Annotated in this window: 50 protein-coding genes and 3 pseudogenes (2 of these 53 only partly in view); 18 read left to right on the top strand and 35 right to left on the bottom strand. The window is 61.5% G+C overall.

Features of this window, described 5'->3' with window-relative positions; genetic code table 11:
• Positions 1 to 205, bottom strand: the start of a protein-coding gene (locus tag HT136_RS07245; protein ID WP_214198906.1) for a spinster family MFS transporter. 1127 nt of this gene lie to the left of the window's left edge; only the first 205 of its 1332 coding nucleotides appear in the window; its start codon is at positions 203 to 205; the stop codon falls past the left edge of the window.
• Positions 202 to 1404 (bottom strand): cytochrome P450, encoded by a 1203-nt coding sequence (locus HT136_RS07240; RefSeq protein WP_214198905.1) that lies wholly within the window; start codon positions 1402 to 1404, stop codon positions 202 to 204. The genes HT136_RS07245 and HT136_RS07240 overlap by 4 nt, the downstream gene beginning before the upstream one ends.
• A gap of 163 nt (positions 1405 to 1567) precedes the next feature.
• On the opposite strand from HT136_RS07240, the gene HT136_RS07235 reads away from it, so the two are divergent.
• Positions 1568 to 2095 carry a MarR family winged helix-turn-helix transcriptional regulator gene (locus tag HT136_RS07235; protein ID WP_246543458.1) on the top strand — a complete coding sequence of 176 codons (528 nt, stop codon included), beginning with the start codon at positions 1568 to 1570 and terminating at the stop codon, positions 2093 to 2095.
• Between the two features lie 204 nt (positions 2096 to 2299).
• Here HT136_RS07235 and HT136_RS07230 read toward each other — a convergent pair whose 3' ends face one another.
• The 9 genes from HT136_RS07230 to HT136_RS07190 form a co-directional block, all read right to left on the bottom strand.
• The gene (locus HT136_RS07230) at positions 2300 to 3529 is read right to left on the bottom strand and encodes an NAD(P)/FAD-dependent oxidoreductase (protein ID WP_214199222.1); all 1230 of its coding nucleotides are present in this window, start codon (positions 3527 to 3529) and stop codon (positions 2300 to 2302) included.
• Positions 3530 to 3590: 61 nt separating this feature from the next.
• A complete protein-coding gene (locus HT136_RS07225; protein WP_246543457.1) occupies positions 3591 to 4580 on the bottom strand; it encodes an ABC transporter substrate-binding protein in 990 nt (329 codons plus the stop codon).
• Positions 4580 to 5362: an SDR family oxidoreductase gene (locus tag HT136_RS07220; RefSeq protein ID WP_214198902.1), complete on the bottom strand. Its 783-nt coding sequence runs from the start codon at positions 5360 to 5362 to the stop codon at positions 4580 to 4582. The genes HT136_RS07225 and HT136_RS07220 overlap by 1 nt, the downstream gene beginning before the upstream one ends.
• A 2-nt stretch (positions 5363 to 5364) precedes the next feature.
• A complete protein-coding gene (locus tag HT136_RS07215) occupies positions 5365 to 6204 on the bottom strand; it encodes an alpha/beta fold hydrolase (RefSeq protein WP_214198901.1) in 840 nt (279 codons plus the stop codon).
• Positions 6204 to 6758: a cupin domain-containing protein gene (locus HT136_RS07210; RefSeq protein WP_214198900.1), complete on the bottom strand. Its 555-nt coding sequence runs from the start codon at positions 6756 to 6758 to the stop codon at positions 6204 to 6206. The genes HT136_RS07215 and HT136_RS07210 overlap by 1 nt, the downstream gene beginning before the upstream one ends.
• Positions 6759 to 6812: 54 nt before the next feature.
• Complete coding sequence (locus HT136_RS07205; protein ID WP_214198899.1) at positions 6813 to 7748, bottom strand: VOC family protein; 936 nt, start codon at positions 7746 to 7748, stop codon at positions 6813 to 6815.
• On the bottom strand, positions 7724 to 8524 hold the full coding sequence (locus HT136_RS26600; protein WP_214198898.1) for an IclR family transcriptional regulator: 801 nt from the start codon (positions 8522 to 8524) through the stop codon (positions 7724 to 7726). Before HT136_RS26600 ends, HT136_RS07205 begins: the two co-directional genes overlap by 25 nt.
• Positions 8525 to 8527: 3 nt before the next feature.
• Positions 8528 to 9562, bottom strand: a complete 1035-nt coding sequence (locus tag HT136_RS07195; protein ID WP_214198897.1) for an aromatic ring-hydroxylating oxygenase subunit alpha — start codon at positions 9560 to 9562, stop codon at positions 8528 to 8530.
• Positions 9559 to 9879, bottom strand: coding sequence for a recombinase-like helix-turn-helix domain-containing protein (locus HT136_RS07190; RefSeq protein ID WP_214198896.1), 321 nt, complete (start codon positions 9877 to 9879; stop codon positions 9559 to 9561). Before HT136_RS07190 ends, HT136_RS07195 begins: the two co-directional genes overlap by 4 nt.
• A gap of 184 nt (positions 9880 to 10063) precedes the next feature.
• Here HT136_RS07190 and HT136_RS07185 point away from each other — a divergent pair, with 184 nt between their 5' ends.
• Both HT136_RS07185 and HT136_RS07180 read left to right on the top strand, forming a co-directional pair.
• Positions 10064 to 11308, top strand: coding sequence for an MFS transporter (locus tag HT136_RS07185; RefSeq protein WP_214198895.1), 1245 nt, complete (start codon positions 10064 to 10066; stop codon positions 11306 to 11308).
• Positions 11305 to 12144 (top strand): SIR2 family protein, encoded by an 840-nt coding sequence (locus tag HT136_RS07180; protein ID WP_214198894.1) that lies wholly within the window; start codon positions 11305 to 11307, stop codon positions 12142 to 12144. The genes HT136_RS07185 and HT136_RS07180 overlap by 4 nt, the downstream gene beginning before the upstream one ends.
• A 9-nt stretch (positions 12145 to 12153) precedes the next feature.
• Here HT136_RS07180 and HT136_RS07175 read toward each other — a convergent pair whose 3' ends face one another.
• The 7 genes from HT136_RS07175 to HT136_RS07145 all read right to left on the bottom strand — a co-directional run bounded on the left by HT136_RS07175 (position 12154) and on the right by HT136_RS07145 (position 22158).
• Complete coding sequence (locus HT136_RS07175) at positions 12154 to 12957, bottom strand: IclR family transcriptional regulator (RefSeq protein ID WP_214198893.1); 804 nt, start codon at positions 12955 to 12957, stop codon at positions 12154 to 12156.
• Between the two features lie 55 nt (positions 12958 to 13012).
• On the bottom strand, positions 13013 to 14500 hold the full coding sequence (locus tag HT136_RS07170; protein WP_214198892.1) for an aldehyde dehydrogenase: 1488 nt from the start codon (positions 14498 to 14500) through the stop codon (positions 13013 to 13015).
• A 9-nt stretch (positions 14501 to 14509) separates the two neighbouring features.
• Positions 14510 to 15301, bottom strand: a complete 792-nt coding sequence (locus HT136_RS07165; RefSeq protein ID WP_214198891.1) for an aspartate dehydrogenase — start codon at positions 15299 to 15301, stop codon at positions 14510 to 14512.
• Between the two features lie 2 nt (positions 15302 to 15303).
• Positions 15304 to 16959 (bottom strand): thiamine pyrophosphate-binding protein, encoded by a 1656-nt coding sequence (locus HT136_RS07160; RefSeq protein ID WP_214198890.1) that lies wholly within the window; start codon positions 16957 to 16959, stop codon positions 15304 to 15306.
• 25 nt (positions 16960 to 16984) lie between these two features.
• Complete coding sequence (locus HT136_RS07155) at positions 16985 to 18967, bottom strand: glycoside hydrolase family 3 protein (RefSeq protein WP_214198889.1); 1983 nt, start codon at positions 18965 to 18967, stop codon at positions 16985 to 16987.
• Positions 18968 to 19044: 77 nt separating this feature from the next.
• Complete coding sequence (locus HT136_RS07150; protein WP_214198888.1) at positions 19045 to 21189, bottom strand: TonB-dependent receptor; 2145 nt, start codon at positions 21187 to 21189, stop codon at positions 19045 to 19047.
• Positions 21190 to 21396: 207 nt separating this feature from the next.
• On the bottom strand, positions 21397 to 22158 hold the full coding sequence (locus tag HT136_RS07145) for an SDR family oxidoreductase (protein WP_214198887.1): 762 nt from the start codon (positions 22156 to 22158) through the stop codon (positions 21397 to 21399).
• Between the two features lie 347 nt (positions 22159 to 22505).
• Here HT136_RS07145 and HT136_RS26710 point away from each other — a divergent pair.
• Positions 22506 to 22787 (top strand): annotated as a pseudogene (locus HT136_RS26710) (IS3 family transposase); the annotation flags it as partial.
• Between the two features lie 113 nt (positions 22788 to 22900).
• Here HT136_RS26710 and HT136_RS07135 read toward each other — a convergent pair.
• The 3 genes from HT136_RS07135 to HT136_RS07125 all read right to left on the bottom strand — a co-directional run bounded on the left by HT136_RS07135 (position 22901) and on the right by HT136_RS07125 (position 27034).
• A complete protein-coding gene (locus tag HT136_RS07135) occupies positions 22901 to 24619 on the bottom strand; it encodes a DcaP family trimeric outer membrane transporter (protein ID WP_214198885.1) in 1719 nt (572 codons plus the stop codon).
• 165 nt (positions 24620 to 24784) lie between these two features.
• Complete coding sequence (locus tag HT136_RS07130) at positions 24785 to 26098, bottom strand: MFS transporter (RefSeq protein ID WP_214198884.1); 1314 nt, start codon at positions 26096 to 26098, stop codon at positions 24785 to 24787.
• 75 nt (positions 26099 to 26173) lie between these two features.
• Complete coding sequence (locus tag HT136_RS07125) at positions 26174 to 27034, bottom strand: HpcH/HpaI aldolase family protein (protein ID WP_214198883.1); 861 nt, start codon at positions 27032 to 27034, stop codon at positions 26174 to 26176.
• A gap of 248 nt (positions 27035 to 27282) precedes the next feature.
• On the opposite strand from HT136_RS07125, the gene HT136_RS07120 reads away from it, so the two are divergent.
• The 4 genes from HT136_RS07120 (at position 27283) to HT136_RS07105 (ending at position 30922) form a co-directional block, all read left to right on the top strand.
• Positions 27283 to 28212 (top strand): hypothetical protein, encoded by a 930-nt coding sequence (locus tag HT136_RS07120; protein WP_214198882.1) that lies wholly within the window; start codon positions 27283 to 27285, stop codon positions 28210 to 28212.
• Between the two features lie 31 nt (positions 28213 to 28243).
• Positions 28244 to 29029, top strand: coding sequence for an IclR family transcriptional regulator (locus HT136_RS07115; RefSeq protein WP_214198881.1), 786 nt, complete (start codon positions 28244 to 28246; stop codon positions 29027 to 29029).
• Between the two features lie 42 nt (positions 29030 to 29071).
• Positions 29072 to 29791 (top strand): NAD(P)H-dependent oxidoreductase, encoded by a 720-nt coding sequence (locus HT136_RS07110; protein WP_214198880.1) that lies wholly within the window; start codon positions 29072 to 29074, stop codon positions 29789 to 29791.
• Between the two features lie 198 nt (positions 29792 to 29989).
• Entirely contained in the window at positions 29990 to 30922 is a 933-nt protein-coding gene (locus HT136_RS07105; RefSeq protein ID WP_214198879.1) for an amidohydrolase family protein, read from the top strand.
• 183 nt (positions 30923 to 31105) lie between these two features.
• Here the strand turns inward: HT136_RS07105 and HT136_RS07100 are convergent.
• Positions 31106 to 31732 (bottom strand): annotated as a pseudogene (locus HT136_RS07100) (IS5 family transposase); the annotation flags it as partial.
• 625 nt (positions 31733 to 32357) lie between these two features.
• Between HT136_RS07100 and HT136_RS07095 the strand changes: the two are divergent.
• Positions 32358 to 32783: a hypothetical protein gene (locus HT136_RS07095; protein ID WP_214198878.1), complete on the top strand. Its 426-nt coding sequence runs from the start codon at positions 32358 to 32360 to the stop codon at positions 32781 to 32783.
• An 11-nt stretch (positions 32784 to 32794) separates the two neighbouring features.
• The gene (locus HT136_RS07090; protein WP_214198877.1) at positions 32795 to 33346 is read left to right on the top strand and encodes a hypothetical protein; all 552 of its coding nucleotides are present in this window, start codon (positions 32795 to 32797) and stop codon (positions 33344 to 33346) included.
• Positions 33347 to 33360: 14 nt separating this feature from the next.
• Here HT136_RS07090 and HT136_RS26705 read toward each other — a convergent pair whose 3' ends face one another.
• Positions 33361 to 33630, bottom strand: a complete 270-nt coding sequence (locus tag HT136_RS26705; protein ID WP_214199270.1) for a hypothetical protein — start codon at positions 33628 to 33630, stop codon at positions 33361 to 33363.
• A gap of 562 nt (positions 33631 to 34192) precedes the next feature.
• On the opposite strand from HT136_RS26705, the gene HT136_RS07080 reads away from it, so the two are divergent.
• The 3 genes from HT136_RS07080 (at position 34193) to HT136_RS07070 (ending at position 36554) form a co-directional block, all read left to right on the top strand.
• Positions 34193 to 35083, top strand: a complete 891-nt coding sequence (locus HT136_RS07080; RefSeq protein WP_214198876.1) for a hypothetical protein — start codon at positions 34193 to 34195, stop codon at positions 35081 to 35083.
• 234 nt (positions 35084 to 35317) lie between these two features.
• Positions 35318 to 35752 (top strand): MarR family winged helix-turn-helix transcriptional regulator, encoded by a 435-nt coding sequence (locus tag HT136_RS07075; protein ID WP_214198875.1) that lies wholly within the window; start codon positions 35318 to 35320, stop codon positions 35750 to 35752.
• Positions 35753 to 35807: 55 nt separating this feature from the next.
• Complete coding sequence (locus HT136_RS07070; RefSeq protein WP_214198874.1) at positions 35808 to 36554, top strand: SDR family oxidoreductase; 747 nt, start codon at positions 35808 to 35810, stop codon at positions 36552 to 36554.
• A 93-nt stretch (positions 36555 to 36647) separates the two neighbouring features.
• Here HT136_RS07070 and HT136_RS07065 read toward each other — a convergent pair whose 3' ends face one another.
• The 3 genes from HT136_RS07065 to HT136_RS07055 all read right to left on the bottom strand — a co-directional run bounded on the left by HT136_RS07065 (position 36648) and on the right by HT136_RS07055 (position 38932).
• Entirely contained in the window at positions 36648 to 37679 is a 1032-nt protein-coding gene (locus tag HT136_RS07065) for an SDR family oxidoreductase (RefSeq protein WP_214198873.1), read from the bottom strand.
• Positions 37676 to 38674, bottom strand: coding sequence for an AraC family transcriptional regulator (locus HT136_RS07060; RefSeq protein WP_214198872.1), 999 nt, complete (start codon positions 38672 to 38674; stop codon positions 37676 to 37678). The genes HT136_RS07065 and HT136_RS07060 overlap by 4 nt, the downstream gene beginning before the upstream one ends.
• A 78-nt stretch (positions 38675 to 38752) precedes the next feature.
• Positions 38753 to 38932 (bottom strand): hypothetical protein, encoded by a 180-nt coding sequence (locus tag HT136_RS07055; protein WP_214198871.1) that lies wholly within the window; start codon positions 38930 to 38932, stop codon positions 38753 to 38755.
• A 662-nt stretch (positions 38933 to 39594) separates the two neighbouring features.
• On the opposite strand from HT136_RS07055, the gene HT136_RS07050 reads away from it, so the two are divergent.
• Positions 39595 to 40512, top strand: a complete 918-nt coding sequence (locus HT136_RS07050; RefSeq protein ID WP_214198870.1) for an OST-HTH/LOTUS domain-containing protein — start codon at positions 39595 to 39597, stop codon at positions 40510 to 40512.
• A gap of 197 nt (positions 40513 to 40709) precedes the next feature.
• Here the strand turns inward: HT136_RS07050 and HT136_RS07045 are convergent, their stop codons facing one another.
• Positions 40710 to 42386 carry an AIPR family protein gene (locus HT136_RS07045; protein WP_214198869.1) on the bottom strand — a complete coding sequence of 559 codons (1677 nt, stop codon included), beginning with the start codon at positions 42384 to 42386 and terminating at the stop codon, positions 40710 to 40712.
• A 208-nt stretch (positions 42387 to 42594) separates the two neighbouring features.
• Here HT136_RS07045 and HT136_RS07040 point away from each other — a divergent pair, with 208 nt between their 5' ends.
• Positions 42595 to 46269, top strand: coding sequence for a YobI family P-loop NTPase (locus HT136_RS07040; protein ID WP_214198868.1), 3675 nt, complete (start codon positions 42595 to 42597; stop codon positions 46267 to 46269).
• A gap of 531 nt (positions 46270 to 46800) precedes the next feature.
• Here the strand turns inward: HT136_RS07040 and HT136_RS07035 are convergent.
• From HT136_RS07035 to HT136_RS07025, 3 genes and pseudogenes are all read right to left on the bottom strand, one after another.
• Positions 46801 to 47816 (bottom strand): annotated as a pseudogene (locus tag HT136_RS07035) (IS110 family RNA-guided transposase).
• A 146-nt stretch (positions 47817 to 47962) separates the two neighbouring features.
• Positions 47963 to 48172 (bottom strand): helix-turn-helix domain-containing protein, encoded by a 210-nt coding sequence (locus HT136_RS07030; protein ID WP_214198867.1) that lies wholly within the window; start codon positions 48170 to 48172, stop codon positions 47963 to 47965.
• Positions 48169 to 48573 carry a hypothetical protein gene (locus HT136_RS07025; protein WP_214198866.1) on the bottom strand — a complete coding sequence of 135 codons (405 nt, stop codon included), beginning with the start codon at positions 48571 to 48573 and terminating at the stop codon, positions 48169 to 48171. Before HT136_RS07025 ends, HT136_RS07030 begins: the two co-directional genes overlap by 4 nt.
• A 670-nt stretch (positions 48574 to 49243) precedes the next feature.
• Here HT136_RS07025 and HT136_RS07020 point away from each other — a divergent pair.
• The gene (locus HT136_RS07020) at positions 49244 to 49606 is read left to right on the top strand and encodes a hypothetical protein (protein WP_214198865.1); all 363 of its coding nucleotides are present in this window, start codon (positions 49244 to 49246) and stop codon (positions 49604 to 49606) included.
• Between the two features lie 21 nt (positions 49607 to 49627).
• On the opposite strand, the gene HT136_RS07015 is transcribed toward HT136_RS07020, so the two are convergent.
• From HT136_RS07015 to HT136_RS06995, 5 genes are all read right to left on the bottom strand, one after another.
• Positions 49628 to 50557, bottom strand: coding sequence for a HEPN domain-containing protein (locus HT136_RS07015; protein ID WP_214198864.1), 930 nt, complete (start codon positions 50555 to 50557; stop codon positions 49628 to 49630).
• An 84-nt stretch (positions 50558 to 50641) separates the two neighbouring features.
• The gene (locus tag HT136_RS07010) at positions 50642 to 50926 is read right to left on the bottom strand and encodes an RNA polymerase sigma factor (RefSeq protein WP_214198863.1); all 285 of its coding nucleotides are present in this window, start codon (positions 50924 to 50926) and stop codon (positions 50642 to 50644) included.
• Entirely contained in the window at positions 50923 to 51810 is an 888-nt protein-coding gene (locus HT136_RS07005) for an ArdC family protein (RefSeq protein ID WP_214198862.1), read from the bottom strand. The genes HT136_RS07010 and HT136_RS07005 overlap by 4 nt, the downstream gene beginning before the upstream one ends.
• Positions 51811 to 52683: 873 nt before the next feature.
• The gene (locus tag HT136_RS07000; RefSeq protein ID WP_214198861.1) at positions 52684 to 54708 is read right to left on the bottom strand and encodes a TonB-dependent receptor; all 2025 of its coding nucleotides are present in this window, start codon (positions 54706 to 54708) and stop codon (positions 52684 to 52686) included.
• A gap of 292 nt (positions 54709 to 55000) precedes the next feature.
• Positions 55001 to 55930: an AraC family transcriptional regulator gene (locus HT136_RS06995; RefSeq protein WP_214198860.1), complete on the bottom strand. Its 930-nt coding sequence runs from the start codon at positions 55928 to 55930 to the stop codon at positions 55001 to 55003.
• Positions 55931 to 56051: 121 nt separating this feature from the next.
• Between HT136_RS06995 and HT136_RS06990 the strand changes: the two genes are divergently transcribed.
• Together HT136_RS06990 and HT136_RS06985 are read left to right on the top strand one after the other, a co-directional pair.
• On the top strand, positions 56052 to 56933 hold the full coding sequence (locus HT136_RS06990) for an NmrA family NAD(P)-binding protein (RefSeq protein WP_214198859.1): 882 nt from the start codon (positions 56052 to 56054) through the stop codon (positions 56931 to 56933).
• 197 nt (positions 56934 to 57130) lie between these two features.
• Positions 57131 to 57210 carry the beginning of an IS30 family transposase gene (locus HT136_RS06985; protein ID WP_214199220.1) on the top strand. Its footprint extends 925 nt past the window's final position, so 80 of the gene's 1005 nt are visible here — the first part of the coding sequence; the start codon lies at positions 57131 to 57133; its stop codon lies off the right edge, out of view.

The following is a 57210-nucleotide window of genomic DNA, read 5'->3' as shown; positions in this document are numbered from 1 at the left end:
GCCCGTGCAACAAGCTGAGCTGCGTGTCCGAAATATGCAGGCTTTGCTCGATCGGAACGACCAGAAGGCTCAGGACCTGCCTGTCGATCAGCGATATCGTATAGGCGGCAAGAAGCAGGACAACGATCAGCCAGGCCCGCAACGGTCGGTATGACCAACTGTCCGACGCCGGGTCCTTCACCCCGCTCGACCCAGGCGCGATCATGCCGGCTCGACCGAGACAGGAAGCGAGGAGAGCCCACGCAACCAGTTGTTGAGGTGATCGACCGGCTCACCGTCTGGCGCCAGGCGCGCGGCCCGGCGGGCCAGAGCTTCCAGCGCCAGTTCCGCCTCCAGCCGCGCCACGACCTGGCCGATGCAGGCGTGTATGCCGACTCCGAACCCTACATGCCCGCGCACGTCACGCTGGATGTCGAATTCATCCGGACGTTCGAACTTGCGCGGGTCGCGATTGGCCGCGCCCACCAGCATGAGCACTTTGCTGTCCGCCGGAATGCGCACACCGTCGATATCGACATCGCAGGTGGTGGTGCGCGCAATGAAAGGGCTGGGAGAGCGGAACCGCAATGCCTCTTCGAAGGCCGTCTTTGCCAAGCTCGGATCGGCGTGCAGCATCGCCCACTGCTCGGGACGCTCGGCGAGAGCCTGAATGGCAAAGCCGATCCCGTGCATCGTCGTATCCATGCTAGCCGAGAAGAAAGTCCGCACCAGAGTGGCCGCGTCGTCTTCCGGAAGGCCCGCAGCCGCGCACTCGTTGTAGATCCGGGCGCCCAGACCATCGTCGGAAAGGTTCTCCCGCCGGCACATCTCCATGACCGTCTCGACGATCGGGGCGGCCTTTTCCTGCGACTTGCGCCACAATTCGTTCTTCGGCCCCATCGAATTGAAGTTAAGTTCGGAATAGATCAACATGAGGTCGTGGGCCTCGGCCGGCAGCCCCAGCATCGTGGGCACGATCTGCAGCGGCACGGCCTCGGCAAGCTCGGTCACCGCATCGAAGTGCCGCTTGGCCACCAAGGCACGGACCAACGCGTCGGTGCTGGCCTCGAAACGGTCGCGAATGACCTGGAGAGTGGCACCGGTCAGCACGCTTGCGAAAATCTTTCGGTAGCGCGCATGGTCCGGCGGATCGTTCTCCAGGATCAGGCTGGGACGCCGCCAGTTGCCCGATTTCCCAATATGCGTAAGCCCCGTGCCGAAGGCCGAAGAAAAGCGCCTCCAGTCCATAAACGTCGACCGAACTTGGTCGAACTTGGCCACCGCCCACAAATCGTAACGCGGCAGATAGATCACGCCATCAGCCGCCAACGCGATCTGGTCGAACCAATCGGGATTGCGCAATGCCTTTTCCGAAAACGGATCGACATCAACGATCACGGGCTCTCGCCGCGCCGCCTCTTCCATGGCCAACTCTCCCCAGGCGCGTTTGCTGCGCCAGTTTATTTCTAAACCCAATGTTTATATCTAAACGTTGGACAGTCAAGCGGCAATGATGCATCCTTTCATGCCGTGCTGATCGCAAGCCAAGACGAAAAGGTTGAATGTGAAAACGGATCAAACCGTGGCTATGAACACCGACCCAAGCGCTTTCGATGACGAAGAGTGCTTGCGCAACGACGTATTCTTGCCACACGTTCTTACTGTCGCCAGCAATAGTTATTCGTGGCACACGTCAAAATTGTACCTCGATACGCTTGGCATGGGCGTGAATGAAATTCGAGTTCTATCAATCTTGTATGAGTATGGAGAACTTCAAGCCTGGAAGATCTGCGATATTCTTTGGATGAACAAGTCCCTTGCGAGCCAGAGCCTCAAGTCGCTCGAAAAGAAGGGACTGATCACGATCGAGGTTCGGCGAGGTGGGCGCTTTGCATCGCCGACCCCGTCGAGCTTGCCCGTTCATCGACAGATCGTACGCATGGCGCGATCGCGCGAAGAGATTCTGCTGCAGGATTTCTCCGGCGAGGAGCGCGCGCAGTTTCTCGACTATCTCAAGCGGCTGCACCGCAATATTCCCGATGCCGTGGACTATACACGCCGGCATTTCGCCCAATTTGGCGCTTCTGATGAGACACAAGACCTTCCAGAGGGCTGAATTCCAGTCTTCCAGACGCCTGGCGCCTTCAGGATCCGCGAGCGTGCGAACTGGGTGGGCTGCCGCATGCGGGTCCTGGCGTCTTCATGGATCGGGTTAGAACAGCTCGATGCAAGCGGGCACGTCCTTGCGGATAGCGCCAAACATCTCCTGCGCCAGTTGCGGCTCCGGCGCCGACAGCGAGACCTGCCGGCTGGCCCGCCATTAAGTCAGAAATTCACTCAACCGTAAATTTGCGTCAGCGAGACTGGCCGCATCAACAACCGCACCCGATTCAACCAGCTTGCGCCCTTGCACAAAATCCTTGACCATGTTCACGCAGTCGAGAGCCACCACTTTGCCGTCCTTGAGGTAGACAACCGAGAACGATTGCCTGGTTGCGTCACCGCGCACCACGGTGCTGTCATAGCCCGCGTTGATGCCCGCGGTTTGCAGCTTGAGGTCGTACTGATTGGACCAGAACCACGGAAACGCCTTATAGGCTCTTTCCGCTCCGCAAATCCCCTTGGCCACGCACGTTGCCATGTCATTCGCGTTCTGAACGGACTCCACGCGCATCACGGCCCCTCCCGCATAGCTGCACGCAAAGGCTGCGCAGTCACCGAGCGCGTAGATGTCGGGAAGTGAAGTCCGGCACATTTCGTCGACGTCCACACCGTTCGTACCCGCGGCCCCCGCCTGGATTAACGGGGCTACTGCCGGAACGATGCCGATACCAACGATAACCGCATCAGCTGGCACTGTCTCACCGCCCACCAGCTTCACGCCGTTGACACGATGTCCGTCTCCCACGAGGCAGTCGATCGCGACGCCGGTGCGCAAATCGACACCTTGCGCGCGATGCCTGGCCTGGTAAAAATCCGAGAGTTCCTCGCCGGCTACACGCGCGAGCACGCGCGGCAGCGCCTCGAGCAAGACCACGTTCAATCCCATTTTCGACAGCACTGCGGCGGCTTCAAGGCCGATGTAACCGCCACCGACGACGACGACGTTCTTCGTACCGGCATCGATTTCAGCCATCAGCCGATCGCAGTCCGCGCGTGTGCGCACGGCATGGACGCCGGCGAGTTCGGCGCCGTCGCACGAAAGCTTGCGCGGGTCGCCGCCGGTCGCCCAGACGAGCTTGCCGTAGCCGAGCGCCGCCCCGTCCGACAGCGTCAGCACCCTCGCCTGCGGGTCGACGCCGACAGCCTCGGTGCCCAGCTTGAACGTCACGTCCTTCTCCGCCCAAAACGTGGGCGGGCGAATGTAAAGACGGTCGAACGTCTTTTCCCGCGCGAAGTATTCCTTCGATAGCGGAGGGCGCTCGTAGGGATATTCCGGTTCGCGCCCGACCACGGTGATGGTTCCCTCGAACCCGTTCTGGCGCAGCGCCAGCGCGCACTGCGCTCCGCCATGCCCCGCACCCACGATGACCACGTCGGCTCGGTCCATATTCGTCTCCAACACAGCCCAGTCTCCTATGGCATGGCCCGTCGCGGCACGCCGCGGCGCCCTATCCACCCGCGAAACGGTTGGTGTAGTAGTCGGCGGCCGGGCGGCGCTGTGCGATCAACCCGCGCTCCAGCAATTCGGCTTCTGCTTGCACGACCACCTTGCGATCGAACTTTCCGGGCCTTCGCGTGTCCCCGTAGACTTCGCGCCCCAGCAAACGGAAGATCCGAACCACTTCGGCATGGCTGTAGCCACTGTCCGGTACCGCGCGCTCGTAGAGCGTCGCGGAGCCCTCGGGATCGCGCGCGATTCGGCCCAACTGCGCCAACGTGGCGCGCACGAACCGCTTCAAGGCCTTGGACTTCGTGTCGATGGCATGGTCCGATGCGATGATCGCCTGGGCCATCGCCGGATAGAAGTCATCGAGTTCACGATAGGCCAGTTGTGCTCCGGCGCGTTCGGCTTTCACGCCCCAATCGACCGTTCCCACGAACCCGTCGATCTTGCCTTCGCCGAGCGCCGCGATCAGATCGGCCGAGGATCGCGCCTCGCTCTGAATCGGTAAAGCGCCCTGCGGGTAGCCCCCCTCGATCTCCTGCAGGGCATAATAGGACGTGTCCTTGAAGGATGGCACGTCTATGCGCTTGCCGGACAAGGTGCCATCGTCTGCAACCCTGTCCTTGCGGGTAACCAGAGTCAGGAACGAATGCGCGCCAAGCAGCGCAATGCCCTTCACCGGCGCATCCGCCGCGCGCAGCAGGATCGGTGTATCCCCGCTGGCGCCGCCAAGGTCGCCTTCGCCGCGGGCCAATGCCTTGCCGACATTGAACCCGCCGGGAACGACGACGAAGTGCACGTCGAGATTGGCCGCCCGGTACTTTCCTTGAATCTGTGCAAGGACGAACGGGGCGAACACGATCGCCTCCTTGGGCGCGGGCAGAAGATAAGTGATCGTGTCGGCTGGACGCGCTGCGGCCGATTGCGCCGCGGCGGCAACCAGACCGGCGGCGACCAGCAATCGCAGCGCGCATGTGCGCCAAAGGGCCGACATCACGCGAAGCGGGACACACCGCCCGCCACTTCCAGCGACGCGCCGGTTATGAACGAAGCGGCTGGCGAAGCCAGAAATACGATCGCGGCCGCCGTTTCCTCCGGCTCGCCAAAGCGCTCGAGCGGAATACCCTTCTTGCGCGCAAGCGCACCGAGCCAGTCGCGGTAGGACATGCCATCATCGGCGCGCTCGTCGTAACGCCGGCGCCATTGCCCGCTGTTGACCGTGCCGATCAGGATCGAATTGACGCGGACGCGCGGTGCCAGTTCTACGCTGAGCGACTTCACAAGGTTCTGGACCCCCGCTCGCGCCGCCGACGTGCAAACCATATGCGGTTCGGGCTGGCGAGCCAGCAGCGAATTGACCACGACGACCGAACCGGCGTCGCTTGCCTGCAGATGCGGAAGAAACGTGCGGGTGGGATGGATGACGCTGAAGAACTTGAGCTTCAATTCGGCATCCCAGTCGGCGTCGAGCGTGCTGGCGAAGGTGCTGAGCCTCGCCTGGCCCGCATTGTTGACCAGCATGTCGACTTTGCCGAAGCGATCGATAACGCGTTGCGCCAGACCGGCTACCGCTGCAGCATCGAGCACGTCGCAGACTTCGGCCTGGAGGCGGTCCCCGCCGGCGAGTTCGACCCGAGCCGCCTCCAGCCGGTCACGATCGCGTCCACAGATGACCACCCTAGCGCCATCGTCCAGGAGACGACGTGCCGTGGCCAGACCGATGCCCGAAGATCCTCCCGTAACGACGGCCACGCGCCTGCTAAGTCCCAGATCCATGGTCAGTCTCCTATTACGTGATCGGCGGCAAGCAGGATCGGCCTGATTGCCTCGTTGAATTGCTGCGGACCCTCGGTGGCGAAGGCGTGGCCCAGCGCGGGCACTTCGGCCTGGCGCGCGCCCACGAAGGCATCCGCGATACGGCGGCATCCCGCTGGCGGCGTCACGACGTCCTCTGCCCCCCACAGCACCAGGCCGGGCAGCGTCACGCCCTCCAGCAAGGCCGGAAGATCGCTTCCTGCCAGAAGCCGCGTGGCCTGCTCGTAGCCTTTGGGATCGACCGCCGCCATCGCACCGCGCACCAGGGCGCGCACCGCAGGCGATGCCCCATCGGTTACCAGGCGCATCGCGCGCCGCTGGGCCATGCCTTCGGGCCCCAATTCGTGAATGTCGGAAATGCGCCGGACGATCGTCTCGGGCAGGTCACCGCCGGCGGGCACCGCATAGCCCGTGGCCGGGCTCGCCAGTATCAACGCGGCTACCCGCGTCGGCTCGAGCCGAGCCGCCGCGGTCGCCATGATCGCACCCAGCGACTGGCCCACCAGGATGCAGCGGCCCACGCCCAGATGGTCGAGCAGGCGCCAGAGCGCTTGGCCATAGTCGCGCGCCACGGGAGCCGCGACGGGCAAGTGTGCGGTCTCGCCATAACCCGGCGCGTTCCAGGCGATCACCCGGCGCTCCGCGGAAAAGGCCTCGAACTGTCCGAGCCAACTGGCGGCATTGGAGCCGATGCCATGCAGCAGCACCAGCGGCACGCCGCCGCCCTGCCCCGCCTCGCGCCAGCTGAAACCGGCGGCCTGCCGCAGCGGGGCGGCAGTCTCGAGACGGGCAGCCAGGTCCATCACGCGTCCGCGTTGATCGGCTTGGGGCGCTTCACCTTGGAGAGCGGGTGCTCGGGCGGGTAAGTCGGCGTCTCGGGGACGTTGGTGCCCAGGCACACGATCATCAGCGCTTCCTCGATGCCCTCGTTGACGAGCCCGCGGTAGATGCCGGCGGGCACCGACACGAGATCGCGCTCGCGCACGTAGGTCTCGTAGTATTCACCTTCGGCTTCGAACATCAGCTTCACCTTGTTGCCCTTCAGGATGAAGAACACTTCCTCGACGTCGTCGTGGATGTGAAGCGGGCCTTCGCAGCCGGCCGGGAGCACCATGGTCGAGAACGTGAAGTGCTCGGCCGGAACGGTGTTGGTGTCATTGGCAACCCCAGTGGCGCCCGTGCCGACGTAGCGCATCTGCGCGCGCTTGTACTTGGGATCGAAGTCGGCCTGGAACTTCAGGGCATTCCAGTCGAGCTTGCGGGTTTCGTAGCGGGCGAGCCGGCCATCGATCCATTCGGCAAGGGTCTTGCCTTCGGGGACGATCTTGTCGTGGCCAGTCTTTGCGGCATCTTCCATCGGTTTTCCTCCTAAGATCATGGGAACGGGCGTGAGCGCCCGAAATTGGCAGGATCAGGCGCTGCGGGCCTGGCGGCGGGTGTTGCCATCGATGCCACCCGCGATCGCCCATTCGGCGAAAAGCTCGGGCTTGCGTTCGAATTCGCAGGGAACCCAATCGGCCGTGCAGTAGTCATCATCGGCGTAGAATTCCCAGGACCCGCCCATCGGACTGCGAAAGTACCAGAAATAGGCCGATGAGATCGGATGGCGACCCGGACCGATGTCAGTCTGCCAGCCCTTGGCGCTCATCGACAGGCCACTGCCGAACACCTCGTGGATATTGCCCACGGTAAAGGCGACGTGGTTGACACCCGGTTTGCCGGGACGGCGCAGCACGAAAGCATCATGGTGCGGACCGGGCGTGCGGCAGCGCAGGAACGCGGCATGACCGGGATAACTGTCGCTCACCACGAAGCCCAGACGCCTGGTGAAGAAGTCGAGGGTTGCCTCGAGGTCCTCGATGAACAGCACGACGTGACCAATGCCGATCGGCGCCGGGGCGGTGTAGATCGTCGAGCGGGCATCGACGCGGTTGGCGCGTCCCGGCCCGTTGACCAGCTGCAGGTCGGCTACCGCTTCGCCGCGCTGGCGCACGCGGAAGCGATGGGTAAAGCCAGTGGGATCCTTGATGCTGAGCAGGCCATCCGACCCGGTCTCGGCGTCGTCCCCGAGCCGCGCGGCGAGAGCCGCCAGTTGATCCCCGTCGGAAAGGCCCCAGGTCACGGCGCGCAGGCTCCCGCCCTCTTCCACGCCCGGCGCGAGCGCCGGATCGTCGCAGTGGCGCACTTCCACCTCGGCGCCATCGCGGGTTACCCGGCGCAGGCACGTTTCATCGCTTCCTGCATCGACAAGCCCCCAATCGTCGAGAAAGCGCGAAGCTTGCGCGAGGTCGGTGGTCGAAAACTGGACCGCTTCGATGCCGGTCAAGCCGCTGCTGTCTTGGGCCATGCCCGTTCTCCGTTGGATTTGACATGCGTTTCGGGCAAGCGGCCCAAGAACGCCGAAATGGTATCTGCCGCTTCGATCACGCTCTGGCGGACCTGCTCGGCTTCGGCGGCACTGGCCCCCGCGCGCGTGGCGTTGATGGCAGCTATCGCCCGCTCGCCCCGCTCGCGCACGGGCGCGGCGACGACGGCAAGGCCGGTCTCGTAGTAACCATCGCTGGAGAGGCAGCCCATGGGTCGATCCCGCTCCAGCTGCGCGAGCAGCGCCTGCAGCGAGCCCGGCACCGCATCGCCGCGATCGCCAAAGACATGGCCTTCGTAGAGCGCGGTCACGTCCGCCGGTTCGAGATCCGCGAGCAAGACGCGCCCCATCAAGGTGGCATGGGCGGGGAGCAGGGTTCCGACCGAAACGTTCTCGGTCACCGCGGCCGCGCCACGGCAGCGCACGAGGTAGACGATCGAGACCCCCTGTCGCATGGCCAGATTCGTGGTCCAACCCGTGCTTGCGCTCAGGGCCTCCAGCACCGGCCTGGCGTGCGCAACGATGTCCTGCGAGGCGAGGAATTCATGCCCCAGCAGCAGCACTCCGGCGTCGAGCGCATAACGTCCGTCGCCGTCGCGCCGCAGCAAGGCAAGCCCCACCATCTCCGCCAGCAACCGGTGCAAGCTCGAACGCGGGATGCCCAGCGCCGTGCCGATGTCGGCAGCGCTCAGGCGCGGCCGATCGCGCCCGAACTGGCGCAGGATCGCCACCCCGCGTTCAAGGGAAGATGCAGGCACCGATCAGGCCTGTTCGCGCGCGCCGGCAGTCTTGGCCGAAGCCGCAGCGACTTCCGCCGATGCCAGCTGTTCGAGCATGCGACGAAGCCGCACGATGCCCCCGTCGTGGGCATAAAGCGCTTCCTGCTCGCGCGCACGGTCGTCCATGCCCTCCAGGATCAGGCGATCCTGCTCCAGCACGTCCCAATGCAGCGATTCCAGGCGCGCCCGGTAGAGGAACTTCCACGCATTGCGCGCCCAGCCCGAGACCTTGCGACAGCGCCAGAAGAACACGCGGCAGCTCGTTTCGTCCACCGGCACCACCATGCCGACGATCCCGAACGAACCTCCCGGCCCTGCCGACTTGCCGTAGGGAATGGAAAGACGCAGCCAGAGGGCACCGGTCAGCCCGACTTCGGTCCAGTCGAAGTTCACACCCGATTGGTTGGTCTTCTCGAAGACGAAGCCCGCATCGGTGTCACGCGCGCGCATCGTCGCGGTCTTGTCCCCTTCGGCCATTGAATGGCTCTGGGCGTGCAGGTATGCGCCATGCATCGGGTCCATCACGTTGTCGACCGCGTAGCGCCAGTTGCACTTCCAGTGCGCGGTGCACAAGATGTCGGCCCACTCGCCCCCGCTGATCTCTTCGGGCAGTTCCAGCGCCGTGGGCTCGCCTTCGCCGAACCACACGAAGATCGCACCCGCGCGCTCCACCGCAGGGAAGGCGCGGTTCAGGGGACGCCCCTTCATGACGCATTTCGCCAGCGCGGGAATGTCCTCGATCCGGCCCTCGCCGTTCACTTCGACACCGTGGTACCAGCAGGCGACCCGGTCCCCGAGGTTCCAACCCATCGACAGCCGCGCGCCGCGGTGCGGGCACCGATCGTCGATGGCGTTCACCTTGCCCTCGGCGTCGCGCCACAGGACGATGCGCTGCGACAGACGGGTAAGGCCGAGCGGCGCATTCTGGAGCATCCAACTCGGAGCAACCGGATACCACATTTCGCGAAGCCCCGAATTGAGACGCTCGCTGGCAATGCTGGCAACTGGAACGGTCATGCGGCGAGGTCTCCGGGAACGGTCTGGAACAAGGCTTGGGCAAGGCGGTCGAGTTCGGCGTCGAGCTTGGGCTCGGTCCACTGCGCGCCATCCGGATCACGACTGCCGCTGGCGTTCAGCGCGGCCACGAGCTCGGGAAATTCGAACGTACCTGCATCGAACGCGGCGGTGAGGGCTCGCGCCAACGATTCCTCGAAGGAATCGAGCGGACCACCGCGCGTCTGAAAGACGAAATTATCAACCGAGTCGGGCTCTTCGATGAAGCGACCGCCACCCTTGGCGCCACCGGCTTCGGCAAGATAGGGGTTAAACTGCATCGCGGCCCTCAATGTTTGATATGTGAACAACTGTCTACGATATGGGATTCGTGCCGCAACCGCAGTGGACTGTCAAGAGGTCCAAAATTGGGTCACTTTCCTGTTTCAAAAATCAGGCCTTGCAAGTGAATGTGTTTCGCATAGGAATAATACGTCTCAATTATGATACATGAGGGCCGCAATCATGACACCAAACGGCTCCGCCCCTGCGGAATCGAACCTCGGCTACCCCGGCTGGCGCGTGCTCTGCGCCGCTGTCGTCGGCCTCGCCTTCAGCCCTGGCCCGATGATCTTCGGCACGTTCGGCCTGTTTGCCCCGCACTTCGCGTCCGATCACGGATGGAGTCGGGGCGCGATCATGCTGGCTCTGACATTCTTCAACCTTGCAGGTGTCCTCGCATCCCCGCTGACCGGTTCGCTGCTTGATCGCCACGGCGTACGCCGCCTGCTCTTTCCGGCCCTGGTTGCCCTGGCCCTCGGCTTTCCGGCATTGGCATGGCTGACGGGAAGCCTCCCGATGTTCTACGCGATCGCCTTCGCATGGGGGGCAACGACGGTCGCGACGCAAAGCATAAGCTATTCCAAACTCATTACGGGATGGTTCGTGCAGCATCGCGGACTCGCCATCGGCATCGCCGCCGCCGGGCTTGGCGTCGGCTACGTGGGGATGCCGCTGATCGCCGGCGCACTTCTGGCCATGTACGACTGGCGCGTGGCCCTCTCTGCGCTGGCGGTGCTGGTGATGGTCGTGCCATTTCTGTGCAATCTGGCGCTGGCACATCCGGCCCCTGTGAAAACACCTCTCACCTCCACCGCATTGGCTGGGCTGACGCTTGGCGAAGCAAGCCGAACGCGGGAATTCGCGCTGATGGCCATTGCCATCCTGCTGGCCTCGGTGGCGCTGACCGGGATCGTGCCGCACATCTCGCTGCTCGCACTCGACCATGGCCTGTCGACCGGCCAGGCCGCCGCAGTCGCATCCGCCTACGGACTTTCGACCATCGCGGGCCGCGTGCTGGTGGGCTGGCTGGCCGACCACTTTCCGGTGCCACGCGTCGCGATCGCCTTCTTCGCCTGCTCGGCGCTCGGCTTCGTGCTCGCCCTCAGCGTTGGCGCCAACGCGGGCATGGCGATGCTGATCCTGGTCGCGCTGACGATCGGCCTGGGCTTCGGCGCCGAAAGCGACGTCATCGCCCTGTTCATCAGTCGCTACTTCGGTCAGCGCGCCTTCGCGGCGATCTACGGCTACCTGCTCGCGGCCTTTCTGATCGGTTCGTCGATCGGTCCAGCGCTGTTCGGCTTCGTGCGCGATGCCAGCGGGAGCTATGGCACGGTCATGGGAATCGCGACGGCACTGATGGCTGCGGCTTGCGGTTTGCTGGCTCTTCTCCCGACCGGGCAACGCCAGTTCGAGCCGGTAGCCGCATGATGATCGCCAGCTTCGAGGAGCTGGCTCGCGCCGTTCGCGAGCGCCGCGTGCTGCTGTTCGCGGGCGCCGGTCTTTCGATGAGTGTCGGCCTGCCTTCCTGGCACGAGCTGATCGACCATATGAAGCGCGAGCTGGGACTTGAAGACGTACCCCACCAGTCCGGCTGGAGCTATCAGACCCTTTCCGAGTACTACCGCCTCAAGAATGGCAGCCTGGGCCCGCTGCGCAGTTGGATGGACCGCACCTGGTCCGTGTGCAGCGACCAGGTGCGCCAGTCCGAGATCCACGAAATCATCGTCGATCTCGATTTCCCGCTCGTCTACACCACCAACTACGACAACAATCTCGAGATTGCCTACGAAACGCATGGGCGTCCCTATGTGAAAGTCGCCAATACCAGCGACATCGTGAACGCCGAACGCGGCCTTTCGCAGATCGTGAAATTCCATGGCGATTTCGCCGACGACGAATCGCTCGTGCTGGCCGAAACGGATTACTTCCGCCGGCTCGCCTTCGATTCGCCTCTCGACATCAAGTTCAAGGCCGATGCCATGGGGCGCACTTTGCTGTTCCTCGGATACAGCGTGTCGGACCTGAACATTCGCATGCTGCTCTACCGCCTGTGGCAGATGTGGCAGGAATCGGGCCGGGAGCGTGATCGCCCTCCCTCCTACGTCTTCTCACCCAAGCAGGACCCGGTGCAGCGCATGGTCCTGAGCCAATGGGGGATCCGGGTCCTTCACGAAAGGGCGGAACATCCCTCGGACGCGACGCTCAAGTTCCTGCGACGCCTGCGCGATGCCGTCCGGAACACCCCCGAGCCGGAGCTCAGCTGAACCTCGACATCACGCCTTTTGGCGGCACCCGAGCCCGCGCGAGATTTCCGCTCCGGCGCGCTCCACCTGCGCCAACACGCGTCCCTCGAAGGCTTCCCGATCAAACGTCGTGATCGGGCAACTTACGGAGATTGCCGCCGCCACTTCACCCGAAGCATCGTAGATCGGCACCGCCACGCTGGCGACGTTCTTGTCGTAGAACCCCCAGCTTACGACGGTGCCATGCTTGCGGTCGCCCTCGACGAGGCTGACAAGATCGCCCATGCTCTCGGGCGTGGCTTCGGTGTACTTGGTGAATTCGAAATTCTCATAAAGCGCCACGACCTCGGACAGGGTCATGTGCGCCAGAAGCACCCTGCCGGGCGCGGTTGCGTGCGCGGGCAGACGCGAGCCCACGGTCACCGCACTGATCAGGCTGGTATTGCCCTGGAACCGGGCGATATAGACAGCATCGCGTCCTTCGCGCACCACCAGGTGGGTGGACGTGCCGGTATCGTCGCGCAGGCGCGCGAGGACCGGATTGGCCACCTCGATCAGGTCCTTTCCGGCCAGGAAGCTGTACCCCAATTCGAGCACGCGGCTGCCCAGCTGATAGCGTTTGCCATCGGAAATGCGACGCAGATAGCCCGCATATTCGAGGGTATAGACAAGGCGGAATGCGGTCGAGCGGGTCGCTCCGATCTGACGGGCGACTTCCGCGACGGTTTGTTCCTGCCGCTCGCGCGTGAAACTCTGAAGAACCTGCAAGCCCCTAACGAGCCCCGGCACAATATAGCGCTCGTCGATTTCGGACGAAGTTTCAGACTGAGTCATCGTGTCTCGATTGAAAAACGGTAAGCCCGTTCTTTGACCGCCAAATTGGCGCCGATCAAGCCCACCCAATCGGTTGCTCCGACATTCCCCAATAAATAGCCTTCTGGTTCATGTAGGACTGGACCCAGTGCCGCCCCTTTTCTCGGCCGAGTCCGCTCTCCTTGACCCCTCCGAAGGGGGTGGAGGAACTGAACTGCTTGTAGGTGTTGATCCAGACGGTACCCGCTTCGATCCGACGCGCAATACGCCATGCCGCCTTGTAGTCGCGTGTCCAGATGCCGCAGGCCAGGCCATAGGCGTTATCGTTGCACTGCGAAACGAGATCTTCCTCGTCGCTCCAGGACATGACCGCCAGAACCGGACCGAACACCTCCTCGCGGCAAATGGTGTCGGTATTGACCACGTTGTCGAGAATGGTGGGAGGATACCAGGCGCCCTCGGCGAACTCCCCTTGTGGAACCTCACCCCCGCACAGCACGCGCGCGCCCGCTGCGACAGCGGCGTCGACCATCGCCGCCACGTGATCGCGGTGGCGATGATGGATCATCGGCGCCATCTGCGTTGCGGGCGCGTCGCCCCGGCCCATGCGCAGCGCGGACGCGCGCGCGACCAGGCGATCCACGAACTCTTCCCGGATGCTCTCGTGAACGAACAGGCGCGATCCGGCGATGCACGACTGGCCGGTCGAACTGAACACGCCATAGAGCACGCCCGCGACAGCCTCTTCGATGTCCGCATCCGGAAAAACGATCGTGGGAGACTTGCCGCCCAGTTCCAACGAGACCGGCATCAGCTTGGTTGCGGCAATCTGCGCGATGCGAATGCCCGTCACGGTGCCCCCGGTAAAGGATACCTTCTTGACCTGCTCGTGACGCACCAAGGCGTCTCCGATGATACGTCCCGGGCCCGGCAGGACCGACAGGAGCCCCTTGGGCAGTCCCGCAGCATAGGCCAGGCGCGCGAAGAACAGCGAGACCAGCGGCGTCCATTCGGCCGGCTTGAGGATCACGGCGTTCCCCGCAGCCAGCGCCGGTGCGACCTTCTGGGCGTCGCTGGCGATCGGGGAATTCCAGGGCGTGATCGCTGCGACCACGCCAAGCGGCTCGTGCACCGACATGGTCAGCCACGGGCCACGCGGCGGCGTCAGTTCCTCGTCCATCGTCTCCAGCGTGGCGGCGACATAGCGAAATGTGCCTGCGGCCGACAGCGCAAGCGCGCGCGTTTCCGCAAGCGTCTTGCCGGTGTCGCGCGTCTGCAGCACGCTGATGACCTCGGCATGCGCTTCCAGTGCATCGCCGATCCTTGCGAGTACGCGCGCACGCTCGTGTGGCTTGAGGTTACGCCACGCCGGGTCCTCGACCGCCGTGCGCCCCATGGCCACCGCCTCTTCGACGTCGCCCAGTCCTGCAATGCCGTAATCGGCAACCAACGCACCGTCCGTCGGATCGATGCTCCGCCCGGTTCCGCCTTCGCCGGCGCGAAAGATTCCGCCGACGCAGATCTGGGAGAAATCGATTTGGGCAGGCTCGAGCATGGTGGTCATGATGGGATCTCAGATGACGATCGGCGCGGCCATGCCGTGAAGCAGGCGCACGATGCTATGTGCGGTCAAAGCGGAGGTTTTGGGATTGGCGGCGGATGGCGCCCCGGCGATGCGCACGACGAAGGATCCATCGGCCCCATCGAAGCTGAGCTCGTGGACATTTGTGGTGATCGTCGGATCGGCGACAAGCTCCACCTCGGTGCGATCGAAACCAACCCCGGCAAGCGCGACGGTCGCCGCCACGTTCGAATTCTTGGGATATTGCAGCGCAGCCTCACGCGCATCGCCGCGGTAGAACACGGTCGGCTCGGTGAGCGTAGCCAGATCGAGCACGTCCTGCGCGGGGGTGCCTCGCCAGGCCAGGGCGGGCTTGCGGCCAACATAGCGCACCCGCTCCAGCCCCCCCAGGCGCGCGGCGGCCAGCCCTTCGATCCCCGCCATCGCCCCCGAGGCCAGGACGAGCTGCGCCCCTCCCTCCTCGGCCGCGCGGGCCAGCTCATCGGCCAGCGTCGGGTCGGCAAGTGCGCCGGTGGAAACGATCATCAAGGTGAGCCCTGCGCGCAGGACGTCCGCCCCATAAGCCCGGACGGCCTCGTGCCCTGCGCATTCGACGATGACGTCGGGACGACGTGCGAGCAGCCCGGCCACCGACTCGACGCGCAGATCCTCGTCCAGTCCCTCGCGCGGACACCGCGCGAGAATGCCGACAATCGACGATCCGGCTCCGAGAGCCTCGCGCACGGCCCGTGATATGCCGCCGTCGCCGATCAGGCCGATACGTGGGGGGGCGATGCTGGCCATGCTCAATCCTTTCGTGGCGGGCCGGCAAAGGCCTGCGGGTAGGCGCCGATCGAAAGCATGTCGATCTCGACTATCGCGGCACCCGGCGTTGCGCGTGCGCGGTCAAGCGCGGCTCCGACCTCGTCGATGGCACGTACCTTTTCGTGGCGCAGGCCGATCGAGGCCGCCACCATCGCAAAGTCGGGCACGCGGATGTTCGAGTAGTGGCGGCGACCGCCGTACTCCACGTCCTGGATATTGCGGATCACGCCGTAGCCCTTGTCGTTCATCAGCACGAGGGTGACGTCGGGATCTTCTTCGGCCAGCGTGGCGAGTTCGCCGAGACAAAGCGTCAAACCACCGTCCCCGCTCAACGCGTAGGCCCCGCCCGGCGTACCGAAAGCCGCGCCGATCGCCATCGGAAGCCCCTGCCCGATGCCGCCGCCCACGGCGTGGACGCCCGCGCGCGTGTTGCCGATCTGCAGGAAACGGTTGCCCCACATCGAATTGGAGATCGTCACGTCCCGCACCCATGCCGCGTCAGCGGGAATACGGCTCTGGATCTCGTCGACGAGACGGTCGTAGGCACCAAGGCTCTGGCGCATGGCCGAGTGCATGACCTCGCGCGCGGAGCGGATCGTCTCGCTCCAGGCCGGGTCGTAGCCCTTGTCGCCCAAAGCCTCGAGAAGGCCGGCAAAAGTCGCCTTCACATCGCCGTGAATGAACAGGTCGTTGGCGTAGCTGCGACCGTCCGACGTCGCATCGGCGTCGATCACCACGACCTTGGCCGGGAGGCGAAGCTTGTAGATCCACGTCTCGTTGCCACGCAGACGCGAACCGGCCACGATCATCAGGTCCGCCTCGTCGTAGAGCGCCTGCACTTCCTTCGTGCAATTGAAGGCACCCAGCGACATCGGATGGGTTTCCGCGACGATGCCGCGTCCGTTGGTCGAGGTCACGATCGCGATGCCCTTGTCGGCCAGCGCAGTCGCTTCGGCCTCGGCCCCGCGTGCACCGCCGCCCAGCAGGATCACCGGCTTCTTTGCGTTGGAAAGCATCTGCGCCAGGGCAGCGATCTGGGCCGGGTCCGTCGCGGGACGCTTCGGCGCGAGCTCGGGCAGCTGCGCCGGCATCGGCATCGCCGCGGCCTGGACGTCCACCGGAATTTCGATCGAAACCGGCCCCGTCGGCGCGGAAAGCGCGGCTTCGGCCGCTTCAAGCATCGTGGCGACGACCTGGTCAGGCGAAGTGATGCGGAACGCAGCCTTCGAGACCGCGCCCAGCATCTGCATCTGCGCGGGGGCCTCGTGGATGTAGGCGCGATTGAGGTCGAGGTGCTCCAGTTCGACCTGCCCGGTGATGTGCATGACCGGCGAACCCGCCGTCAGCGCTTCCACCATCGCGCCCGCCGCGTTGCCTGCGGCGGTGCCGGTGCTCGTGAAGGCCACCCCGAGGTTGCCGGTGACGCGCGCATGGGCGTCGGCCATGTTCAGCGCGCCCGCCTCGCCACGTGCGGAAATGTAGCGAATGGCGCCCTGTTCACCCAGCGGGTCCAGGATGGGCATGTTGTGGATGCTGATCACGCCGAACACGTGGCTGACACCCCAATGGGCCAGCAACTGCGCGATCAGGGCGCCTACGGTGGTCTGCGTCTCAGTGGTCGCTGCGGTCTCGGTCATTGAGGTTTCAATCACTTCCATGATGTCAGTTTTTCCGGGGAGGATAGGAAAGGCCGAAGCCGTAAGGGAATGCGGTACGCGCAAAGTCGAAGGGGACGTCTTCCGCCTGCCCCTCGACCGACGCGGCATCGGCGGGGAGTGCGAAGGGCAACTTCCCCGATGGATTGAACGAGCCGGTCAGGACGTCGGCCAGCGCCGCGTCGTCCGAGCCGAACGTGGCGATCATGCCCGCCACGGTGTCGATGAACTCGGAAAGGACGGCCGGACGCTCCATGCTCATGACCACGACGACCGGTTTGCCAGTGGCCACGGCCTTCTGGATCATGGCGAGCTCATCGGCATTGTCGGCGCCCGCGAAAACCGGCGTCCCTTCATGTGTGCGCACGAAAAACGCCTGCCCGGTCGTGTTGTCGGCATAAGGCGCGTTGACCTTGACGACGATGACGTCGGCGCTCGCCGCGTCGCGCACGCGCCCGGCCAGAGCCGCCGGCGCAGCGCCGAAACCTTCCAGCGCGACCGTTTCGCCTTGCTTGAGCGGCAGGACCTGCTCCGCATTCTTCAGAAGGACGATGGCCTTGCGCTGGGCAAGCGCGCCCTCGGCAACATATTCAGGTGCCTTGACGATATGCGCCGCTGCCTCGGGATCGACGTAGGGGTTCTCGAAAAGCCCCATCGCGAACATCGGCTCGAGGATGCGGCGAACCGACAGCTCGATGCGCTTCTCGCGCACCTCGCCCTGCTTGACGAGGTCGATGATATAGGACGTCTCGTGTTCACCGCCGAGCTGGTCGATGCCGGCCCAGATCATCCGGCGCTCACGCTCGATCTTGGGCTTGTCTTCCAGGCCCCAGGGCATCGCGTGCATCCAGTCGGTAATCGCCACGCCCTTGAAGTGCATCTTGGTGCGCAGCAGATCGGTCATGATCTTGCGCGAGAAGTTGGTTGCGACGTCGTCCGTCCCGGTGGGAATGCCGTAGCTACCCATGGCAAAGGCCACGTTGGCGCGGAACGAAGGTGCAAAAGCCTCGTAGTGCAATTTCTGGCGCTTGCCGGGATAGGCCAGGTGCTTGCCATAAGGGTTGTGCGGATCGAGGCCGTCCCGCACCGGACCGTCACCGGGGAAATGCTTGACGACCGCCATGATCCCATCGGGACCCAGATGTTCCCCTTGCGCTCCGAGAACGAATTGCGCGGCGTATTCGCCAGCCAGCTTGGCATCTTCCCCGAAGGTACCGGGAATGCGGTTCCAGCGCGGTTCCGTCGTCACGTCCGCCATCGGGTTGAGGATCATGCGAAACCCCATCGCGCGCAGCTCCTGCGACGCGACTTCTCCGAAGCGGTGGACCAGCTCGGGATCGCGCGCGGCCGCCAGTCCGATCATGTCGGGCCAGCTCGAGGTGATCTTCACCCGGTCCGGCGGCGGCAGCGCGCCCCCGGGAAGACGGTTCGTGGTGTGGATCGGATCCGCGCTGAACACGATCGGGATGCCCAGCCGCGTGCCTTCGGCCATCGACTGCAGGGAATTGGCCCAGCGCGCGGCGTCGGCGGGCGAGCCGCCCGGTGAGGTCATGATGTAGCGCACGTGGCGGTTGACGATGAGGTCGCGCGGACTGGGCTTGTCGGCGCGATCGAAGCCGGGGACCCCGGCCACGTTGACCGGCGACTTGAGCGCCCCGGGCGGGGGCGGCGCCAGGTCCTCGAGCACGGTGCCGCCCGGACCGAAATAGCCCGAATTCACCGCATGCATCATCATGCCCGCCTTTTCAGCGATGGTCATGCGCCGCACGAGGTCCTTCGCACGCCTTGCCGCAGGCAGGCGCCAGTCCTCGTAGGCATCGAGATGCCCGTTACGATCGAGATCGCGAAAGCGCAGACCGTCCACCGTCAGGACCGGCGCCGATCGCGCGCCGATCGGAGGCTGTTGCTGGGCCAGCCCCTCGCGCGCCGTCGCCGACTGCGCGGCAAGCGTGGCTATGGCGAGGGCGAAAAGGGACGTCGGGCGCAGCATGGAACATCTCCGGGTAAAGAAAAAAAGGGGGCGCAGCAGGTTGGAGGAGGATGGGTGGCGCCGCGCCCCCCGCCGATTTACCAGCGGTAGGTAATGCGTGCACCATAAGTACGCGGCGGTGCGTACTGGCTGCGGATGGCGCCGTAGAGGCCGCTCTGTGCCGCCTCGGTCAAAACGACGCTGTTCTCCAGATTGCGCACGTAGGCCTGAACCGAAAGGTTCGTGTTGTCCGGCACGTACTCGAGGCTGAGATCGGTCCGGGTGTAGGCCCCCTGGCGTTCGGTCGAGCGGTTGTAGTAGCTCATCCACTGTTCCGAGCGGTACTGGGTCTGCGCGCGCGCGGTGAACTCGCCGCCAAGAGCCGCGAAGCCCTGCTGGATGCCGGCGTTGATCGACCACTTCGGCGACTGGACGAGGAAATTGCCCTCGTAGTTCACCGTGCAGTCGCCGTCCGTCGTCTTGTTGGTGCAGAAATCGCGGTATTTGGCATCAAGGTACGTGACCGAGAAGTCGATCCGGCTGCCCTCGAACGGCGCAGCGACGGTCTCGGCTTCGATGCCCTTGATGCGCGACTTGCCGGCGTTCACCACGATCGTGTCGGCACCGATGACCTGCGAGACCTGCTGATCCTTGTAGTCGTACCAGAAGGCGCTGAGGTTGACCTGCAGCTTGTCGTCGAAGAAGCGGTTCTTCGAACCCAGTTCGTAGGCGATCAGCGTCTCGGGATCATAGTCGCCAAGACCGAAGTTGTTGAAGCCGCCGGACTTATAGCCGCTGTCGACCTTGGCATAGAGCAGGTTCTCGGGGCTGATCGTGTAGTCGATGCCACCGTGCCAGGTCACCTTGGTCCACTTGGCCCGGGTGTCGTCGGTGCCGTAGGTGCGCTCGGCAACGCCATCGGTGACATCCTGCGTCAGGCTGCCGACCCAGCTATAGCCTTCACGGCTCTTCATGTCCTCGGTGTAGCGCACGCCGCCCGAGATGCGCAGGCCGTCGAGCACATCGTAGGAAACCTGGCCGAACGCCGCCTTCGAGCGGGTGGTCACGTCATAGTGGTATTCGCGCAGGTTCACCGGCGATCCGCTGACGTCGTTGTCGAAGAAGTTGGCGAGGCTGAGATCCTCGTTGAAGTAGTAGAGACCGCCCTGCCAGATGAAACCGTACTGGTTGTTCGACGAGATGCGCAGTTCCTGGCTGAAGTCCTCGGAAACTTCGTCGCGCGTATAGATATAGTACTTATCGGCCTGGCCGTCGTTGTCCCAGCGGTTGAACAGGTCCTGCTTCATGTAGCCGGTGATCGAGCTGATGGTCGCAAAATCCAGATCGTAGTCGATACGACCCAGCGCGCGCACATTGGTCGTGTCCATCCGCCCCTTGGTGCTGAGGTCGAAATGGGTGGCCCCGTAAGCGCTGTCCTTGGGCGTGGTGGTGATCACGCCGTCGACCGTCGTCAGCTTCACGCCGTCATAGACCGCGCCATTGCCGCCCAGATGCATGTAGTCGCCGCTGAGCAGGATCTTGAGGCGATCGGTCGGGGTCAGAAGGAACTGCAGACGGCCGCCCTTGACGTTCGTGCTGTCCCCGCGACCGGCATCGCCGTTGTCGCGATAACCCTCGTTGTAACGCGAAACCGCCGAGGCGCGCATCGAGATACCCTCGGTGATGGGCAGGTTGACCGCAGCGTCGGCGTTGATCGTCTTGTAGTTGCCGGCTTCGAGCGAAACGTATCCCTCGACCTGGTCGGTCGGCTTCTTGGTGATGATGTTCACCGCGCCGCCCGTCGCATTGCGACCATAGAGAGTGCCCTGCGGTCCGCGCAGGACTTCGATACGCTCCAGGTCGTAGAAGCTGGCGTTGATTCCGGTCGGGCGTTGCAGGTACTGGTCATCGATGCTGACCGCGATGGCGCTGTCGCCGATCTCCGTGAAGTCGCGGCTCGACACACCGCGGATCGAGAGGAACGCCGCACCCGAGCTGGCACCGATGTTGAGGCTGGGCGAAACCGTCGTCAGGCCGGAGACGTCGGCGATGCCGTTCTTCTTGAGCTGGTCAGGCGTGAACACCTGCAGGGCGGTTGCGGTCTTCTGCGAGTCTTCCGAGCGCTTGGTGGCGGTGACCACGATTTCGCCAAGCCCTTCGGCCTGCGGGGCGGGGCTTTCGGTTGACTGCGCGGCAGCAATCTGCGGCACCGCAGCGACGGTGATTGCCAAGACGGAACTCATGAACGCTCTGCGGTACTGCATTGGGGCTTCCCTCACCTGAAGTTTCGTATTTCAAACAACGTTTGTATATCGATCAAAACGCGAAACGGCGCCCTTGTCAATAGCCTTTATGGCCAAGGTATCTGCGCATGGCGCGATAGGGAACGCGCACAAGAAGGCCCGGCACGACGAGGCCGGCCGGCGTAAATCGGCGCGAAACGGCTCCGATCAGGCGGAAATGAACCCACCATTCACAGGTAAGATCTGCCCTGACACAAACGCACTCGCGTCGCTCAGCAAGAACACCGCGGCGCCCACCGTATCGTCGGGCACCTGGGGGCGACGAATCGCCGCGCCATCGACGTAAAGCTGCTTGCGCTCCTCCGGCACGTATTCCGTGGCCTGCACCCGCACGAGGCCTGGCGCGAGCGCGTTGACCGTAACCCCGTCCTCGCCGAACTCACGCGAGAGCGAACGGGTCATGCTGATGATGGCGCCCTTGCTGGCAACGTAATGCAGCAAGCGCGGAGCTCCCCAAAGGGCCGTGTCCGAGGCAATATTCAGGATTCGCCCCCCCTTGGCGGACCGGCGCAACATCGGCGAAAAAGCTTTGGTCATAAGCCAGGTCCCGCGCACGTTGATGCGCATGACCTGATCCCACTGATCGATGTCGATGTCCTCGAAAAGCTTGCCGCCTATTCCCGTGGCAAGTGCCGCGTTGTTAAGCAGCCCGTCGATTCCCCCCAGGCGCTTTGCCACGTCGAGCGCCAACACGTCCACGGCACCGGGATCCGCGATATCGACGGCGAAGGCTTCCGCACATCCGCCCTGCTCGCGCAGCTTCTGCGCCGTGGATTCGGCGCCATCTGCATCAATGTCCGCAACGGCAATGCGCGCGCCAGCGGAACAACACGCTTGCGCAAACGCCGCCCCAAGGCCGCGCGCAGCCCCACTCACCAGAATTGTGCGGCCATTTAGATCGACGGACATCGAACCTCACTGTCTCTTATTTGAACTATCCGTTTCACTATCAAACGAAATGAATCCAAACAAGGGATCTTAGGGCTATGATGCCGAAAGCTCACGGGTTGCCCAATGCGGCTCGGGACGCCGCGGAAAGCAGTCCAAAAACGCCAGAGTCCAGCGCTTCGGCGCCGGCGATTTCCACTCGTGATGACGAGAGTCATGACGTTGAATTCGACTGAGGCGCAATGAGCGGCCGCGAGCGGTTTCCATGCCTGACAGAACAACCAGCTGCGCCGGCGAGCCCGGGAACGGCTGCGGCCCATAAAGCCTTTCGGGACCATGGCTACCGCACATTGCACGAGAATCTACGCGATCAGGGCTCGCAGGTCGCCACCTTGGATTGGAAGGTCTTCATCCGGGCCCACGCTCTCGAGCACGCGATGAGCCGGCGCGGCAACTGCCATGACAACGCCGGCGCCGAGAGCTTCTCTTCCTCGCTCAAGCGTTACCGCGTCCGGCACCGGGCCTAAGCCCGGCGCGACGTGTTCGATTGCATCGAGATGTTCCACGACCCAGTGCGCAAGCAGGCCTGGAAGGGGACGCTGTCGCCCGCCCCGTGCGAACGACAGCAGATATCGAGAGCGCAAGGCGCCTGGAAAACGAGGGGCCCCTCACGCGAACGGCCCGCGCGTACCGTGCTCGTTTCGCCTGCCTCCACTTTGGCACATCGGGGGCGCCGAGGGGGCGGGGCAAATCATCAAAGTCCTCAAAACAGCTTGTATTGCACGCTGAACTGAAGCCGGTCCATTTCACCGTGATCGCCATAGCCCAGCGCCTGATTCGCATCCGTTTGCCCGCGCAAGCCAAGGTAACCGTGAATGTATTCAATACCCATGGCCACTTGCGGCACCGGGCTCCAGATGACGTTGGCGTGCAACGTCGCCTCCTGTTCGGGAAAATTGATCGGCAACGCGCCGTGGGGATCGTTGTTGTGGAGATAGCCGGCGACAAGGTTGGAACGCAGCGTCTTCGACCAGAAATGACGGTACCACAGCGATGCACCATACGCGAAAATCGGGTCGAGGGTACCATCGGCCCGCAGCACGGCGCCGTTACCGGGGTTGGCGTTAGTGGCGCCGTAAGGGGCTACGCCTTGAGCGAAAGCCTCGTCCTGCACGCCCATCATATAGCGTCCGATGCCGGGCCCACCGTTCACCTCTGCCGTCAAGGTATCATGCCCGAAGGTCTTGAGTGTGGCATCGATCTGTCCACCAAACGCCCACGTGGACGCCTTTCCCGCGAAGTAGAAGGCGTTCCCGTCCGGGCCGAGGAAGGCCAGCGACTGCCCACCGGTGTCGAGGTTGATGTACCGCAACACCCCCGCGGTAGAGATCCGCAACCGCTCGCCCTGATAGGTGTAGCGCATCGTGATATCAGGCACCTGGTTGAGCACCCGCGTGCTAAGCGTCGATCCGACCGGGAAGTTGGACGTATGATCGGCGCCAAGGAAATCGGCTTCCGGGTTCTCGACCCCGACCGTCAGTTGGCCGCGCTGTCCAAGCTTGGTCTCGTAGCGGATCAGTGGCTGGCGCATGGCATAGGCGTTGCCCACCGGCCCTGTGAAATCCAGCGTTTCGGCGGCGGCGGGAAGGTCCGTGAAGACGGACCAGGTCTGCCCGAACGTAAATTTTCCCAGCGAGATGTATGCCTGGCGCAGTCGGAACGCGGCCGAGTTGGTCAACAGCGCGGTCCCGCCCGTCCCGTAGAAGTCCCCCTCGATAAAGCTGCGCAGGGTGCCCATGCTGGTCGGCGTCTCGCTGCCGATGCTGAAACGGGTCTGCCGCGCGGTCATCGAAAAATTGTGCTTACGCCGCGATTGGGTGGTGCCCTCGATCGGGATCGAGACCGCGTCTTCCGGCCAGCCGTTGAGGTTGGCGCCGGTCAAGTCGTCAAATACGTCGAGCTTGATAAGCCCGCCGAGCGTTACGCGGGTATCGGTGCCGGGAACTGTGAAGGAGAGGCCCTGCCCGACGGGTTGGCGCACGCCATCGAGATAAGGGTTAGGCGCGATGGTTCCCGGCGGCGGTCCGTCCTGCGCCGCCTCGGCCAGCCGCGCCGGGCCCCGACTCCGGTGGGCCGTCTCGCGGCTCGCGGATCGCGCCTCGGGGATCACGGCTCGTCCCCCCGCCGCCGGCTGCGAAGCGGGTACTTGCGTCGCGAGTTCGGGCTGGGACTGCGATAGGGGCATGGCATCCGGCGCCGCTTGTCCCATCCGCGCGCGCTCTGCCTCGCTCGCGGCGAGTTGCTGGCGCAGTTCGGTTTGCTGGCGTTGCAGGTCCTTCACCTGTTCGGCCAGGGCCCGCAATTGGGCCTGAACGCCCCCGGATGTGCTCGCAGCGTCATCCGCGTGCGCCAGCCCAGGCACCAGCGCAACGGTCATCGCAAAGGCGAGTGCCCCCGCCATCTGGCTATGCTTGTCAGTCATGATTATCCTCTCGCGATGCGCTGGCATGCAGCCAGCCGCCGCCCGTTCCACGCAGCGCAACGGCAACGTGGAGAGCTGTTTTTCATTTCTTTTCAGATGTTCACGTCAGGTGCGAAGCGGGGGCATCGCGAAGGGAACGCCCCCGGTTTGCGTCTGGGTGAATGCTCAGGTGTGGCCGAGACCGAGCGCCGTATCAGCTTCCCCATCATCGGCTTTCGGCAGCAGATCGGGGGCCTCGGCAAGATTGCGCCCGCGCGTCTCGGGAAGCAGGGCGATGGCGATCAGTACGAAGAAATAGGTGGCACAGGCGACGATCGTCATCGTCTCGCGCAGCGAAAGCGTCGAGCCTTGCGCGCTCAGCAATCCGATCAGTGTGGGAAAGAAGGCCCCCACGCCGCGCCCGAAGTTATAGGCAAAGCCCTGTCCGGTTGCGCGCACGGCACTGGGAAACAGCTCGGTGAAGTAGGGACCAAGCGCGCTGTAGATGCCAAGAGTCGCGAAGCCGAGGACGAAGTCGAACGGAAACAGGCTCAGCGCACTGCCGGGCAGATAAAGGAAGGCGGGGATCGCCAGCCAGTTGAGTACCGTGAACAGCAGGAAATTGCGCCGCCGGCCGATAGCATCGCACAAGTAGGCCGCGATGATGTAGCCCACGAACGAGCCGAAGGTGAGCACCAGCATGTGATAGCCGACCTCGACCGTGGTGAGGTGGTGGATCGTCTTGAGGAAAGTGGGCAGCCACAGCGTGATCGAGAACCCGCCCGCCTGCACGCCCAGCGCCAACACCGAGGTAAGCAGGGTGATGCGCAGCATGTCGGGGTGGAAGATACGCAGCGGGTTGACGTGCTCTGCCCCCTTGGCCGCGCGCGCCTTGCGCGCATCGAGGAATACCTTGGGCTCGGGCACCTTGCGCAGCGCGACGAACACGAACACCGCCGGCAATACGCCGACCCAGAACATCCAGCGCCAGGCAGACGTTTCCGGCAGCATCGCGAACAGCACTGAGGACATGATCGCCGCAGCGGCATAGCCGATCGCATAGGCACTCTGCACCGTGCCCACGGCCTTGCCGCGATAGGCCGGGCGGATCATCTCGCCCATCAGCACCGAACCTGCGGCCCACTCACCGCCAAAGCCGATCCCCGACATCACGCGGGCGAAGAGCAGGTGCTCATAGGAATTGGCAAAGCCACACAAAATAGTGAAGACGAGGAACCAGGCGGTCGCCAATTTCATCACCGTGACGCGCCCGATGCGATCGCACAACATGCCCGCAATCCAGCCACCCAAGGCGGACGAGATCAGCGCCGAAGTCCCAAGGAAGCCAGCCTCGGCCTTGGTCATTTGCCACGCCGCGATCAGCGTGGGAATGAGAAAGCTGTAGATTTGGGTGTCGAGCGCGTCGACCGCCCATCCCCCGAAGCAGGCATAAAGCGTACGCCGCTCTGTGCCGTCCATTTTCCTGAACCAGTCAAACATTCCTCTATTCCCTTCGCGTTATGTGTCTTTGTGCGTAGGTCTGCCTGTGGCCTCCGGCGCAGCAACCGAACTCTCTCAGGCCGGTTGGGACGTTTTCTCCCGCGCGCTGGAAAAATCGGTTGCGACCTGCTTCGCGCGGCCGAGCATGAAACCCTGATCGGAGCCGCACACGAATACGGTAATGCCCAGCGCGATCATGTCCGCCACCTTGCCCGTATTGCCGACATAGAGCCCCACCGCGCGGCCGTGGCGCCGGCCCGCCGCAGCGATCGCGCGAATGGCCTCGAGCAGGCGGGGATCGTCCATGCCTCCGTAGCCGAGCGATAGACTGAGGTCGGCCGGGCCGATGAACAGACAGTCCACCGCATCGACGGCGGCGATCTCGTCCAGCCGGCTCATCGCGGCGCGGTCCTCGATCTGGCACCAGATGTTGCAGCCGCTGTCGGCCGCCGCGCGATATGAAGCGTGATCGATCTGGCCATAGCTGCCCGCGCGGCCGGAAGGGGAAAAGCCGCGCTGACCGCGTCCGAAACGCGCGGCATCGGCGATGGCTTCGGCATCTGCCGCAGTCAGCGTGTGCGGCACCAGCACGCCACTGGCGCCAAGGTCGAGGCACGTATTGATGAAGGCTGGCGCATGATCGGGAATGCGGACCAGCGCGGCCAGTCCGGCACCGCGCGCGGCACCCAGCGTGCGATCAAGCGATTCCACCCCGAAGGGCGCGTGCTCCGCATCGAGAACCGCGAAATCGAGCCCCGAATGGCCCAGCACCTCGATCGTCTGCGGGCTGGTGGTCTTGACGAAGGTGCCGATCACCGGATCTGCGGCGCGCACGCGTTCACGCAAAAGCGGCATCGCCGAAGCCGGGCGCGAGACGCTGGAAATAGCGCTGCCTGCCTCGGAACGGGCACGATCGGAAGATGCGACTTCAGACACGGTCTCTCCTGTAAATTGTTCGCGTATGAGATACGCTGTTTCCACAGTGGGTACGGAAATGAACTTGAACTGTCAAACCTCATTGCGCATATTCGTGCCGTATGGCAAACCATGGTATCGCAATGAGAAACGAAACGCACTGAGGTGAGGATTGCAACGCGGATGCGTTATGATCATTAAGCCAATGTAATTTAGCGCTTAATGTCGAAATCGCGCCCCAAATCCTCCGGAAGATGGAGAGCTTGAAAGTGTACGATCAATCCGACCCCCGCTCCGCGCTGGCAACAACGGCACCTGCGGAAAAGGTCGCCGCGCCGCGCCCCGTTGAGACCCCTTTCGCCGCTGCCGAATATGGCCGGTTCTACCGCGATCCCCCGCAGCTGGCGGACGCCACGGGGCGTAGCTGGTACTTTCGCGGCCAGAATTTCGTGCTGCACTTCATGGAGGCCAATGCCGGAGCGCGCCTCATCCGCGCTACGCAGGCCGACGAATATGCGGTGATCCTGCCGGACGCGGGCAGCGCCGTGGCGGTGACCGCAGGTGGCGAGACCCAGACGATAGAAGGCGGAAACCTCGTCTTCGTGCCTCCGGGAGAAAGCGCGATCGAAGTGCTCCGCCCCGGCCGCATCGTGCGGCTCGTCACCACGCGCGCCGCCGATCTGGTGGAACTGTGCGCAAACAGGGCCGCCTATGCCGAACCGCACCCCAATATCCCCGCGTTCGAGGCATGGCCCGCACCGCGCGACGGCTTGCGCATCCGCAGCTACCCGCTCGACGTGCCGGCCGAGCCGGGGCGCTTCGGCGCGATCTACCGCTGCACGACGATGATGATAAACATGCTCGACGTGTTCGAAGGCCCGCGCGACCCGACCAAGATGTCGCCGCACTTCCATGACGATTTCGAGCAGTGCTCGCTCGCGCTCGAAGGCAGCTTCATGCACTTTATCCGCTGGCCCTGGACAACCGACCTCACCGCATGGCGCGAGGATGACAAGGAGCTTTGCGGTTCGCCCTCGGTCGCGATCATTCCGCCGCCAGCGATCCACACCACGCGCGCGATTGGCGAAGGTCGCAATAAGCTTGTCGATATCTTCTGCCCGCCGCGCATCGATTTCTCGCAGAAAGCGGGCTGGGTGCTTAATGCCGATGACTATCCCATGCCGGCCAATGCCGGATGAGGGCTGAAGCTTCAGGCAGGAGGAACGGGCCATGGCGGAAGATCGATCGGGCGTGAAATCGCTGAACCTCGCGCTGGACGTGCTCGAAGTGATCGCGACGGCGGAAGAGGATATGGGCGTAACCGAGGTGGCGGCCCGGCTGGGGCTGACCAAGGCGACCGTATATCGCCACCTGCAAACGCTGGTCGAACGTGACTATCTGGCACAGGACAGCCGCAATGCGCGCTACAGACTGGGCGTGCAATGTCAGCTGCTGGGCCAGCTTTCCGGCAACCGGATCGATTTGCGCTCCGCTTCCGAGGAAGTTTCGCGCTGGCTACGAGAGAAGACCGGACTATCGGTGGTGGTCTCGGCGCTGCGCGCGCGCAGCGTGCTGGTACTCACCACGCTGGCGGCCAAGTCACCGATCCAGATCCAGGTACGCCCCGGCAGCGATCTGCCGCTGCAAACCTCGGCGCAGGGGCGCGTGGCGCTCGCCTTCGGGCGTCCGTCGCTGGTGTCTTACGCCCGTCGGCAGAACTGGGAGATGTCAACTCCGTACACGCTGCGCGACTGGAATGCGCTGGAGGAGAAGATCGTGCAGACCCGACTGCGCGGCTGGGGCGATGCGCCGGAGGAACTGGCGCTCGGTCTCAACGCCATCGCCGCCCCGATCTTCGATGACAGCGAGGAATGCGTGGGCACCATCGCCGTGGTCGGCCTGATCCAGAGCCTCCCGCGAGAAGCCAGCGCCGCTGTCACCGGCCCGCTGCTCGAGGCCGCGCAGCGGGTTTCGCTCAATCTGGGCCATCAGCCCGAAGCCGTCGCCGCCGGCTGAAGCCGGGACCGGAGACGGCGCGCCAGAATACAGGTAATTGCCATGAAGCTGCATATCGTCCTTGCCCATCCATCGCCCGGTTCGTTCAATGCCGCGCTGTGCGATGCCGCCGCCGACGAAGCACGAGCGCTGGGGCACGAAGTGACCGTGTCCGATCTCTATGCGCTGGGTTTCAACCCCGCAGGCGGTCCAGCGGATTTTGCCTCCGCGCCCGATGCCGATGATTTCCACTACCAGTCTGCCCAACTCGCGGCATCGCTCGAATCGGGATTTGCGCCCGAAGTCGCGCGCGAACAAGCGCTGCTGCTCAATGCCGACTGCCTCATGCTGCAGTTTCCGATCTGGTGGGGTGGGCCGCCGGCCATGCTTAAGGGCTGGATCGACAAGGTCAGCGCTTATGGCCTTGCCTATGTCGACGGTACGCGGTTCGAGCGCGGTCTGTTCCAGGGTCGCCGCGCGCTTGTCAGCGTGACCACCGGGGGAACCCCGCGTCGCTTTACCGACGAAGGCGGCTATGGCGATATCGACCAGGTACTATGGCCGACCCGCCGCCTTTTCCTCGAATACTTGGGCTTCGAAACACATCACACGCAAGTCAGCTATGCGGTCGCGCGCTGCGGAGCGGATGAGCGCGCGGAAATGATCACGGCCCTGCGCGCGCGAATTCGCGAACTGATGGCAGCCCCCCTGCCTGCCATCGCCATCCCCTCCCCCCGGGAACTCGCGCAGCGGATCACCGCGAACTGGTCCGCACCGGCCTAGTCGCATCTAGATCGCCGCATGAGCAGGGCCCGACAAGGCCAGCGTCACGCGGCGGATACCCCCTGCGGGCCTCCCCGCAAGTCCAAAACGCCCCGGCGCGGTTCGCATGGCGATTCGCGAAGGGTTCCCGCGTGCCTCGCGCAGGCGGGCAATCGTCCCATGCCACCCTGAATACCAAAATGCCTGAAAGGAAGAGACATGACTGAATACAGCGGTCCGATCTACGATTCGCATGCCCACCTCATCTCCGACGACCTGGAGAAGTATCCCCGCAACAAGCCCTTCGTCGAAGGTGCGGCAGAAGACAGCTTCTTCGGCCCCGGAACAATCGGCAAGCCAGGCGGGATGCATGGTCCCAATCCGCACAACGTCAAGCCGACCGCCGAGCAACTCAATGGTTGGATGGCCGAGGAAAACGTCGTGGGCATCGCGGCGGTCCAGAAGGGACTCGTTTACGGCACCGACAACAGCTACATCGTCGATGCTGCGGACATCTTCCCCGACCGGATGCGCGCAATCATCATCGTCGATCCACAGGCCCCGGAAACCCCGCAGATGGTGCGCGACTATGCGAAGCGCGGGATCATCGGCATCCGCTTCTTCGGCGTGGGCGTGAAAGACCGCATCGCCTGGCTGACGACGCCGGCCGCGCTCGAGGTATGGACGCTTGCCAACGAACTCGACCTACTGGTCGATATCGAGGCACCGGCCCACGGATCTTATGCCCTGATCCCGGTCATCGAGGAAATGGCCGACCGTTTCCCGCACTTGCGCATCGTGCTCGACCACCTGTTCCTGCCCGACTTCAAGGCAGACGAGTTCGGGATCGACGCGCGGTTCGACGGCTTTGCCCGGCGCGACAACATCACCTACAAGTTCACCTCACTCAACATGGACTTCATCCGCGAACAGGGAATTGCCCCCGATGAGGTGCTGCGCCGGGCCGTCGATTTTTATGGTGCGGACAAGATCATGTGGGGATCGGACATCGGCACATCCTCGGGCACATATGCCGAAATGATCGAACGCGCGAAGATTTCGACACGCCTGCTGAGCGATGAGGAACGGCGCGCCGTATTGCATGACACCGGCCTGCGCATCTGCTTGCGATCCACCGCAACCGTGGCGTAATTTTAGCCTGGTTCGATGGCACAGAGAGGTTTCCGATCAGATCGGAAACCTCTCTGGCTTCTTGTCTTGACGTATTTTCTGTATCATCAGCCACTTCAGCCTGACTGAAGCACACCCGAGACGGCGCGGACATTTGCGAACTCGCCCCCTGCGCGAATACCTTGATTTTGACATTTGCGCCCTGGCGGCCCGGATTTGCTGTTCGGCGGCTTGGTGGTCAAAGGCTCGGGCCGTGATGCGTTCGCCCAGCTGTTTGAAGCAACGCATTTTCGTCCCGACCAGGCCGCGCTGGTGAAAGCCGCTTCATCGTTTCCAGATTGCCCTGCCGAGCCAGTGGCTGGCACGTACAAATTCCTCGCAAGCGCACTTCCCGGCGTACCATCGGGCCGGGCTTGTACATTGCAGCGGGCGGGGATGATGGCGCAACCATCACGCACAGCAATGGCATCGTGGCAGGTCCTCGTGTCGAAAGCGCCGTCGGCGCCGACGCTCACGATGGCTCGATCGTCTGGTATCTACTGCAGCAGTTCGGGCGATATGGTGGCATTGCCAACCTGGCTTCCGCTCACTTCGATAGCACGGATCTCCAACGCTCCGGCGTCCACACCCAGGTGAACCCTGCACCATTGGCGGCGCTTGGACGGGACATGCTTGCGCCTGCACCATTCTCCGGCACCCGCCGCCTTGATATCCGTGCTATCGATCAGCTGGTGCAACGACCCAGAACTGGGTTGGCAAGGGATCTCGACAAGCAAGGTCTTCTGCCTCCGGCTCGCAAGTGCTGGAATCCGGCACCGGCCAAGCAAGTCCCTCTCCGCCGCCGCCGCGTTGTAGGTTCCAATGCGTCATGCGGTAACGCGCGCCGCTTGCAGTACTACGGCGCTGCGTGGTGACGATTTCCAGAAATATTCAGAAAAGCAGTCGCTTATGCGACTTATGGCGGAGAGGGTGGGATTTTCAGATTTAGTTACAAAGCTCTGAAATGGCTCACCTTGTTGAGACGCCTTTGCCTGCTTCCCACATTTTTTGCCTCATACACCCAGAACATCTCTTTATTCCGGTGCCTTAGAGACTATGCCGATGGGAGAAGGACGTGTCCAGCCCCGTCTACCGCAAGTCGCCTAACACCACTTCAGCCGATGAAATATTGGGCTCAAGTCGCGTCGCAGGCGATGTCATCACTGCCCCGCCTTGTTCACCGCCATAAGAATGCACGTACCCAATCCAGTGGCTATCTGATGTCATGGGTGGGCCGCAAGCCGCCGACAAATCCCCATCGCTATTGCGAATCAAGAGCAAGTCGGTTAATGACATATCAATTAGCCATTCCCGCTTTTCTTAATCACGTGTGACATCAGGACGTTGTCAGTCTAGCAGCTGAGGTAGTAACGTCATCTTACAGGTATGTAATTTAGATTATTCAGGGATACATATAATGTATCGAAAAATTTTTAATTTTGCGGTATCTCTAATAATATTTGTATGCGCACTTCCTGCCAATGCTCAAAGCGGAAGTATAACTCTCGGATCAATTCCGGCTACTAGTACTCAATCCGCTGCACTCACATTAACAATGAGCTTCGATGGCTTTATGGGAAACGGATATGACGACGAAATCGAGTATAACGTGACGCAAAACGACCCTCTTGTCGGAGGAAGTGAACGAGAAGGCGCGATATTTGACGACCCTGGTGCCGTAATCCTCATATACAGAACATTTGTACATGGGAATTTTCACGTCATGCTAGGAACTGGAAACTCAGATATGACCGACTATCTGAACGAGAATCTCTGCCCAGAGCAAGGCCTTATTGCTGCAGGGGGCGGGAATTATTGGGATTGCACGACAATTGTTTATTGAAGAGGGCTATTATGACTAAGAAAATATTATCTATACCAGTACTATACTGTATAGGCTTATTCTTGGTGCCTTCCGCGAATGCTGAGGATTTTTATAGCTTAGTTAATCAAGCATCGAAGGGGCTCACGGGTGTCCCCGATAAGCAACTTTCGCTCACCCTTGGAACTGTAGGCTGCACAGTGATCGGCGGCGGACGAACCATCCCCCCCACAATCCAGCAAAATGGGCAAGAGTATTCTGTAAGCGATGCAGTAAGCGACATTGTCTTTGCACGTTGCCAAAATGGAGCACAAATTAGTCTAAAGTCGGCCCATTCGAAAAGCGTATCTATAAAAGGTCACCAGACAAAGTTTTCCTCTGAAATAAAAAGTGAAAAAGAGGAAGACAGCCCATTGAAATTCACCGAAGATAAAACACTTTTGCACGGTAAAAAAGTCTATATTTATTACTGGCGCTCTATAAATGGAACGCAGTATCAGCTTCGTTATTATAACGCTGATAATGAAATACTAGCTAAAAGTAATATGAGAAGGACAGCAGAGCAACTCTCTTCGCAACTTTAGAGTATCCGTGATGATCAAGCCTGAGATTGCGCCCAGCACCTATCGGCTTTGAGCAGAGCGTTAGCGGTTATGGCGAGCTTTCGCATGACGGCGGTGATGGCGAGTTTGGCCGGCTTTCCTGCGGTGACGAGTTGTTGATATTTTGCCTTGAGATCAGGGTTGTATCGGGCACCGACGAGGGATCTGAACACGTTGGCCTCGGGGCTGGCTGACGCGAACGCGGCTGGAACCTTCTTACCGATGACAGCTGGGAACCCGAAAGAGCTTACGATATCGTCGTTCATGGCGGGTGTGGCCTGTGGCATTTTCCACCCTGCAACAGGGCCGGCGCAGACACCTAGTTTCCAATGCAGATCAGAGGCTTACGCCACTCCCGCCAACCCGCTCACACCCCTCGGTGAATAAGACGGGACCGTTACCCCATCTAGCCGAGGCTAACCTGCAGTGTAAGCTTGCCCCCTTCTCCACCTGAGTCCGAAGCTGATCGGCGAAGGAAAGCGGTCGGTCGGCTCCCTAGCACGTCAGTCCTGGCCTTGTGCGACCGGCAAGGGCGCCTGGCTGCCACTCCGCCCACCAGCGCAGTGGCCCCGTCTGCGGCCGACCCTTGCCGGTCGCTCAGCCACCAATTTCAGAATCCCAGGTCCGGACGTTCCGGTCTTCTTGCCGAGGTGCCCCAGATCGGTCGTTTGGGTCAAGGCCAGGCCCAGAAGGTTGATCCTGCAAAATCGAGGAAGATGAAGCCAGTCGCTTGACACCGTTGAAGCATCACGGGACACCACATTGTCGATATAATTTGCTATTAAAATTCCAATTTATTTCTCAGTGCCAATCAACATGGAGGCATTGATGCGCGCAAGTATCACGATAAAAAGGCGAATATTTTCTTGGCTTGGGTATCGATCAATTCTGTTCCTCCTCACGGCGCCGCTTGGATTGTCTCCTGGGATGGCTCAATGCGCTACAGGCTATGACTTTAAGATTGCGGACCTTCATCTGGGGTTAGAGGCGGAGGAGGCTTCCAAGATTCTTCAGGCTGCGGGGTACGACGTTGAGCAGCACACCAAATCAATAGACTGGCTAGAAGCGGTGACACTGCCTCTCTGGTTGACGGCGACACGGACAAACAAAGCAAGTCATTCGAGAGAGTACGTAAAAGTCTGGTTGAGTTATCCGCCTTCCGCCCCACTCGTTCTAGGAGTCTACCGCGGAATTTCTTACGAAGACGCCACCGGACCATTGGCCATTGGCTACTTTGACGCTGCGCGAGAGTCTGCCGGGTTCGAAATCTATCGGCACGTTTACACGGGCGGCGGACCTGTCGAGCAGTTTATTCACTGGCGAGGTGACGGCAAGCGCGTCTCAAGCTTTGACAAGCTGCTTTCAAATCTACCTTCGAGTAGGCCGACGCTTGATCCGTGTGTCGAGAACTATCACGTTATTCCAGGATCAATGTTTGGCGCTGATCCACCAGATTCCCTGAAAAAGGCGGACTTCGCAACCGACAGGGTCGGATGGGGAAATCCAAACGGTTTCTTCGTACCGCGTGGCGCCTGCGGCATTACCTTCGAAAGCCGAGTTATGCAGGGTGACGCAGGGCTTGCACGCAAGGTGGGGCTTCTACTACTCGATCAGTCGGCTATGTTTAAGAATACTTTGGAGTACCGCGACTGGGTGAGCAAGGGCAACGCTGCAGATGCAAAGGCGCGCCGCGCCCAGGCGCCTAAGGCCGTACTGTAAATTTCATCCACGAAGGGTGCATAGTTGCTCGCTCCGCTGTCGACCCTTCTCGGCCACTCAGCGGTCGTTTTCGGTTAGCCAGAGCGGACGGTCGGGTTCCCCATTTTGCCCGCCTAAAACATGGCGAATTGCGGATGGTTAGTTCTTGGCCGGCCACTTCGAAACGCTGCCGCTTGATGCTGGGCCTGTCGCGCGGGGGCTTACCTACCAGCACAAAAGATGCTTCATGGCGGCATGATCGCCTCCTCCGCCGAGCAACTGAAACAACTCACGCTCGCCTTCGAGCGGTTCACCCGTCGTTTCAAGGTGACTGAAGCAACGGCGGCGATGAGCAATTCGCTGAATGCCCTTGATGTGCAAGCGCTACTCTTCATCGACGATCATCCAGGCTGCAAGCTGAGTGATGTCGCCCGACATCTGCAGGTGGCGCCCACGACGATGTCGTCATCAACCGACCGCCTCGTGCGGCGTGGCATGATCGAGCGGCAACGCCCCGAGACAAACCGCAGGACTGTGGCGCTCACCCTGACCCAGGCCGGCAAGGACACGGTCGCAGGCTACATGGAGGGGTATCACGACGCCTGCAGTGCCATGCTGGAGCCGCTCGATCCGGCAGAGCGCGCCGATTTCGTCCGCCTGACCCTCAAGATCGCACAACACGAAACTTAAATTATACGAATATCGTATTATCAATACCCCCGATTGATCGCCGGGAAGAGATACTATGTCGAGCACGAACCGCATTGCCCTCGTGACGGGCGCCAACAAAGGCATTGGTCTTGCCATTGCCCGGCAGCTTGGCGCGGGCGGTCACAGCGTCTGGCTGGGGTGCCGCAACGTGGAGCGCGGTGATGCCGCCGCCGACACGCTGCGAAAGGCCGGGATCGATGCCCATGCCGTTCAACTCGATGTCACGGACGCCGCCAGCGTCGCCAGCGCAGCCACGACGGTCGAGCGCGCGGCCGGCAGGCTGGACGCACTAATCAACAATGCGGGCCTCATGTTCGCCCCGCCGCCATCGGCTGCCGAGGAATCGATCGACGAAATGGCGCAGATGTTCGAGACAAACGTCTTCGGCGTCATGCGGGTCACGCAGGCTTTCCTGCCTCTGTTGCGCAAGTCCGATGGGGCGCGGATCGTGATGATGAGCAGCGGCTTGAGTTCGCTTGGCGAGGCGCTGGATATGCGCAGCGAGACCTGGTCGGTAGGTTTTGCCGGATACTGCGCCTCGAAGTCGGCACTCAACATGCTGACCGTGAAGCTGGCCAAGGAACTGGCGAGCGAGGGGATCAAGGTCAACGCGGTCGATCCCGGCCTGACCTCCACGGACATGACGGGCAATGGGCCTGGTCATTCGCCCGATCAGGGCGCCCGTCCGGCCGTCGCGCTGGCGACGACGCATGCCTTTGGCCCGACTGCCGGCTTTTACGCCTGCACCGTTGCCGGTGAGCTGTCGTTGAAGTCCTGGTAAGGGTTCATCGCCGCAAAGGCGATGGCGACTGCTGCTGAGAGGCCAGAGTGGGGCGCATCACCGCCGTTCGCCTGAGCCCCCCCCCCCCGCGCGTTACCCTAGTCCGCTTCTGACCATGCTTTGCGCCGCCGCCGCGATCGCCTCCTCGGCAGGTCGCGGCACCCAACCCAGAAGATTGCGGGACTTCTCATTGGTGGTCTTCTTCGCATAGCCAAGATCGGGCACATAATGGCGCAGTTCGGGCCTGAAGAGCGCCATGAAGCGTATCATCAGATCAGGAAGTGACCGGGTCGGCAAGCGTGACGAGGCCGCCTCGTCCACGCTATCCCTGATGATCGCGCCGATCTCCTTCATCGCCAGGGGCACGCCGTTCGAGATGAGGAAGCGCTCGCCGGCGGCCTGCCTGCTGCCCAGCGCCAGGATATGTGCCCGCGCCACATCGCGCACATCGACGATCGGGATGAAAAGATTGGGAAAGCCCGGCATGGCGCCTCTCAACATGCGCTGGATGATATGATTGGCCCCGGTCACCGAGTGGCCGATCACGGGGCCCATCACCGCCACCGGCAGCATCGTCACCAGCTCCAGCGTTCCGCCTTCCTGCGCAATGAAGTCCCATGCCGCGCGTTCGGCGATGGTCTTGCTCTTGCCATAGGCATCGACGCCGGGTCCATCGAGGACCGTCCAGTCGGCTTCGGTGAAAACGTGGGCGCGGTGTGGATGCCCCCAACTCACCGCATGAAAGGCCGAGGTCAGCACCACACGCCCGACGCCCGCATCGCGCGCCGCCCGCAGCACGCGCAGAGTGCCTTCCTGCGCGGGCACGATCAGATCGTCCTCGTTCGCGACATGGCCCGGCTGGACTGGCGAGGCGACATGAAGGACAGCGTCGATGTCGCGCATAGCTCCGGCCCAGCCATCATTGCGCAGGAGGTCGGCGGCAACGAAACTGAGCCGGCCGCCCTGGACCATGCCCGCTTGTTCGAGCGCGGCGCGTGCGGCAGTCTCGCCCGAAATCGATCGCAATGTGGCGCGAACGAGGTGGCCATCGGCCAGCAGTTGAAGAATGCAATGCCCGGCGATGAAGCCGGAACCACCCGTGACTAGGACATGTCGTTGGTTCATGAAGGGTCCTGTGCATGGCTGAAGGATCGCTGCTCGCGCCAGAGGCTAGGCGTCGTCTGCTCCCAGCTCCAGAAAGCGCGCGAGAAAGAGTTCGGCTCGATGAAACCCAGCAACATGGCGATGGCCACCGTGTCGAGTTCGGTGTTGGCGAGAAGGCGAACGGCGGTGGTGCGCCGCACGTCAGCCAGTTGTTGTTGAAAGCTTGTGCCCCACGCGCCGAGGCGGCGCTGGAGCGTCCGGCTGCTCAGGCCCAGGCGGCGGGCCACAGTTTCGACATGGGGTGGCCGCCCCTCGCTCAGGTGTCGCGCGATCGCGACCCGCAGTTCGCCAAGGGGCGGCGTCAGGCCCGCACCGCTGCGAAGTTTCGCCTCTAGCCCTTGGGTAACCAGCGCGAATGCCTCGCGGTCGACCGTGGCGAAAGACATATCGAGGGCGGCGCTGTCGAACAGCATCGCGTCGTGGAGGGAGCCGAAGGTGATCGGGCAGCCGAAATGCTGCGAGAGGAGGTCATGATGCCGTGCCCTGCGCGCGAGTTCGACGCCAACGGGTGCCACCCGATCCGCAGTGCCGCGCCGGACCAGCGCCAGCAGGGAGGCCATCGTCATGTCGACGAGCAATCGAGGCACCTCTGTGTTCGCCTCAAGCCAGCGATAGCGGACGATGGTCTTGCTCCCCGCGACCTCCACATCGATCGATTCTGGACAGGTCAGCCTCTTGTATCGGGCGAGGGCGGCGAGGGCATGACGCAGATCCGGTGCATGCAGGGCCACCGTGGCGGCAACGCCGTAACCCTGAGAAACCGCCTCGGCCCCGAACCGCAGACCCGTGGCGGGATCATCGAACTCCTGCTCGGCGATGCGCCACAGCCGGAAGAAGTCAGCTGTGCTCAGCCTGTCCGCCAGTTCGACACCGGCGCGGGTACAGAGTCGCCCAATCGGAAAACCTCGTTCGATTAGCCGTTTATACGGCAACGGAAAGTTTGTCGGCGTGGGCATGGATCCACGCTAGGAGGAAGATCCAGCATCGACAAATCCGATCGCGCCAAAATCAATGCGCGTGCCAGCATCAGGTCATCACATTCGCCTGATCAGCAATGAGGCGGTGAAAACCGGCCAGCGTGGAAAGGCCCAAGTCCGCATTGCCGGGGTCAGCGCCTTGGCCGATCTTTCAAATTTCACGCCCGCGATCGTCAACAGGTCCAGCATCGATTGCAGCATGGCGTCAGCGATGTTGACTATGCGTCGGCCCATCACGCGGGAACGCTGGCTATGCTCGCAAGCGCGTCCACTGGCGGGGAAAGCAACACGCCAACCTCGACGCCACGCCCATTACGGTCATCTTCGGCATCGTCCGCAACACCTTTGACCAGAATTTGTCTCCTGCGGCCATCGAGGCGCTCCAAGGCTACCTGCTACAAATGTGCCGAGACTATCTGAAAAGTGTCGTGACCTATTGACGGCCGGTTCCAGATTCCGTTTCGGGACATCCCCCTCAACGGATAATCCGACCCTAGTCGGCTGTTCAGACGCAGCGTCATGCTTCTTAGGAGTCGACAGTCCGCTGTGGTTGCGTCCTCGATTATCGGAGCTTTCCAGTAGAGGAGGTCGGCGCTCCCGGCGATCAAAACGCGAAACAGCGCGGCTGCGTCGAGAGGTAAAGATGGTGAGCGCCCTCAAGGTCGCTGGTATGATTGCGCTCACCATCCTTAATGGCGCGCCTGATAGAAAACACTTTCAACGTCAACATTGAATCGAAGCTCCGACCCTTGCCGAACGTTCAGCCGTCAATTCTCGGTCCCTAACTGCGGACGTTCCGCCTTTCCGATCTGGCCGCCCACGACGGGTCGATTTCGTACTGACGTCAGTGGATGGCTCCCGGCTTTATTCGATCTTAATATCGAAGGGGTATGTACGCGATGATGGGGCGTATGTCGTCCATCTTGGTTCAACCAGACCGGAACACGACTTGGGCGAAAATGTCGCAATCATCTCCTACGGCCCTTCATGAGCTTCGGCGTGAGTTGAAGGAAAAACTCGGTCAATGCGTTCTGAATATACAAGCATATGAAGCTTCAATCAAAACCATCATAGCATGTCACGAAGTCTCGGGTTCGGCGCAATCCGTGGACACAGATTCCCGGGCAATGAATAGCAGAAACAAGACGCTTGGCACCCTGGTCAACGAAATGCTCAGATCCTTCTTGACCGCCGAAAAGAAATCCAGTCATTCCGATGCGACATTCAGCCGGCCCGGTGATAGCCCCTCATTCCATGTCAAAATGGGGATCACCGTTTCGGCTGACGACTACAACCGAATTGTCCGGGATCTGAAGTACTTTGTGTCCTTACGCAACGACTTGATCCATCATTTTCTCGAACGGCACGACATCGCAAGCTACGATGGGTGTCGGGTCGCGGAAAAAGCCCTGACGGAGGCCAACCACCAGATCGAACGTCATTTGGATAACCTGCGCATGTGGGGCAAAGATCTGACTCAGGCCAAACTGGCGATGGCAGAGCTTGTACAATCTGCCGTAATCCAAGATTTTCTTGTCAGGGGCAAAATTCCTTGGTCGATCACCGAAGCAGTGCGTGCATTTCGTTCCGCTGCGGCAGAGTTTTCTGTAGATGGTTGGGCACTCGTCTCAAAGGGCAGCGATCTGATCGCTGCGCAACATCCCACAGAAGTGCCGTCGAACTATGGCTGTAGTAGTTGGCGACAAGTGCTGCATGAATCAGGACTGTTCGAATTACGGTATCGAAAGATAGAAGGCCGTCGAACCGCGTGGTATCGAGAGAAAAAGCCATCTGAATGTGCGGCAAGACCAGGTTAGCGTGTGACTGCCATTCCGCCGTCGACCCGTTATGGTCTTTTAGCCACTGATTTACCGGCCTCTGGTCCGGCCGGTCTGCTTTGGCAAACCACTGGGGCAAGACTGCTGGGAGCCAGAAATTCGCACAGGTGGACGAGCCGGTAACGCCAACTTGCGCCGTTATCTAGCGTTACTGACGAGAGACATGGCTCGACGGACTAGAGGAGGTTAAGTTGCTGGGGTTGCTCGTTGAGCGAAGCTCGAAACAGGTTCTGTTTCGTGGCTGCATTTCTGAAGAGGCGGTAGGTCGAGATATTCGGGCGGTCTTTGACGAACTCCGCCAACCGCCGCTCCGCCTCAGGGATTAGAGGGCTGATCTGGTCGAAATCGAAGATGTCGATGTTGGCGCGATCCGCGAGTTTCCTGACGGCAAAGGCCAGATGATACAAACCCTCGACAATCCACGCTGACTCGATTTCCTGCTCAGCGGCCAACCTTGATGCCTTACGCGCTTCTCGAAGCTTGGCGCGGCGATGCTTTTCGATCTCCGTGTAGAGGCTCCACACCGCTATCACGCGCTTCGCATCCATCTCAGAAGGATCGAAAACCAGCGGAAAATACTCTCCGAATATTCGATCCGAAGCTGTCTTCGCCTTATCGGGTTCGGCGCGGACGTAGGCTAACCAGACTTGCCCTAACTTCAGGGCATCTATGCGTCTGCTTTCGTCAATCTTGGAATGCTGGTCGCGCTTACGATCCAGATGCCACTCGTGCTTCAGCAGAGATGCCTCGAGGCGGACAAGCACGGGATCATTCGATCTCAGATCGCGACTTCGTATCGGCGTTTGGCTGTTCGTTGCCTCGGCGACCTTCGCATAGAGGCTCTTGTCTTGCGTCTCAATAATACGGACGAGCAGCCTAACGCGCTGCACTGAATCGAAGCTGGTTCGCGATGCCTGGAAAAGTGCGTGCGAGGTCTGGCCACCGTTTACCACTTGAGGATTTAGGAGGCACAATGGCGCATTCTTGAAGCCAGGTTGGTAACTGAATCGTTCGCAGACGATCGTAATGCCGTTATTGAAATACCAGAACATTCCGGCTTCATTGGACACTGCGGTGTCGTAGATGCGCCGGTTAATGTCGTTCTGTTCACCGAGGTAGACGCGGACGTTCTCCTCAAACAGATCGGGGTCAAGCTGCGTCGGCTTGGTAGGATCTGTCAGCGCCGCGATAAATTCGTCGCCGCGAACCGTCCCGATCACAGCCCGCACGTTGCCGTCAGTGCGCTCATAAACCTGTTCCTCTACGATCCGGAGGTGAATCTCCCGCTCTTTTGCTGTCCGGTGCGAGACCGTATCAGACAGGGAATCGAGATCGGCTTCGCGGAGTTGGAAGAACTTGAACCGGGCAAGCGAGGATTCAAAGCGGACCCTCTGGTCGGGGGTAAGCCGCTCCCCATTGGAGCAAAGGTGGACTTCGACTTGGCACGCCCCCGAACTCACAAAGTCCCAGATGTCCAACACTTTCTGCTGCAGCATCGGATTGCATGTATCTAGAAAACCATCGACCTGTCCAAAGCAGTCCCCAATGAAGGCAAGTAGTTTGTCAATCTCAGTCGACGGGAAGTTGCGGTTGCTTGGTTTGAATTTACTGTGGCACTTGAACTGAAAGAGATGGATCACACGGCGGCCAAAGCGCTCGTCGAGATAGACCGCGTCAATGCCCCTGTCCTCTCCACCATCGGTGATCGAGCCCCTCGCCTCATCGAAGTCAATGCGTAGTAGAGATGTTACACATAGGAGAGAGAACGCTTCCCGTCGGCTTTCGAGATTGAGAGCTTTCTCAATCTGAGCGGCAGCCGCGTCAACGTTTCCCCAATCAAGAAGTGTTGCCATGTGGTACTTCTTGCCCTGTGGCTCCGACCGTTTCAACCTTCACGCGGATCTGGCGCATCAGGCGCTACCAGCGATAAGCACTGCCGATATCCGGCAACTGCCCCAACACGAAACACGCGCACGAGTATTCGTAGGTGAAACTTTGGTCGCGCAAAAAGTCATGTTAACCGCAGATTTCGCGCGCGTTAAATTCCGGAGCTCTTGAGACTTGTTTGATTTCCGAACAAAACTAGCAGGATGGCTGACCAGAGCTGCGAACTACATCATTCGCAAGCCCGAGAACACCGAGGAGGGCGCCTTGCTCACCGACCTCGCTCCAAACGAGGAAGCGGATCCCACAGGCGCGTATTCAGCGGCACTAACTGGGGCGACATGCAGCGATCGCGTGATGAACATTGCGCTTACCGGGCCCTACGGATCAGGCAAGAGCAGCATAATCAGAACTTTTCTGAAGGGATACGGGCGCCCGTATCTACAAATTTCCCTGGCCGCGTTCCTGCCCGAAGCACAGGCGGTCACCGAGGTCGACAGCGGGAAGCAGGAGGAGCCTCCGGCAGAGCCAACCGCATCGTCGAACGCCTCAAAATCGAATGGCGGCACGGTAGGCAGGCAGGAGATCGAACGCAGCATCCTTCAGCAGATGCTCTATGGTGCCGATGCTAGACGGCTCCCGCTTTCAAGGTTCAAGCGAATTGAGACACCAGGTCCATGGTCAGTTCTCGCCTCGCTGTCCATGATAGTCGGGGCCATCGCCTGCTGGCATCTGTTCAGGAACCGCGACGCAGTCATGACAGGCACCTATTTTCTTCCAATCGCATTGGGAAACTGGTTCAATCTGGCGACCTTTTTAATTGCTGGCGGTTTCGTCTGGAAACTCGCCCACCACCTCTATGTGGCGAGTTTCGGAATATCGCTGAAGAGTATCTCGCTCAAGGACATCGAAATCACTTCGAAGGCCGTAAGTGAGGAATCAATCCTCAATCGTCACATGGACGAGATCATATACTTTTTCCAATCAACCCCTTATGATCTGGTCATCATTGAGGATTTGGACCGGTTCAATAACCCCGACATCTTCGTGACGCTGCGAGAAATCAACAGTCTGGTAAACGCCAACCTTGCCGGCAAGCGCCATATTCGCTTTCTCTACGCGCTGCGCGACGACATGTTCGTGAACACGGACCGGACAAAATTTTTCGAGATCATCATCCCGGTCATCCCCATCGTCAACAGTTCGAACGCGATCGACATGGTGCTGGAGCAGGTCAAGCGGCTTTCCATTGGGGGGCAGCTTGACGTTCAGTTCCTTCGGGAAGTCTCGCGATACCTCCACGATCTCAGATTGATCCTGAACATTTTCAACGAGTACGCCATCTACGTGAAGGTCCTCGAGACCAGTGGTGAGAACAACCTCGACGCCAACAAGCTGCTCGCGGTTCTCATCTACAAGAATGTGTTCCCCCGTGACTTTGAAGTGCTGCATCGCGGTAAAGGCAATTTGGCGAATGTTCTTCGCAGCCACGACGCGGCGATCGTGAGGATCGAGGCTCGATACAGAGCTGAAATCGCCGACCTAGAGCAGCTTATCGAACATGGTATACGCGAGCTTTCAGCCGATTTGGTGGAGTTGCGCCGCATTTACGCGATGGCCCTCATTGAAATGGTTCCCGAACCCTTCAATCGTATCGGTCTTAACTCAAGCGCGCCGGTTTCGTTCTCCGCCTTAGCCAATCACGAGCAGTTCGAGGCCATCCTGAACGCACGGCAAGTCACGATCGCTTCACCACAACATGGCTCGAGGAACTTGCAGATCGGTGATCTCCAATCGAAAGTCGATCCTCACCGGACGTTTGCCCAACGCAAGGAGGACGTGGAGAGGAAGTCAGCTGCCTTCAGGGAAACATCCCAGAAGCAAATACGCGATTTGCGCGGCAAGCTGGGTGTCGTGCGCATGATGAAGTTCAACGAGACGCTGCGTGAGATCCAGGAGGAGATCGATCCATTGTTCGATGCCTTCGGAGCAGCGGCTGAGCTAGCCCGATTCTTGGTGCTGGAGGGCTATCTCGACGACACCTACTACCAATACACTTCGCTTTTCCATTCCGGGCGCCTGTCGCCCAACGACAACAAGTTCCTGATCCTTATCCGCAGCTACAGGACGCCGGAACCCGATTTTCAGATCGACAACACGCAGGAGGTCATCGCGGCGATGCGCGATGAAGACTTCAGCCGGGACCACGTCCTCAATGTCACGATCGTCGACTACCTGCTCGGCGAGCCCGAGGTTTATGCGACACAGATCAAGCGGCTGCTGACGTTCATTGCGTCCGATTTCAGTCGGTGCGAGAATTTCCTCGCAAGCTACTATGCCAGAGGCACTGCGATCCCTGCGCTGATTTCGGGGTTGGCGAACGTCTGGCCCGGTTTCAGCTCGGCTGCGCTCGAAAGCTCCGCCAACCTCATGCATGTGGCACAGATCATCGGCCAGCTTCCAGCGAGCGGCCTGAGGCATCTCGGCCACCGCGACCAGGCGCTGACCGACTTCGTCTCGGACAGGTTGCCCGACATTCTTGCACAAGGCATCGATGTACCACCAGAGCAGTTCACATCGCTCGACATCGAAGTAAGAGACCTTGCCGCTCTTGAAAAGCACTCGGGCATCATGCGCCTTGTGTTCAACGAGGGGCTTTACGAGCTTTCCATCGCCAACCTTGAGTTCATATCCTGGACCATCCTGGGTATCGATGATCAGGAACGGGTCCACCGGCAGAACTACACAACGCTGCTCGAAGCTAGGAGTGGCCCGCTTCTGAAAGTCATCGATGAACGGTTCGACGAGTATCTACGCAAAGTGCTCAACCAGCTACCGGACAACCGGTATGAGAGCGTTGACGCCATGCTGCAAATCATTGAACGGAATGATCTAGAACATGATGCCATCGTCGAATTCCTCGACAGGCAGGTGGTCTTGCTGCCGAGCCTCAACGATGTTCCGGAGACACTGCAGGTCGCCGTGCTCGATCTCGAAAAGATCGAGGCAACCTGGGACAACTGCCTGAGTTTCCTTGACAGCGACGCCTTTGATGCGACGGTTCTGACCCGGTTCTTAAACAATGAGGGCTCAATGCGGGCCCTTGCCCCACACCCGTTGCCAGGCGGGAAACCGGGCGAAGCGCTTCGCAAATTCATCATCGAGAATGCCGAGTTGAAGGACGAAGCCTATGCGACTTACGTTCAGTCGCTTTCAGACCGGTTAAATGCGTTTCCTGGGCAACTCAGCGCGGAAAAGCTTGCGATACTGGTCGAACACGATGCGGTGACCTTCTCGGCAGACAGCCTGTCACAGCTCGGCGACGATCCGGCCCTGGGCGCTGCCTTCGTGGTGCGGAATATCACCGCTTTCCTGGAGGTGGAAGGCGATTGCGCCCTCGACGACGACTTCCGGCAGATCCTGCTGGAGGCCGCGATTAGTGACGAACACCGGTTAAGGATCATTCGCACGATGGACCTGAGGCTTCTTGCCGACATGGCCTCACGCGCGGCGCTCGTCGGCATGATAATTGCCCGAACCGGCGTGAAGGTTGAGAACCTCGACGCCAATTCGGCCGGTGCTGTCATCGTCAGCACCCGACCTCTGGCCACGCAGATAACATTGCTCAACATGCTGCACGACCAGTTCGACGATCAGCAGCTGCGTGACCTTCTACAATCGCTGCCAGCCCCGCTCTCCGAGATTAAGCCCGGCTTTGGTACGCCTAGGCTGGACAGCAATGACACGAACCTCGAGTTCGTAACTTGGCTGAAAAAGCGCGGCTTCATCTCATCATGGACGCAAGGCGCCTATTTCGACAAGTCGATCCGGATGAACATGTTCAGGAAGTGAGCTGGACGAATACCCCCCAATTCACGCTCCAACCCAACACCTCTGGCCTGTCCTCGTTCCTGAACCTCCGCATTAACCCAAGGAAGCGAGCGGAAGAACGCATCGACGGTTGTCGAATTCTGGGACCGCTAAAATTTCCAGCGCAAGTGGATTCGATTCGTTGTGTGTGGCAGCCGGAACGCCAGAAGATGCCAGCGAATCCGCGCCACAGGACGGATCATTGCCTGCTCGCCCCGAGCACTTTTCCTGAGTAGGGTCCGCTGAATGACTTCTGTGGACGCCCCATCGGATGCAAGCGCTAAATCGGGGTATGTTGGCACGTAGTCGGATGCTGTCATCTGTCCGGCCTCGATGAGCAGCGCCATATGCTTCGGGCCAGTATGGGAGTTCGCGGACCGGATCCATTTCAGCTTTGCGCGCTTGGCTAGCGCTCTGCCATTCTCTGGTTCTTCCAGCCCCGTCTCGCCGACTGTTGTGCCATACCCTCCTTTGACCGCCTACGTCCCCGACGCCTCTGACCGCTGCCTTGGCTTACGCCGCGACCGCTGCCGGAGCTCTGTAATCTTCGTTCTTGGTGAGCAACGCCCAGACCATGCGCGCCATCTTGTTGGCGAGCGCGACCGATACGAGCATGCGCGGTTTGCGCGCGAGCATGCGCTCCAGCCACGAGCCGGCCGGCGCGCCGAACCGGCAAGCCTGTTGCACCATAGAGCTGCCGCCAATGATCAGCAGCCGTCTGATCGTGCGCTCGCCCATCTTCGATATGCTGCCGAGCCGCTGTTTGCCGCCGGTCGAGTGCTGGCGCGGCGCGAGGCCAAGCCAGGCAGCGAAGTCGCGGCCCTTGCGGAAGGTCTCGATCGGCGGTGCTAGCGCGATGATGGCCGTCGCAGCGATGGGGCCGATCCCCGGGATCGTCATCAGCCGGCGTGCCGTTTCGTCCTCCTTGGCACGCCGTGCGATCTCGCGGTCGAGCACGGAGATTTGCCGGTCGAGCTCAGCCAACATGTCGACCATGAGCTTGAACATGGGCCGCGCCGCCTCCGGCAGGGTCGAGGCCATTTCATCATCTTCCAGAAGGTCAGCAAGCATCGTCATATGCGCGGTGCCGCGCGGCGCGACCCAACCATACTCCGCCAGGTGCCCGCGGATCGCGTTGATCAGCTGGGTGCGCTGACGAACCGCCAGGTCACGCGTACGGAATACAAGCCCTGCGGCCTGCTGCTCCTCGCTCTTCACCGCCACAAAGCGCATGCCAGGACGCTGCGCCGCCTCGCAGATCGCTTCAGCATCGATCGCGTCGTTCTTGTTCCGCTTTACGAATGGCTTGACGTAGGCAGGTGGGATCAGGCGCACCTCATGTCCCATTGTCTGCAGCTGGCGCGCCCAGTGATGGGCGCCGCCACGCAGGCTGGCTGACCGGCGAAGAAGTCGAGCAGCTTGCCTCTCGTCAGCTTACGGCTGAAAACTGTCACACCGCGCTCGTCGGCGCCGTGCGCATGAAAAACGTTCTTGGCGATATCCAGACCGATTGTGCTAACCTGCGACACGGACGCCTCCCTCAGTGGTGAACCAACACCTCCACTTTAGCACCTAGATGCCGTCGGGGGGCGTCCACCCCATCAGCTTTCTTGGAGTTGTCACTCTCAAGCCGACCGTCGCGAATGTCCCAAAGGCTGGCATCGGGAGTGCCGACTCAATGCCCATTCTCAGAGCGTCGAGCCTGGTCGATCAGGTCCTTCAAGCTGGCATAGCGAACAAGCGTCATCGCCCCGACCTTGACGACTTCAATGCGGCCCTCTGCAATCAGCTCGTAGAGCTTTGAACGGCCGATGCCGGTCAGTCGGCAGGCTTCCGGAATGCGAACGGAAATTGGCTCGATCGGCAAGCTGGCCTTCTGGATCATAGATCAAACTCCTGTTGATTCCCGAGCCGGGAGGGGCTGCTCATTTCCCGACCTCTTGCCTCGTCCCGCTCCACGGTTTTGCGCACCGATTGGTCGGGCGTTTTGGAACCGCCGTGAGCTCGCACCTCGCCATGAGAATGGCCTTCCGACGCAGCGGACGACTGGGCGTCTAAAAGGATATTGATGATCCGATCGAGCTTGGCCTCGATCTGCACGGCTTGGCTGTCGTGGCGATCGCACACACTCATAGCCGGAGTTTGGGTGTCCTGGTCGAACCAAGCAGCCAATGCCTTAGTCAGGACGAGGGTTTTCGAGTTTCCGGGCTCGGCAGCCGCCTTCGCAAGGCTCGCGGAAAGGCCTTCGGGCAAGTAGAACTGATGGCGGGTTTTGGCGGTCGGCATGCAAGCGAGATTGCACCATGCCTCGCCTGTTAGGCAGGGCCTGTCCGGTGCCGATCGGTACCTTTGTCGAACCGAAATTCCTGAGCCAGGCACGCTTGCCAACCGTCAGCCCCAAACGCACCCGTGACGCGCATTTTTGCAAGGCGTGTTTGCGTGCCTGTTTAAACGCAATCCCGGCTGCCCCGCAGGCCGCGCCAGTCGATGACTGCCCTGTCCAGAGTAAGGGCGCGACCGGCGGACAAAATGCCGCATCGCCGCCTCGTACTTTCGAGACGCCATAGCCCGCGCTTTGCCAGCGCGAATCTACGAGATCTCCCGTCGCAAAGGCCCGGCACAAAAACGGATCGGCCTCCAGGCACGGGCGCTACTACAAATCTAGCGCCAGCCCGCATTGCAGCCAGCCGAATGGGCCATGTGAACCGGCGTCACGCCATGTCTCGCAAGTGTCTCGCCAAAACAGTCACTGTCTCTCTAAAAAACGATGTGCAGACAGATGCTTATGGGTGGCGCGAGACACCCTTTTATCTTGCCCTCGCCACCATTTCCTTCCCTCGTGCTTTTCCCCGCCTTGCCTCCAAATGCCTCCCCCTCCCAAACCCTCCTCCTTTCAAATGTTCGCTTTATGTTCTATTCTTGTGGTCGAACGTGAGTCGCATGGAGGCATGGCAGCATGGGTGTTCACATTGAGGTTGGAGGCCGATCGAACCTGCTGCTGACAGGTGATATCGAGACGCGTCTCGATGTCCCTGCGCGCGGGATTACCGAGGGCTTCTCGCTGGCGTTTTCGGATGGAACCTTGATCCGTGGGACATTCCTCGACGGTGCTTGCACCTGCCGTTTTGCCCTCGCGGTCGAAGGCGCAGCGCAGGTTCGCATCACGCGTCACAATGACGGTGACCGGGTCGATCTGGACTGGGATTTCGAGTGGATCACGCTCGCTTGCGGCCAGGAAACCCTGCAGCCGGAAGCGGCCGATGCGGACGAGGATGTGCTGCAGCTCACCCTCGATATCGTCGTCGAGGAGCGCGTCTGAAAGGGAATGGAAACCAGCCGCTCAACTGGCTTCGCGGGCGGTCTCTTCGAGCTGGGCGATGCGTTCGGAGCACACGGTCTGGACGACGCGGCCAAGCTCCTCGACCTGTTCACCAAGCCAGGTCAGCTCCTCTTCGCTCACGGTGTAGTGCTTGGAGTAGCGCGCCTTCACGTAGGCCTCCTTGAGCTTCTCGAACATGCCGCGCTGCCAGCGGTTCTCGCGCGGCCAGGCGTAGACCAGCCGGGGATCGAGACGCTCGGCCTGCGTACGCAGGAACGCCAGATTGTGGACGTGCGGAGTGTAGAAGCTCGAGACCAGCAGGACGCAGTGGTAAAGGCGTTCAGCTTCCTGATGGAGGATGAAAGCTGCGTCTCTCCATTCCTTCTCATCCAAGAAGAAATGGAAACCCTTCTTTGCGGAGTGTGCTTGAGGCATCCACTCCTCGTAGTACTCCTTGGCCAGATCCAGCGCGGCATGCGGGGTCTTGGGTTTTGGGGTCGCCAGCTCGCTGTCGTCGGCCTCGTAAAGCGCGATGCCGTCGCGGGCGATGTCCATGAAGAAGTAGCGGCCCTGGGCGAGCCCGTCGTTCACTTCCTGCATGGTGTGGACGATGAAATTGACCGGCGTCTTGAGGCTCTCGGTGATGCCGTATTCGCGCATCAGCCGCTCGTCGACACGGGTCCAGTACTTGACCCTGTCGATCAGCCGCTTGTCGCTGACGATGACGAGCAGATCGTAGTCCGACTTGTAGCCCTTGGCGGTGTGGGGCTCGTCGATCCAGTTGCCCCGGGCATAGCTGCCGTAGAGCACGATCTTGAGGATGCGCCCCTTCTTCTTCCAGTTCTGCGTCGAGAGCGCGAAGGCGTCCTCGAATTCCTCGAAGACGATCTGCACCACGCGTTCGAGCTCGCGCTGCTTGTTCGCCGGGAGATGGTCGAGGCTCGTTTTCATGGGCACAGACTCGCGCCTAACATCCTTGCTGCCAAGTGCAAAATGATGGCGGCCGGGGCCCTGTGGGCTCCGGCCGCGCGTGTATCACCATCCATTGCGCTCCTGACGGCGCAGGGAACAGGCGATCATTTCGATTGCATGCGCCAGATGGGTTTCGGCCTGCGCGTTCGAGATACCAAGTTCGTCCGCGATCCGGGGCACGTTCAACCCTTCGATGCGCGCCAAACGAAAGGCCGCGTGCTCGGCGTCGGGAAGCGAGGCCATCGCCCGCATATACCGCCGGTGCCGAGGATCGGTGATCTCCGTAAAGGCGCCCCTGAGCGACACCTCCCGGATACGCTGGACGAGGAAGGCAAGAGGCCGGATCATGCCGCATCCTCCCCGAAGGCAAGGAGGTAATCGGCGGCCTTGCTGGCGGCACTGGCCGCACGAAAGATCGCCTTTTCGTCCTCGCGCAATACGGTGAGCCACGCCCCGATATAATCGGAATGCCGCACGCTTGGCGCGATCCCCAAGGAGACGCAGACAAAGGCGCTGGTCATCTCAGCAACCAGTTCTTCGCGGCCGTACTTCGAGGAGCGATAACGGCCCGACTGGTCCCGATTGAGGCGGGTGGAATGCCCGGTCCAATGCCCCAGTTCGTGCAGCGCCGTGCGGTACCAGTTGATCGGATCGGGGAAAGCAACCTGTGGCGGCACCATCACGAAGTCTTCGGCCGGAGCATAGTAGGCTTCGCGCCCACCTATCCGAAAGTCCGCGCCTGACAGCGTGATGATCCGGTCGGCCTCGATCCGCGTCATGACCGGGTCGGGCACGCTCGGGGCCGCCCCGGTCTCGATAGGAAGCCCTTCACACTGGTCGAGATTGAAGACCGTGAAGCGCTTGAGAAAGGCCACGGTGCGCGCATCGCGGTCCTCGCTCTGCGCCTTCTGCGCCTCGTCCTTGGGCGTGAAACGGTCGGCGTAACAAATGACCGTTCCCTTCTCCCCGCGCTTGACGTTGCCGCCTGCCTTCTCGGCCTGCTTGTAGGTAAGCCAGCGCTGCGAGGAATAGCCGCCTCCGATCCCGGCTGCCCACAGGATCAGCACGTTTATGCCGCTGTAGATGCGCCCGGTTACCCCGTTGTGCGGCATCGTCACCGGGCATCGCGCCGCGTCCCACGGCTGCACCCACGGCACGCGGCCGTCCTCCAGTTCGGCAATGATCCGGTTCGTGACCTCTCCATAGAGGCTCTGACGGTTGTCCTTGGCCATGCTCCTTCACTCCTTCCTTCAACCGCCATTGACCGGCGCCAGGGTGGCGGGGGGCGGCAGGAGCGAACCAGCAGCCCCGCCGGCAAAAGGCGGGGCGCACCTGCAAGGCCGTAACGCAGTGAAGGACCCGGGAGCGCAGCGGACGGGTTGCACCCCGTCGAGGCGGGGCTATCGGGCAGCGACGCCCCCCGTCACCTTGGAGCCGACAAAGGCCAACGCCGCCGCGCGGGTCAGCGCGGCGACACTTGAAGGGATGCGAGCCGCATCCCGCCCCTGACAGGGATCGTCACGGCTCTGCCGACGAGACGGCGGCGCAGCCGATGGCTCGGTTGAGCGGAAGCGAAATAGAGCCCGGTCGCGCCATCGGCGCGGGTCAGCCTGCAATGTTTGCCTCGCGTCAAAGATCGCAAGCCTGATCCATCTACCTGAACCGCCAGACTGCGCCCCTCCCCAAGGCAGCCGCCAAAGCCTTCACGATGACCACCAAGATTTGGAGGCAATTCAGTCGCTGTTTCGCGCCCTTATTGGTCGTTCGTGGGTCGGTTTGACGCCGTCAAAATCTGCCCGTCCGGTTCGCCCGGCCTATAAGACATTCGCCCATCCAATTTACCCCAACGTGAATTCGATTATGCCCATGCTGAACAGGAAGGTACAAATGCTTGCCCCAAACACGTACATTTCTCGCCTGCTCAAATTTGGCTTTTGGCCTTTTACCCGCTGCTGCCACCACGGCAGGTAAATTGCGCTGATCATGATCAGGCTGGCGAACGCAAGAACAAAAGCGATGAAGACCATAGAGCGAAGATTTACCAACCGGCTTGGAAGTCGCAAGAGCTCCCCGGCCTCCTGGATGCAGCCCTGCGGCAGGAAGGACTACAAGGTTTTGTAGAGTTTAATCTGGAATTGCGGGGTGCGCCGGCGAGTGGTCGCCTCTTCCACTAGCGGCGTAACGAGGCGTTGCCGGCTTGCTCCGGAGTAGCGAAAGGTTCCGGTAATCGACAACGTCTTCGAGACGTTGTGCGTATAGGCAATGCTCGCGTCGTACCAAGCATCCTTACGGATTTGGTATTCACGCGCGGCGCTGTTCCATGACCATTGGAATTGCGCCACATCCCCAGGGATGCTGCCGCGATCCTTGGCAGTCCACTCGAGCGTGCCATTGGTCGAATAGCGCAGGGTATGCAATTCGCGCGCGCCATCCTCAGCATCGACGGGCGCGCGCTCGTCAAATAGGTTGGCGCTTGCATTTATCCTGAACCCATTGAGCAACGGCAACGCCAAATCGAGTTGCCCTCCTGCGCTCGTGCGGCTTCCGGAATTTATGTAGGTATATACACTCGTTCCAGCGCTGTTGACCGAATAGCTCTCGTTCCACAATTGACCGGTCTGGCGCAGGTACAGCGTAGCGCTCGCTTCAATCTTGCCAGGGCGGAACTGGACGCCCAGTTCGTAGGAACCGATGCTCTGATCTTTGAGCTCAGGATTGCCTTGGAAGATCGTGTTGGCATCCTTCACCGCGCCATAGGAGGCCAGGTAGTCGAGAGGAACGCGCTCGATGCGCTTGCTGTAGCTGGCCTCGAGCTTAAGCGTTTTGGTCGCATTGTAGCTGGCATGAAAGCTTGGAAAAAGCTTGGTGCGATCAAGCCGCAGTGTCGCTACCCTCAGGCTTGAGATCCTACGCATGTTGCTCTCCGCGCGCAGGCCCGGTGCCAACGTCAAGCGTCCGAGGTTCTGCTGGAAGGTGGCATAGGTTGCGACCGTGCTGCTGCGCGCTTCGTAGGCGTCGCGGGTATCCTCGCCGAGCGAGGCGGCGTCATTGCTTGTGAATGCGTAGTCCTGCGAAATGCCGTCGACATGCCAGGAGGCACCAGTCGAAAGAACCTGCCCGCTGGCCATCGGATGCTTCCAGTCGAGCTTGGCATCGATGGAATAGCCGGGATGATCCAGGTCGATCGTGTACCAGCGTCCGTCACTGTAGCGTGACCGGGTCACGTCGTGGAGCTGAGTGCTTTTGAAGAACTGCACGCTGGCATTCAGTGCCTCGCCTTTAGTCGTGCCGACATGAGCGAGGCTGAGCTGGCCATCAACGAATGTTCCGTAACTGTCGAGGCGCGTGTGCTGTCCAAATGGCCCGAAATCGGGCGTTACCGCGATGAAGTCGAGCGTGTTGACGGTGACGTCATGGCCCCCGCCGCCCCGGACCTGCCCGGAAAGGCTTGTCTGCGCATCGAGATCGTAGGTCATCTTGGCCGTGACGCGGCCGTCGGTTCCGTCGTAGGTGGCCAGGCCGTCCTCGCGATTGATCGTTGGCGGTGCGTCTGCTTCGGTTTGGACGCTGCGTGTCTCGTGCAGCGAACGGCGCAACATGCGCCCGACATTGCCCGAAGCCTTGAGCTGGTAGGTCCAATCGCCCTGCCGGTAGTTCAAGGTAGTATCGAGAAGCCCGAAACCCCAGCTGCTCACCTCGTAACTCGCGTTGCCTGAGAGGCCTTCTTCCTGTGTCTTGCGCAAGATCAGGTTGATCACCCCACCCGCGCCTTCGGACGAGAACTGCGCGGAAGGGTTGGTAATGACCTCGATCCGCGCGATGTCGCTTCCGTGCAGCGAGCGCAGGAATTGACGCATGTCGCCAAGAAACGGGCGCCCATCGACGTAGATCGTGGTTACGCCGGCGCCGAGAACGAGCAGACTATCATCCGGGGTGACGGTTACGGCCGGCAGCCCCCGCAGTAGTTGCAGGGTATTTTTCTGAACGGCCTGTGGCGTCTCACGGACCTCATACGTCCGCCTGTCGATGTCGAGTGTATTATCAGCGCGTTTGCCGATCACTTCGATAACGTCGGATGCGGTGTCTGTTGGGGCGACTTGAACAGTATTCGGCTGATCCGCAGCTGGCATCCGGTTTCCTTCGAGGACGGGTGCCAGAGTGGCTTTCCGTTGCCGCCTTATCAACCGGCAAATTGTTGATTAAGGTGATCAATTCATAGCTCTAGCACATTCCTGCCTCGACGGCACTTCTGCCACGCGCCCTTGTCGGTCGTTCGAGGGCCGATTTGGCGCGGCAGAAAGCCGTCTGTCCGGTTAGGCTTGTTGAGTCGATCGACCAGCACCGGGATGAGTGGGAAACACTCGCCACCAGGTATCGGCGGCAGATCGGCTGAAGCGTCCGATCTGGCAATGCGGGAGGCTCTTAGCAACGCGATAAAGCGGGTTTTCCCTTTGAATAGCGGCGTGGAGATACGCCCATGATCCGCTTGAAGGCTGTGTTGAAGGCGTTTTCGGACTCATACCCCAGCTTGCGAGCGATCTGGGCAAGCGTGTCGCTGCTGCGTGTCAGCCGATCGCCAGCCAAAATCATGCGCCAGCGGGCCAAATACGCTATGGGTGTTTCGCCAACTTGATCGCGAAATCGGCTTGCAAAAGCCGAACGGGACATGCCGACTTCCGATGCCACCGCTGCCAGCGTCCAGCGCCTGGCCGGTTCGGCGTGGATCACGCTCAGCGCCATGGCGATCTGAGGATCTGCCAGACCGGCATACCATCCCGCAGGTCTACCGCCTCCGTGCGGCAGGTGAAGCCGTAGCGCTTGGAGTAGCATCATGTGGGACAGGTGCTCAGCCATCATAACGGCGCCCGGTCGGCCATCCCGCAACTCCTCGGTCATCCGTTCGATAGACCAGCGCATTGCCGCGCGATCGCTTGCCGTATGAAGGTGTATGATCGGTGGTAGGGCGTTCAGGAGCATCGCGGCATGGTCGCCCTCGACGGTGAAACGACTGCCCGTCAGGAAGACGTCACCGCCGCCGTTCCAGGTAGCGACCCCGCCATGCCTGGCCTTGTCGCCGAACACCTCCTGTGGCGTTGCAGCGGGCGCATCCAGGTCGCCCGCCAGGACGAAGGGGCGGCCGCTCGCGAGAACAAAGCAATCCCCGGTGTCGAGGCGAACGGCATCACCAGCGCCATCGACACTCAGCCAGCAGCCGCCGTGCGTCACGACATAGCATTTTATCCGGCTACCCATCTCCTCGAAGCGGATCGCCCAGGCTCCTCCCGCATCCAGCCCGGCCGTGATATGGCTACACGGCCGCAACAAGGAGAGCACGTCGGATAGCGGATCCATCTTTTCCCTCATGGACGATCGCGAAGGTTTTCGGGACGAATGACGATAGTGCATGTCGGCCTGCGTTCATATCTCTGACTTGCCGGTCCTCGCGACCGATCTCGTAGCGTAGGAGACAAGAATGATCGTAGTGACTACACCCGCCGGACAGATCGGATCGAAGGTCGTATCGGAACTGCTCGCTGCCGATGTCGCCTTTAAGGTAATCGCTCGTGATGGCGACAAGCTGCCCGAACAGGTGCGCGACGCAGCCGATGTCGTAAGCGGCTCGCACGGCGACCCCGCTGTGTTGGCGCAGGCGCTGGATGGTGCCGACGCGCTGTTCTGGGTCGCGCCGCCCGACACGAGCAAGACGCTGGAGGCGACCTATCTCGACTTCACGCGTCCTGCAGTCGACGCGATCCGTCAGCATGGCGTCCGCCGCGTCGTCACCATCACCGCGCTGGGGCGCGGGACGGAATGGCAGCACAAGGCAGGGCTGGTCAGTGCATCGATGGGGATGGTGGACCTGCTGATGTCCAGCGGTGCGGCGCTGCGCGGGCTCGCCATGCCGTCTTTCATGGAAAATACCGCTCGCCAGGTCGGGGCTATGAAGGACAAGGGCCTGTTCTTTGGTCCGATCGACCCTGATCGGAAGCTGCCCTTCACCGCTACACGCGACATGGGAGCCACAGCAGCGCGCGTTCTGCTCGATGATAGCTGGACTGGGCAGAACGAGTTGCCAATCCTCGGCCCTGAGGATCTGTCGTTCAAGGATCAGGCCGCAATCATCTCGGAAGTGACGGGGCGCGAAATTCGTTATCAGCAGGTCGGTTGGGACCAGTTCAAACAGCAGTTCCTTGATCGCGGCGCGACGGAGTCCTTCGCGCAAGGCTATGTCGACATGTACCGCGCCAAAGACGAAGGGATCGACAACGTCGCAGAGCGCCAGGCAGACCTGAAGGCGCCAACCAGCTTCCGCCAATTTGCCGAGGAACAGATCAAGCCAGCATTGGCTGGCTGACTACGACCTTCGCCGGCCGATCGGGGGGTAATCGGCCGAGAATGTCACGGAAAGGTAGAACGAATACCGGATCGACTATCCGCCTTCGTGTTGTCCTGGCGGCGAACCGTTAGAAGTGGTGGGAAGTGGTCGTTCTCATAATGCCGTCATCCCCTGAGTTCACGAAACAAGTGCAACACCTGCATGGTGTTGTTGCGATGGGAAGAGAATATGGCCAGCTCAGCCTCGAGGAGCGGATCGAGATCTACCGCCTGCATGCAGGCGGTAGATCTCGCAG

The sequence above is a fragment of the Novosphingobium profundi genome, from assembly GCF_018491765.1.
In the GTDB taxonomy this organism is placed as follows: domain Bacteria; phylum Pseudomonadota; class Alphaproteobacteria; order Sphingomonadales; family Sphingomonadaceae; genus Novosphingobium; species Novosphingobium profundi.
The sequence above is the reverse complement of the archived record's forward strand: the minus strand, read 5'-3'. Positions and strand labels throughout refer to the sequence as shown.

What these genes read in the sequence shown, in the direction of transcription:
- HT136_RS07205 (WP_214198899.1), bottom strand. Translation starts at nt 7,748, where the DNA reads ATGGCCCAAGACAGCAGCGGCTTGACCGGCATCGAAGCGGTCCAGTTT.
- HT136_RS06995 (WP_214198860.1), bottom strand. Translation starts at nt 55,930, where the DNA reads ATGGATCCGCTATCCGACGTGCTCTCCTTGTTGCGGCCGTGTAGCCAT.
- HT136_RS07130 (WP_214198884.1), bottom strand. Translation starts at nt 26,098, where the DNA reads ATGTTTGACTGGTTCAGGAAAATGGACGGCACAGAGCGGCGTACGCTT.
- HT136_RS07110 (WP_214198880.1), top strand. Translation starts at nt 29,072, where the DNA reads ATGAAGCTGCATATCGTCCTTGCCCATCCATCGCCCGGTTCGTTCAAT.
- HT136_RS07165 (WP_214198891.1), bottom strand. Translation starts at nt 15,301, where the DNA reads ATGGCCAGCATCGCCCCCCCACGTATCGGCCTGATCGGCGACGGCGGC.
- HT136_RS07015 (WP_214198864.1), bottom strand. Translation starts at nt 50,557, where the DNA reads ATGAAAACGAGCCTCGACCATCTCCCGGCGAACAAGCAGCGCGAGCTC.
- HT136_RS07030 (WP_214198867.1), bottom strand. Translation starts at nt 48,172, where the DNA reads ATGATCCAGAAGGCCAGCTTGCCGATCGAGCCAATTTCCGTTCGCATT.
- HT136_RS26705 (WP_214199270.1), bottom strand. Translation starts at nt 33,630, where the DNA reads ATGAACGACGATATCGTAAGCTCTTTCGGGTTCCCAGCTGTCATCGGT.
- HT136_RS07105 (WP_214198879.1), top strand. Translation starts at nt 29,990, where the DNA reads ATGACTGAATACAGCGGTCCGATCTACGATTCGCATGCCCACCTCATC.
- HT136_RS07115 (WP_214198881.1), top strand. Translation starts at nt 28,244, where the DNA reads ATGGCGGAAGATCGATCGGGCGTGAAATCGCTGAACCTCGCGCTGGAC.
- HT136_RS07220 (WP_214198902.1), bottom strand. Translation starts at nt 5,362, where the DNA reads ATGGATCTGGGACTTAGCAGGCGCGTGGCCGTCGTTACGGGAGGATCT.
- HT136_RS07185 (WP_214198895.1), top strand. Translation starts at nt 10,064, where the DNA reads ATGACACCAAACGGCTCCGCCCCTGCGGAATCGAACCTCGGCTACCCC.
- HT136_RS07065 (WP_214198873.1), bottom strand. Translation starts at nt 37,679, where the DNA reads ATGAACCAACGACATGTCCTAGTCACGGGTGGTTCCGGCTTCATCGCC.
- HT136_RS07235 (WP_246543458.1), top strand. Translation starts at nt 1,568, where the DNA reads ATGAACACCGACCCAAGCGCTTTCGATGACGAAGAGTGCTTGCGCAAC.
- HT136_RS07145 (WP_214198887.1), bottom strand. Translation starts at nt 22,158, where the DNA reads ATGTCCGTCGATCTAAATGGCCGCACAATTCTGGTGAGTGGGGCTGCG.
- HT136_RS07090 (WP_214198877.1), top strand. Translation starts at nt 32,795, where the DNA reads ATGACTAAGAAAATATTATCTATACCAGTACTATACTGTATAGGCTTA.
- HT136_RS07045 (WP_214198869.1), bottom strand. Translation starts at nt 42,386, where the DNA reads ATGGCAACACTTCTTGATTGGGGAAACGTTGACGCGGCTGCCGCTCAG.
- HT136_RS07005 (WP_214198862.1), bottom strand. Translation starts at nt 51,810, where the DNA reads ATGGCCAAGGACAACCGTCAGAGCCTCTATGGAGAGGTCACGAACCGG.
- HT136_RS07025 (WP_214198866.1), bottom strand. Translation starts at nt 48,573, where the DNA reads ATGCCGACCGCCAAAACCCGCCATCAGTTCTACTTGCCCGAAGGCCTT.
- HT136_RS07230 (WP_214199222.1), bottom strand. Translation starts at nt 3,529, where the DNA reads ATGGACCGAGCCGACGTGGTCATCGTGGGTGCGGGGCATGGCGGAGCG.
- HT136_RS07225 (WP_246543457.1), bottom strand. Translation starts at nt 4,580, where the DNA reads ATGTCGGCCCTTTGGCGCACATGCGCGCTGCGATTGCTGGTCGCCGCC.
- HT136_RS07160 (WP_214198890.1), bottom strand. Translation starts at nt 16,959, where the DNA reads ATGACCGAGACCGCAGCGACCACTGAGACGCAGACCACCGTAGGCGCC.
- HT136_RS07215 (WP_214198901.1), bottom strand. Translation starts at nt 6,204, where the DNA reads ATGGACCTGGCTGCCCGTCTCGAGACTGCCGCCCCGCTGCGGCAGGCC.
- HT136_RS07020 (WP_214198865.1), top strand. Translation starts at nt 49,244, where the DNA reads ATGGGTGTTCACATTGAGGTTGGAGGCCGATCGAACCTGCTGCTGACA.
- HT136_RS07210 (WP_214198900.1), bottom strand. Translation starts at nt 6,758, where the DNA reads ATGGAAGATGCCGCAAAGACTGGCCACGACAAGATCGTCCCCGAAGGC.
- HT136_RS07080 (WP_214198876.1), top strand. Translation starts at nt 34,193, where the DNA reads ATGCGCGCAAGTATCACGATAAAAAGGCGAATATTTTCTTGGCTTGGG.
- HT136_RS07075 (WP_214198875.1), top strand. Translation starts at nt 35,318, where the DNA reads ATGATCGCCTCCTCCGCCGAGCAACTGAAACAACTCACGCTCGCCTTC.
- HT136_RS07150 (WP_214198888.1), bottom strand. Translation starts at nt 21,189, where the DNA reads ATGAGTTCCGTCTTGGCAATCACCGTCGCTGCGGTGCCGCAGATTGCT.
- HT136_RS07095 (WP_214198878.1), top strand. Translation starts at nt 32,358, where the DNA reads ATGTATCGAAAAATTTTTAATTTTGCGGTATCTCTAATAATATTTGTA.
- HT136_RS07190 (WP_214198896.1), bottom strand. Translation starts at nt 9,879, where the DNA reads ATGCAGTTTAACCCCTATCTTGCCGAAGCCGGTGGCGCCAAGGGTGGC.
- HT136_RS07170 (WP_214198892.1), bottom strand. Translation starts at nt 14,500, where the DNA reads ATGACCACCATGCTCGAGCCTGCCCAAATCGATTTCTCCCAGATCTGC.
- HT136_RS07195 (WP_214198897.1), bottom strand. Translation starts at nt 9,562, where the DNA reads ATGACCGTTCCAGTTGCCAGCATTGCCAGCGAGCGTCTCAATTCGGGG.
- HT136_RS07175 (WP_214198893.1), bottom strand. Translation starts at nt 12,957, where the DNA reads ATGACTCAGTCTGAAACTTCGTCCGAAATCGACGAGCGCTATATTGTG.
- HT136_RS07000 (WP_214198861.1), bottom strand. Translation starts at nt 54,708, where the DNA reads ATGCCAGCTGCGGATCAGCCGAATACTGTTCAAGTCGCCCCAACAGAC.
- HT136_RS06990 (WP_214198859.1), top strand. Translation starts at nt 56,052, where the DNA reads ATGATCGTAGTGACTACACCCGCCGGACAGATCGGATCGAAGGTCGTA.
- HT136_RS07240 (WP_214198905.1), bottom strand. Translation starts at nt 1,404, where the DNA reads ATGGAAGAGGCGGCGCGGCGAGAGCCCGTGATCGTTGATGTCGATCCG.
- HT136_RS07070 (WP_214198874.1), top strand. Translation starts at nt 35,808, where the DNA reads ATGTCGAGCACGAACCGCATTGCCCTCGTGACGGGCGCCAACAAAGGC.
- HT136_RS07010 (WP_214198863.1), bottom strand. Translation starts at nt 50,926, where the DNA reads ATGATCCGGCCTCTTGCCTTCCTCGTCCAGCGTATCCGGGAGGTGTCG.
- HT136_RS07060 (WP_214198872.1), bottom strand. Translation starts at nt 38,674, where the DNA reads ATGCCCACGCCGACAAACTTTCCGTTGCCGTATAAACGGCTAATCGAA.
- HT136_RS07135 (WP_214198885.1), bottom strand. Translation starts at nt 24,619, where the DNA reads ATGACTGACAAGCATAGCCAGATGGCGGGGGCACTCGCCTTTGCGATG.
- HT136_RS07155 (WP_214198889.1), bottom strand. Translation starts at nt 18,967, where the DNA reads ATGCTGCGCCCGACGTCCCTTTTCGCCCTCGCCATAGCCACGCTTGCC.
- HT136_RS07180 (WP_214198894.1), top strand. Translation starts at nt 11,305, where the DNA reads ATGATGATCGCCAGCTTCGAGGAGCTGGCTCGCGCCGTTCGCGAGCGC.
- HT136_RS07050 (WP_214198870.1), top strand. Translation starts at nt 39,595, where the DNA reads ATGATGGGGCGTATGTCGTCCATCTTGGTTCAACCAGACCGGAACACG.